This is a genomic window from Evansella tamaricis, from assembly GCF_019042215.1.
GTDB lineage: Bacteria > Bacillota > Bacilli > Bacillales > Salisediminibacteriaceae > Evansella > Evansella tamaricis.
In genome coordinates this window covers 115,344-173,014 of sequence record NZ_JAHQCS010000178.1, presented here as the reverse complement: position 1 = coordinate 173,014, position 57,671 = coordinate 115,344, and the positions used below count along the sequence as shown (strand labels likewise).

68 protein-coding genes (2 of these 68 cut by a window edge) are annotated in these 57,671 nt (G+C 38.5%); all 68 read left to right on the top strand.

Translation table 11 applies throughout. The features are described from left to right. Positions 1-196, top strand: partial view of a signal recognition particle protein gene (gene ffh / locus KS419_RS22830; RefSeq protein WP_217069255.1) — the 3' portion only. 1,151 nt of this gene lie to the left of the window's left edge; only the last 196 of its 1,347 coding nucleotides appear in the window; its start codon lies beyond the left edge, outside the window; it ends in the stop codon at positions 194-196. A gap of 102 nt (positions 197-298) precedes the next feature. Beyond that, positions 299-571, top strand: a complete 273-nt coding sequence (gene rpsP, locus KS419_RS22825) for a 30S ribosomal protein S16 (RefSeq protein WP_217069253.1) — start codon at positions 299-301, stop codon at positions 569-571. Between the two features lie 37 nt (positions 572-608). Further along, positions 609-836 (top strand): KH domain-containing protein, encoded by a 228-nt coding sequence (locus KS419_RS22820; protein ID WP_013489117.1) that lies wholly within the window; start codon positions 609-611, stop codon positions 834-836. Between the two features lie 220 nt (positions 837-1,056). Beyond that, a complete protein-coding gene (locus tag KS419_RS22815; RefSeq protein WP_217069251.1) occupies positions 1,057-1,476 on the top strand; it encodes a YlqD family protein in 420 nt (139 codons plus the stop codon). Beyond that, positions 1,469-1,990, top strand: coding sequence for a ribosome maturation factor RimM (gene rimM, locus KS419_RS22810; protein WP_217069249.1), 522 nt, complete (start codon positions 1,469-1,471; stop codon positions 1,988-1,990). The genes KS419_RS22815 and rimM overlap by 8 nt, the downstream gene beginning before the upstream one ends. Then, complete coding sequence (gene trmD / locus KS419_RS22805) at positions 1,990-2,739, top strand: tRNA (guanosine(37)-N1)-methyltransferase TrmD (protein WP_217069247.1); 750 nt, start codon at positions 1,990-1,992, stop codon at positions 2,737-2,739. Before rimM ends, trmD begins: the two co-directional genes overlap by 1 nt. 112 nt (positions 2,740-2,851) lie before the next feature. Then, positions 2,852-3,193, top strand: coding sequence for a 50S ribosomal protein L19 (gene rplS, locus KS419_RS22800; RefSeq protein ID WP_217069245.1), 342 nt, complete (start codon positions 2,852-2,854; stop codon positions 3,191-3,193). 247 nt (positions 3,194-3,440) lie between these two features. Then, positions 3,441-3,986 carry a signal peptidase I gene (lepB, locus tag KS419_RS22795; protein WP_281419876.1) on the top strand — a complete coding sequence of 182 codons (546 nt, stop codon included), beginning with the start codon at positions 3,441-3,443 and terminating at the stop codon, positions 3,984-3,986. A gap of 13 nt (positions 3,987-3,999) precedes the next feature. After that, the gene (gene ylqF / locus KS419_RS22790; RefSeq protein WP_217069243.1) at positions 4,000-4,851 is read left to right on the top strand and encodes a ribosome biogenesis GTPase YlqF; all 852 of its coding nucleotides are present in this window, start codon (positions 4,000-4,002) and stop codon (positions 4,849-4,851) included. Between the two features lie 119 nt (positions 4,852-4,970). Continuing rightward, a complete protein-coding gene (locus KS419_RS22785) occupies positions 4,971-5,753 on the top strand; it encodes a ribonuclease HII (RefSeq protein ID WP_217069240.1) in 783 nt (260 codons plus the stop codon). Positions 5,754-5,781: 28 nt separating this feature from the next. Beyond that, positions 5,782-7,068 carry a hypothetical protein gene (locus KS419_RS22780; protein ID WP_217069238.1) on the top strand — a complete coding sequence of 429 codons (1,287 nt, stop codon included), beginning with the start codon at positions 5,782-5,784 and terminating at the stop codon, positions 7,066-7,068. Then, positions 7,065-7,370 carry an EscU/YscU/HrcU family type III secretion system export apparatus switch protein gene (locus KS419_RS22775; RefSeq protein ID WP_217069237.1) on the top strand — a complete coding sequence of 102 codons (306 nt, stop codon included), beginning with the start codon at positions 7,065-7,067 and terminating at the stop codon, positions 7,368-7,370. Before KS419_RS22780 ends, KS419_RS22775 begins: the two co-directional genes overlap by 4 nt. Before the next feature lie 49 nt (positions 7,371-7,419). After that, positions 7,420-7,599 (top strand): small, acid-soluble spore protein, alpha/beta type, encoded by a 180-nt coding sequence (locus tag KS419_RS22770; RefSeq protein ID WP_217069235.1) that lies wholly within the window; start codon positions 7,420-7,422, stop codon positions 7,597-7,599. A gap of 3 nt (positions 7,600-7,602) precedes the next feature. Beyond that, positions 7,603-7,863, top strand: a complete 261-nt coding sequence (locus KS419_RS22765; RefSeq protein ID WP_217069234.1) for a DUF3905 domain-containing protein — start codon at positions 7,603-7,605, stop codon at positions 7,861-7,863. A gap of 418 nt (positions 7,864-8,281) precedes the next feature. Continuing rightward, a complete protein-coding gene (gene sucC / locus KS419_RS22760) occupies positions 8,282-9,445 on the top strand; it encodes an ADP-forming succinate--CoA ligase subunit beta (protein ID WP_217069232.1) in 1,164 nt (387 codons plus the stop codon). 17 nt (positions 9,446-9,462) lie between these two features. Then, positions 9,463-10,371 (top strand): succinate--CoA ligase subunit alpha, encoded by a 909-nt coding sequence (gene sucD / locus KS419_RS22755; protein ID WP_217069231.1) that lies wholly within the window; start codon positions 9,463-9,465, stop codon positions 10,369-10,371. Positions 10,372-10,508: 137 nt separating this feature from the next. Then, positions 10,509-11,387 carry a DNA-processing protein DprA gene (gene dprA, locus KS419_RS22750; protein WP_343215109.1) on the top strand — a complete coding sequence of 293 codons (879 nt, stop codon included), beginning with the start codon at positions 10,509-10,511 and terminating at the stop codon, positions 11,385-11,387. 196 nt (positions 11,388-11,583) lie between these two features. After that, positions 11,584-13,656 (top strand): type I DNA topoisomerase, encoded by a 2,073-nt coding sequence (topA, locus tag KS419_RS22745; RefSeq protein ID WP_217069229.1) that lies wholly within the window; start codon positions 11,584-11,586, stop codon positions 13,654-13,656. A gap of 141 nt (positions 13,657-13,797) precedes the next feature. Then, complete coding sequence (gene trmFO, locus KS419_RS22740) at positions 13,798-15,102, top strand: FADH(2)-oxidizing methylenetetrahydrofolate--tRNA-(uracil(54)-C(5))-methyltransferase TrmFO (protein ID WP_217069228.1); 1,305 nt, start codon at positions 13,798-13,800, stop codon at positions 15,100-15,102. A gap of 70 nt (positions 15,103-15,172) precedes the next feature. Continuing rightward, on the top strand, positions 15,173-16,063 hold the full coding sequence (locus KS419_RS22735) for a tyrosine recombinase XerC (RefSeq protein WP_217069226.1): 891 nt from the start codon (positions 15,173-15,175) through the stop codon (positions 16,061-16,063). 21 nt (positions 16,064-16,084) lie between these two features. Then, positions 16,085-16,630, top strand: coding sequence for an ATP-dependent protease subunit HslV (hslV, locus tag KS419_RS22730; protein WP_217069224.1), 546 nt, complete (start codon positions 16,085-16,087; stop codon positions 16,628-16,630). Between the two features lie 36 nt (positions 16,631-16,666). After that, positions 16,667-18,064: an ATP-dependent protease ATPase subunit HslU gene (gene hslU, locus KS419_RS22725; RefSeq protein ID WP_217069223.1), complete on the top strand. Its 1,398-nt coding sequence runs from the start codon at positions 16,667-16,669 to the stop codon at positions 18,062-18,064. 16 nt (positions 18,065-18,080) lie between these two features. After that, positions 18,081-18,857, top strand: coding sequence for a GTP-sensing pleiotropic transcriptional regulator CodY (codY, locus tag KS419_RS22720; protein WP_217069222.1), 777 nt, complete (start codon positions 18,081-18,083; stop codon positions 18,855-18,857). Positions 18,858-19,155: 298 nt separating this feature from the next. Next, complete coding sequence (gene flgB, locus KS419_RS22715) at positions 19,156-19,560, top strand: flagellar basal body rod protein FlgB (protein WP_217069219.1); 405 nt, start codon at positions 19,156-19,158, stop codon at positions 19,558-19,560. Between the two features lie 6 nt (positions 19,561-19,566). Further along, complete coding sequence (gene flgC, locus KS419_RS22710; protein WP_217069217.1) at positions 19,567-20,019, top strand: flagellar basal body rod protein FlgC; 453 nt, start codon at positions 19,567-19,569, stop codon at positions 20,017-20,019. 27 nt (positions 20,020-20,046) lie between these two features. After that, positions 20,047-20,352, top strand: coding sequence for a flagellar hook-basal body complex protein FliE (gene fliE / locus KS419_RS22705; RefSeq protein WP_217069215.1), 306 nt, complete (start codon positions 20,047-20,049; stop codon positions 20,350-20,352). Between the two features lie 73 nt (positions 20,353-20,425). Then, positions 20,426-20,665 carry a hypothetical protein gene (locus tag KS419_RS22700; RefSeq protein WP_217069213.1) on the top strand — a complete coding sequence of 80 codons (240 nt, stop codon included), beginning with the start codon at positions 20,426-20,428 and terminating at the stop codon, positions 20,663-20,665. Between the two features lie 138 nt (positions 20,666-20,803). Then, complete coding sequence (fliF, locus tag KS419_RS22695; RefSeq protein WP_217069211.1) at positions 20,804-22,387, top strand: flagellar basal-body MS-ring/collar protein FliF; 1,584 nt, start codon at positions 20,804-20,806, stop codon at positions 22,385-22,387. Positions 22,388-22,398: 11 nt separating this feature from the next. Beyond that, entirely contained in the window at positions 22,399-23,409 is a 1,011-nt protein-coding gene (gene fliG, locus KS419_RS22690; RefSeq protein WP_217069209.1) for a flagellar motor switch protein FliG, read from the top strand. 1 nt (position 23,410) lies between these two features. Further along, positions 23,411-24,193: a flagellar assembly protein FliH gene (fliH, locus tag KS419_RS22685; protein WP_343215110.1), complete on the top strand. Its 783-nt coding sequence runs from the start codon at positions 23,411-23,413 to the stop codon at positions 24,191-24,193. After that, the gene (gene fliI / locus KS419_RS22680) at positions 24,183-25,496 is read left to right on the top strand and encodes a flagellar protein export ATPase FliI (protein WP_217069205.1); all 1,314 of its coding nucleotides are present in this window, start codon (positions 24,183-24,185) and stop codon (positions 25,494-25,496) included. The genes fliH and fliI overlap by 11 nt, the downstream gene beginning before the upstream one ends. A 4-nt stretch (positions 25,497-25,500) precedes the next feature. Further along, on the top strand, positions 25,501-25,938 hold the full coding sequence (gene fliJ / locus KS419_RS22675; RefSeq protein WP_217069203.1) for a flagellar export protein FliJ: 438 nt from the start codon (positions 25,501-25,503) through the stop codon (positions 25,936-25,938). A gap of 13 nt (positions 25,939-25,951) precedes the next feature. Beyond that, positions 25,952-26,521: a MotE family protein gene (locus KS419_RS22670; protein WP_217069202.1), complete on the top strand. Its 570-nt coding sequence runs from the start codon at positions 25,952-25,954 to the stop codon at positions 26,519-26,521. A 31-nt stretch (positions 26,522-26,552) separates the two neighbouring features. Further along, positions 26,553-27,776, top strand: a complete 1,224-nt coding sequence (locus KS419_RS22665; protein WP_217069200.1) for a flagellar hook-length control protein FliK — start codon at positions 26,553-26,555, stop codon at positions 27,774-27,776. A gap of 14 nt (positions 27,777-27,790) precedes the next feature. After that, complete coding sequence (flgD, locus tag KS419_RS22660; protein ID WP_217069198.1) at positions 27,791-28,246, top strand: flagellar hook assembly protein FlgD; 456 nt, start codon at positions 27,791-27,793, stop codon at positions 28,244-28,246. Positions 28,247-28,270: 24 nt separating this feature from the next. Continuing rightward, positions 28,271-28,657, top strand: coding sequence for a TIGR02530 family flagellar biosynthesis protein (locus tag KS419_RS22655; RefSeq protein WP_217069196.1), 387 nt, complete (start codon positions 28,271-28,273; stop codon positions 28,655-28,657). 79 nt (positions 28,658-28,736) lie between these two features. Continuing rightward, positions 28,737-29,954 (top strand): flagellar hook protein FlgE, encoded by a 1,218-nt coding sequence (locus tag KS419_RS22650; RefSeq protein ID WP_217069194.1) that lies wholly within the window; start codon positions 28,737-28,739, stop codon positions 29,952-29,954. A 139-nt stretch (positions 29,955-30,093) separates the two neighbouring features. Further along, positions 30,094-30,327 (top strand): flagellar FlbD family protein, encoded by a 234-nt coding sequence (locus KS419_RS22645; protein WP_217069192.1) that lies wholly within the window; start codon positions 30,094-30,096, stop codon positions 30,325-30,327. After that, a complete protein-coding gene (fliL, locus tag KS419_RS22640) occupies positions 30,324-30,758 on the top strand; it encodes a flagellar basal body-associated protein FliL (protein ID WP_217069190.1) in 435 nt (144 codons plus the stop codon). Before KS419_RS22645 ends, fliL begins: the two co-directional genes overlap by 4 nt. A 40-nt stretch (positions 30,759-30,798) precedes the next feature. Further along, positions 30,799-31,794 carry a flagellar motor switch protein FliM gene (gene fliM / locus KS419_RS22635; RefSeq protein ID WP_217069189.1) on the top strand — a complete coding sequence of 332 codons (996 nt, stop codon included), beginning with the start codon at positions 30,799-30,801 and terminating at the stop codon, positions 31,792-31,794. Then, the gene (gene fliY / locus KS419_RS22630; RefSeq protein ID WP_217069188.1) at positions 31,787-32,995 is read left to right on the top strand and encodes a flagellar motor switch phosphatase FliY; all 1,209 of its coding nucleotides are present in this window, start codon (positions 31,787-31,789) and stop codon (positions 32,993-32,995) included. Before fliM ends, fliY begins: the two co-directional genes overlap by 8 nt. A 34-nt stretch (positions 32,996-33,029) precedes the next feature. Then, positions 33,030-33,392, top strand: a complete 363-nt coding sequence (locus tag KS419_RS22625) for a response regulator (protein ID WP_217069186.1) — start codon at positions 33,030-33,032, stop codon at positions 33,390-33,392. Between the two features lie 22 nt (positions 33,393-33,414). Further along, positions 33,415-34,110 carry a flagellar biosynthetic protein FliO gene (locus KS419_RS22620; protein WP_217069183.1) on the top strand — a complete coding sequence of 232 codons (696 nt, stop codon included), beginning with the start codon at positions 33,415-33,417 and terminating at the stop codon, positions 34,108-34,110. Further along, positions 34,107-34,793 carry a flagellar type III secretion system pore protein FliP gene (gene fliP / locus KS419_RS22615; protein WP_281419874.1) on the top strand — a complete coding sequence of 229 codons (687 nt, stop codon included), beginning with the start codon at positions 34,107-34,109 and terminating at the stop codon, positions 34,791-34,793. The genes KS419_RS22620 and fliP overlap by 4 nt, the downstream gene beginning before the upstream one ends. 14 nt (positions 34,794-34,807) lie before the next feature. Then, positions 34,808-35,077, top strand: a complete 270-nt coding sequence (gene fliQ, locus KS419_RS22610) for a flagellar biosynthesis protein FliQ (protein ID WP_217069181.1) — start codon at positions 34,808-34,810, stop codon at positions 35,075-35,077. A 4-nt stretch (positions 35,078-35,081) separates the two neighbouring features. Further along, entirely contained in the window at positions 35,082-35,858 is a 777-nt protein-coding gene (gene fliR, locus KS419_RS22605; protein ID WP_217069179.1) for a flagellar biosynthetic protein FliR, read from the top strand. A 3-nt stretch (positions 35,859-35,861) separates the two neighbouring features. Continuing rightward, on the top strand, positions 35,862-36,941 hold the full coding sequence (gene flhB, locus KS419_RS22600) for a flagellar biosynthesis protein FlhB (protein ID WP_217069177.1): 1,080 nt from the start codon (positions 35,862-35,864) through the stop codon (positions 36,939-36,941). A 33-nt stretch (positions 36,942-36,974) separates the two neighbouring features. Next, positions 36,975-39,017 carry a flagellar biosynthesis protein FlhA gene (gene flhA, locus KS419_RS22595; RefSeq protein ID WP_217069176.1) on the top strand — a complete coding sequence of 681 codons (2,043 nt, stop codon included), beginning with the start codon at positions 36,975-36,977 and terminating at the stop codon, positions 39,015-39,017. Then, on the top strand, positions 39,014-40,126 hold the full coding sequence (flhF, locus tag KS419_RS22590) for a flagellar biosynthesis GTPase FlhF (protein ID WP_217069174.1): 1,113 nt from the start codon (positions 39,014-39,016) through the stop codon (positions 40,124-40,126). The genes flhA and flhF overlap by 4 nt, the downstream gene beginning before the upstream one ends. A 7-nt stretch (positions 40,127-40,133) precedes the next feature. Beyond that, positions 40,134-41,024 carry a MinD/ParA family protein gene (locus KS419_RS22585; RefSeq protein WP_217069172.1) on the top strand — a complete coding sequence of 297 codons (891 nt, stop codon included), beginning with the start codon at positions 40,134-40,136 and terminating at the stop codon, positions 41,022-41,024. Then, a complete protein-coding gene (locus KS419_RS22580; RefSeq protein WP_217069170.1) occupies positions 41,021-42,070 on the top strand; it encodes a protein-glutamate methylesterase/protein-glutamine glutaminase in 1,050 nt (349 codons plus the stop codon). The genes KS419_RS22585 and KS419_RS22580 overlap by 4 nt, the downstream gene beginning before the upstream one ends. Positions 42,071-42,083: 13 nt before the next feature. Further along, entirely contained in the window at positions 42,084-44,093 is a 2,010-nt protein-coding gene (locus tag KS419_RS22575) for a chemotaxis protein CheA (RefSeq protein WP_217069168.1), read from the top strand. A 124-nt stretch (positions 44,094-44,217) separates the two neighbouring features. After that, the gene (locus tag KS419_RS22570) at positions 44,218-44,697 is read left to right on the top strand and encodes a chemotaxis protein CheW (protein WP_217069167.1); all 480 of its coding nucleotides are present in this window, start codon (positions 44,218-44,220) and stop codon (positions 44,695-44,697) included. Beyond that, the gene (locus KS419_RS22565) at positions 44,694-45,335 is read left to right on the top strand and encodes a chemotaxis protein CheC (RefSeq protein ID WP_217069165.1); all 642 of its coding nucleotides are present in this window, start codon (positions 44,694-44,696) and stop codon (positions 45,333-45,335) included. Before KS419_RS22570 ends, KS419_RS22565 begins: the two co-directional genes overlap by 4 nt. Continuing rightward, positions 45,328-45,816 (top strand): chemotaxis protein CheD, encoded by a 489-nt coding sequence (locus KS419_RS22560; RefSeq protein ID WP_217069163.1) that lies wholly within the window; start codon positions 45,328-45,330, stop codon positions 45,814-45,816. Before KS419_RS22565 ends, KS419_RS22560 begins: the two co-directional genes overlap by 8 nt. Before the next feature lie 45 nt (positions 45,817-45,861). Further along, positions 45,862-46,626 (top strand): FliA/WhiG family RNA polymerase sigma factor, encoded by a 765-nt coding sequence (locus KS419_RS22555; RefSeq protein ID WP_217069161.1) that lies wholly within the window; start codon positions 45,862-45,864, stop codon positions 46,624-46,626. Between the two features lie 40 nt (positions 46,627-46,666). Next, positions 46,667-48,040, top strand: coding sequence for a flagellar assembly protein A (locus tag KS419_RS22550; RefSeq protein ID WP_217069159.1), 1,374 nt, complete (start codon positions 46,667-46,669; stop codon positions 48,038-48,040). 37 nt (positions 48,041-48,077) lie between these two features. Continuing rightward, on the top strand, positions 48,078-48,398 hold the full coding sequence (locus KS419_RS22545) for a hypothetical protein (RefSeq protein ID WP_217069157.1): 321 nt from the start codon (positions 48,078-48,080) through the stop codon (positions 48,396-48,398). A gap of 11 nt (positions 48,399-48,409) precedes the next feature. After that, on the top strand, positions 48,410-48,907 hold the full coding sequence (locus tag KS419_RS22540; RefSeq protein WP_217069155.1) for a DUF6115 domain-containing protein: 498 nt from the start codon (positions 48,410-48,412) through the stop codon (positions 48,905-48,907). Positions 48,908-49,062: 155 nt separating this feature from the next. Next, positions 49,063-49,761, top strand: coding sequence for a 30S ribosomal protein S2 (gene rpsB / locus KS419_RS22535; protein WP_217069154.1), 699 nt, complete (start codon positions 49,063-49,065; stop codon positions 49,759-49,761). A 220-nt stretch (positions 49,762-49,981) separates the two neighbouring features. Then, positions 49,982-50,869: a translation elongation factor Ts gene (tsf, locus tag KS419_RS22530; protein ID WP_217069152.1), complete on the top strand. Its 888-nt coding sequence runs from the start codon at positions 49,982-49,984 to the stop codon at positions 50,867-50,869. Positions 50,870-50,997: 128 nt separating this feature from the next. Further along, a complete protein-coding gene (gene pyrH / locus KS419_RS22525; RefSeq protein WP_217069150.1) occupies positions 50,998-51,720 on the top strand; it encodes a UMP kinase in 723 nt (240 codons plus the stop codon). 2 nt (positions 51,721-51,722) lie between these two features. Further along, on the top strand, positions 51,723-52,280 hold the full coding sequence (gene frr / locus KS419_RS22520) for a ribosome recycling factor (protein ID WP_217069149.1): 558 nt from the start codon (positions 51,723-51,725) through the stop codon (positions 52,278-52,280). A gap of 157 nt (positions 52,281-52,437) precedes the next feature. Further along, positions 52,438-53,214, top strand: a complete 777-nt coding sequence (gene uppS / locus KS419_RS22515; protein ID WP_217069148.1) for an undecaprenyl pyrophosphate synthase — start codon at positions 52,438-52,440, stop codon at positions 53,212-53,214. A 15-nt stretch (positions 53,215-53,229) separates the two neighbouring features. Continuing rightward, a complete protein-coding gene (locus KS419_RS22510) occupies positions 53,230-54,021 on the top strand; it encodes a phosphatidate cytidylyltransferase (protein WP_217069147.1) in 792 nt (263 codons plus the stop codon). Between the two features lie 44 nt (positions 54,022-54,065). Continuing rightward, a complete protein-coding gene (gene dxr, locus KS419_RS22505; protein WP_217069145.1) occupies positions 54,066-55,214 on the top strand; it encodes a 1-deoxy-D-xylulose-5-phosphate reductoisomerase in 1,149 nt (382 codons plus the stop codon). Between the two features lie 13 nt (positions 55,215-55,227). Further along, positions 55,228-56,487 (top strand): RIP metalloprotease RseP, encoded by a 1,260-nt coding sequence (gene rseP / locus KS419_RS22500; RefSeq protein WP_217069143.1) that lies wholly within the window; start codon positions 55,228-55,230, stop codon positions 56,485-56,487. Between the two features lie 117 nt (positions 56,488-56,604). Beyond that, positions 56,605-57,671, top strand: partial view of a PolC-type DNA polymerase III gene (locus KS419_RS22495; protein ID WP_217069141.1) — the 5' portion only. Its footprint extends 3,232 nt past the window's final position; only the first 1,067 of its 4,299 coding nucleotides appear in the window; it begins with the start codon at positions 56,605-56,607; its stop codon lies off the right edge, out of view.

Sequence of the window (57,671 nt, the reverse complement as noted above, 5' to 3'; positions counted from 1 at the left end):
GAAGGCAGAAAAGGAAGATCCGTCCCTTTTAAATGCCAGTCGTCGGCGTAGGATTGCAAAGGGTAGTGGTACTTCTATCCAAGAAGTGAACCGTCTTATTAAGCAATTCGCCGAGATGAAAAAAATGATGAAACAAATGGCGGGAATGCAAGGAAAAGGAAAGAAAAAAGGCGGATTTAAAATGCCGTTTATGTAATTTTTCCTAGTGTAAAGTTTTTTTACTTTACTGGGGGTTGTCCCCCGTGAAAGTTTATGATAATATACTTAATTGTGTGAATGAAATTTGGAGGTGAAACACATGGCAGTAAAAATTCGTTTAAAGCGAATGGGAGCAAAAAAATCTCCGTTCTATCGCGTAGTTGTAGCTAACTCTAGATCACCACGTGATGGTCGTTTTATTGAAGAGCTTGGAACTTACAATCCACTTAAAAATCCAGTGGAATTTAAAGTAGATGAAGAGAAAGCGTTGAAATGGATGTTGGATGGCGCAAAACCTTCTGATACAGTTCGCAACTTGTTCTCAAAAGTAGGCTTAATGGAAAAACTTCACAATGCGAAGAACGTAAAATAAGTCCTTCGTGTGAAAATATTCGTTAAAGGTGAGTGACATGAAAGAACTTGTTGAATCAATTGCAAAGGCCCTTGTCGATCACCCGGATGACGTCCGTGTTACTGAAGTTGAAAACGGTCGATCACTCACACTGAAGCTGGAAGTTCACGCGGACGACATGGGGAAAGTGATAGGCAAACAAGGCCGTATCGCAAAGGCGATTCGCTCTGTTGTGAATGCAGCAGGTACGAATCAAAACAAACGCATCAATCTAGAAATCGGGTAAAGGGTGAGGTATGTCCTCTCCCTTTTTCCGTATGTAAATATAAAAAAGACTGTAGTGAAAATGGAAATCGTTTCTTTGATAGAACATTTATTTTACAAACTAAGAAAATGCAAAAATAAAACACTAAATGCTACTTAGCATGGATAGGAATACGCTTATAAATCTCAACTAATAAAAGCTGTTTTCAGGAATCCTAAATCACTGGAGGTGACAAGCCCGAATGGAAATTATTAAAAAAGTAGTTGTAAAACAGATCTTAACTGAAAAAAGCAAGACGAGACTGAAGGAACAGTTTTTGAGCCGGCAATACCAATTAAACAAAGAAATTCAACAACTAGAGTTTGTATTACATAAAAAATTAAAGGCAAATAAAAACAATCTTAATTATCAGAAATCACTTAAAGAAAGTTTTAATAGGGAAGTTCAGCGCCGTAAGGACAGACTTCGTCAATTGGAATTAAAACTTGGCCAATTGGATGAACTTGCATTAGGTTCTGAAATAAGAGAAGGTACAATTCAAATGATTGAACAGGTTGAAGAAGGGGATAATTGGGAAGAAATAATGAAAGGTACCGAAATCGTTATTAAAGACGGTGTCATACATGAAATACGTCAAGGGGGCATGGAGGAAGATGACTGATTGGCTTAATGTTGGGAAAATTGTAAATACACATGGTATACGTGGAGAAGTTCGTGTTATCTCCAGAACCGATTTTCCTGAAGAACGATATGCCACAGGAAATACCCTTTATGTACTGGACGAAAAGGGAACGAGACAACCTCTTCAAGTAAGTTCCTGGCGAAAGCATAAACAATTTGATTTATTAACTTTTGAAGGCTTTAATAATGTGAATGACGTGGAGCAATTTAAAGGGACACTGTTACAGGTGGACCCTGAAACGCTTGATGATGAACTCCAAGAAGGGGAATTTTACTACCATGAGATTATCGGATTAAATGTAATCACAGATGATGGGGTGGAACTGGGGAAGGTAAAAGAGATACTTTCACCTGGTGCTAACGATGTTTGGGTCGTGCAACGGAAAGAAAATGGGAAAGATATTCTATTGCCCTATATCGAAGAAGTGGTCAAGGAAATAAATATTGATAAAAAAGAAGTTATCGTTCACCTCATGGAAGGGTTGTTAGACTAATGAAAATATCCATTTTAACATTGTTTCCAGATATGTTTACTGGTGTTTTTCAACAATCTATCTTGAACTCAGCCCAGCAAAAGGGGATTGTGGAATATGATGTCATTAATTTTCGTGAGTTTTCCAAAGACAAACACAGTAAAGTGGATGACTATCCATATGGTGGGGGCGGGGGCATGGTACTCACCCCACAACCGATTTTTGACGCAGTAGAGGCGACAAGAAAAAGGATGGACAGCCAAAAGCCATCGAGAGTAATCCTCCTCTGTCCACAAGGGGAACGGTATAATCAAAAAAAAGCAGAGGAATTGGCCCAAGAGGATCATCTAGTACTTATTTGTGGTCATTACGAGGGATATGATGAACGAATTAGGGAATATCTCGTCACAGACGAAGTTTCCATCGGTGATTACGTCCTGACAGGGGGAGAAATAGGGGCAATGGTCATCGCTGACAGCGTCACAAGACTTCTCCCAGGAACACTAGGCAATGAAACATCAGCAGTGACAGATTCCTATAGTACAGGTCTCTTAGAGTACCCCCATTACACGAGACCTGCAAAATTTAAAGATTTCGAGGTTCCTGAAATACTTTTGTCGGGACATCATGCCAATATTGAAGAGTGGAGAAGGCAGCAAGCTCTAAAACGTACGGTTGAGAGGCGACCAGATTTATTGGACATGATAGACTTAACAAAAGAGGATGAAAAATATTTGCAGCAATTGAGGGAATTACGGAATAAGGGTTGAGATCCCCTTCAAGCTGTGGTATTATAACACTTGTGGCTTTTAGCCATGTCATCAAGATGTTCCGCTGTCATTAGTAGGACAAGAATGTCTGGAGGGAAGGAGGCGAACAGAAATGGAAAATATCATTCGTGAAATTACGCAAGAACAATTAAAAACTGATCTTCCAGCTTTCCGTCCTGGGGATACGTTAAAAGTACACGTTAAAGTTGTTGAGGGTACTCGTGAACGTATTCAGGTATACGAAGGGGTAGTTATCAAACTTAAAGGTTCTGGAATCAGTGAAACATTCACTGTTCGTAAGATATCTTACGGTGTTGGTGTTGAACGTACATTCCCTGTACATTCCCCACGTATCGATAAGATTGAAGTGTCTCGCCGTGGTAAGGTACGCCGTGCGAAACTTTATTACTTACGTGCACTTCGTGGTAAAGCAGCTCGTATTAAAGAAAGATAAATGTTTTAAAAAGGGGGCTTGTATGGCTCTCTTTTTTTCTTTATACCCTCATCTAAGTCAGGGGTGTTGACTGGATTATAAATTTTCTATTGATAAGTATTCCATTACATAAAAAATTAGATTCACTCTCTTAAGGTAATCCTTATTGTTCTATGATAAAATAAACTGAATTACAGGATTCTATGAATTAGGCCATTAGCCTAGTTTTTAAACACTAAAATGAATCATGCTGGAGGATGAAAGCGAGATGGCGAAATCAGAATCATGGGAATGGGTAAAGGCAGTTGCTGTCGCCCTAATATTAGCGATTGTTATCCGTTACTTCTTTTTTGCACCAATTGTCGTAGATGGACAATCCATGATGCCGACGCTTGAGCACAATGATCGGATGATCGTAAATAAAATAGGGTACACAATCGGCGAACCTGAAAGATTTGATATAATTGTCTTTCACGCTCCACAAAATAAAGACTATATAAAACGAGTAATTGGGTTACCCGGGGATACATTATATTATAAGAACGATGTTCTTTATATTAATGATACACCGATGGAGGAGCCTTATCTTGATAATTTTAAAAGGGAAGCAACACGATATCCATATACTGGGGATTTTCACCTTAACGAAGTGACAGATTTTGATCGTGTTCCAGAAGGTCATGTTTTTGTGTTAGGTGATAACCGTCAACACAGTAAAGACAGCAGGCATATTGGTGTCATCCCTTATGAAGAAGTGGTTGGTAAAGCAAACCTTGTTTTCTGGCCATTTTCAGAGGTCCGTATTGTAGAGTAGGAGTGTGTATAAAATGACCATTCAATGGTTTCCTGGCCATATGGCAAAGGCCAGGCGGGAAGCAAAAGAAAAATTAAAATTAATTGATGTTGTGATCGAACTGGTAGATGCACGAATTCCCCTTTCTTCACGGAACCCGGTTATTGATGAATTAGCGAAGGGAAAGCCACGACTTGTTCTATTAAATAAAGCTGACTTAGCAGATCCGAATCATACGAAAGCTTGGATGTCTTATTTTGAAAACCTAGGGAATGCGGTATTACAAATCGATGCCCAAAAGGGAACGGGTGTAAAATCTATCTCTCAGGAAGTTCAAAAGTTAGCCAAGCCACTAACAGATAAGATGCGTGCAAAGGGGATGAATCCCCGGGCTATTCGTGCTCTTATTTTAGGGATACCCAACGTTGGGAAATCCACAATCATCAATCGTTTAGCAGGAAAAAAAATTGCCAAAATAGGTGATAAACCGGGAATTACAAAGGCACAGCAATGGATTAAAGTTGGAAAACAAATGGAATTGTTGGATACACCTGGAATTCTCTGGCCGAAATTTGAGGATCAGGCGGTGGGATATCGTCTTGCTCTCACAGGGGCCATTAAAGAAGAAATTCTTGATTTTCAAGAGATGTCGGTTTTTCTTCTTCGTTTCTTAAAGGATCATTATCCGGAACGATTAAAGGAAAGATATCAGCTTACCCTTATTCCTGAAGATGTGATTGAGCTCTTTGAGGAAATCGGAAAAAAACGCGGTTGTTTAATGTCCGGTGGAATCGTGGATTATGATCGGGTAGCAGAGATTTTATTTCGGGAATTCCGTTCTGGAACGATGGGACGGATCTCACTGGAAACTCCCTCAACAAAGTAGGAGGCATGCATCCATGTGTGCCTTTTTTCTCTTTTTCAAAACACATAAATCGAATTGTTTAAAATGGAAACTAAAATAGTTCGCAAAAAAATCCGATAGAATGATTAGGGGGAATAAACATGACTGAGATGTCTATCCAGTTGATTAAGGAGAAATTAGAAGAGGTTACTAGCAACGAAGATGATTTCTTATCCACTTTAAGAAGGGATAAAAGAAAAGGTGTCCAAAAATTAGTACATACGTGGGAAAAAAACTATGAAAAAAAAGCGCAATTAAAAGACCAGTTTTTTAATATGCGAGAATATGAAGAGAAATATTGGAAAGAAGGCTATCAGTTCATCGGCGGAATTGATGAAGTTGGCCGAGGCCCCCTTGCTGGACCTGTGGTGACTTCCTGTGTGGTGCTCTCAAAAGATTTTTATCTTCCTGGATTAACAGATTCAAAGAAACTTTCAAAGTTAAAGAGAGACGAATTTTATGATTTTATACTAGCCAATGCAGTGGATGTTGGAATTGGAATGGCAACAGCGGAAGAAATTGATTTCCATAATATCTATCAAGCTACGAAACTAGCGATGAAACGTGCTGTGGAACAAATCCATGTCCCTGTAGATTATTTATTATTGGATGCAATGGAATTACCATTAAACGTTCCCCAGACCTCGTTGATTAAAGGGGATGCAAAGAGTATAAGTATTGCTGCAAGTTCAGTTATTGCAAAAGTAACGAGGGACCGGTATATGGAAAAAATGGGGGAAACCTATCCCCAGTATGGATTCCATAACCACATGGGCTATGGAACAAAAGAACATATAGATGCCATGGCTGTCCATGGGATAACAAAGGAACATCGGCAGTCATTTGCCCCTGTAAAGGAGTATTGTGGCCTTTTAAATACATAAAGTTCATCAGCGAAGGGAAGTTGGTGTAATGTCTTTGATCATACAGCATTTATTCAGCGGGATGAATTCAAGTTCATCCTCCAGGATCCAGTTGAAGCCGGGGCAAGTGTTCCTTGGGAATGTGACAAAATGGTATCCCGATCAACTTGCTCAATTGAAATTAGGCCCTCTTCATGTAACTGCCAAATTAGAAGCATCTCTTGAGAAGGGAAAGGTTTATTTGTTTCGGGTAATGGGAAGTGAAGGTGTACCACGATTAAAAGTAATAGACAGTGCCCCTGTCATATCCCCATCCAATATTCCGTCAGAGCAATCTGCCAATATGGTTTTGAGACAAATGGGCTTAGGGCAATCCTATAATAACGTCTTGTTAGTTCAAAGATTCATACAAGAGAATATCCCTTTTACACAACAAAATATTAGTGAAGGGGCAGCACTTCTCCAATCATCCTCAATGGATCGGGAGCAAAATCTAAACCTTGTAGTAAAGATGCTACAGTATTCCCTCCCTTTAACGAAAGATACTTTCTTGAGTTTTGCGTCTCTTTCTTCTGACAGAACAATTTCGGAAGCCATTCGTTCATTAGAAAAGGCATTGAGCGTCAAGTCATCATTCCAATCCAGTCATTCTCCACTTGCACAACTGTTACAAAGTGTCGTAATAAAAGGAGAAGAAATTCAAGCTACAGGAAAAACTGGTGGATTGAATGGTCAAAATTTATTAGATATATTTGTAAAAGTTGGTTTGCAGGATGAATGGAATGTACGGCAGTATTCAAAACAAGCTTCAACATTAAAATCCATGTTACTTCAGCTAATACAAGATCCATCTCAAAATGAATCAGCCGTAAGAAGACATGCAGAATTTATTGTCCAGCGCTTAACAGCCCTTCAGCTTCTTTCGAGGGACGATTCTTATATTTCACATACCGTAATGCAATTTCCTGTGGAATGGGGAGGAGTACAGAGAGATTGGACTGTTCAATGGGAAGGACGTAAAGATAACAGTGGAATAATTGACGAAGATCATTGCCGAATTGTATTTTACTTACAATTAGAATACTTAAAAGAAACATTGATTGATGTTCAAATACAAAACAGAGTGATCACGTTAACTATTTTCAACGATAACGAAAAACCCACCTCTTTCCAAAGGGATTGGTATCCATTTCTCAAGGAACAATTGCATTCACTTAACTACCACTTATCGGCAATAAAATGGACAACTCCCCCTTCTTCACCTGACGATCAGAAAACGGTAAGTGAACTTGACAGAGACAAGTCTATGTACCGAGGAGTGGATATTCGGATATGAAAAGAGTAAATAGAGTGGACAATCGATCAATAAACAAGAAAAGAGCCGTTGCACTTCGGTATGATAAGAAAGTGGACGATGCCCCTAGGGTAAAAGCTAAGGGAAGAGGGAACGTTGCTGAAGAAATCATACGGAGGGCTAAAGAAGAGAATATCCCCATCCAAGAGGATGCTTCATTAGTGGAAATTCTTTCTCAATTAGAAATGAATGAACGGATTCCTCCAGCCCTATATGAGGTTGTTGCTGAAGTCTTTTCCTTTATATACAAATTGGACCAGTCACAAAAAGGAAAAAACTGCTAGATTCTTTTTTGTTTGTTGCGGTCACCATAAGAAAAAAGGAGGGGTGACCGTGGCTAATAAACGATCTAAATTAGAAGTAGAGGGAATGGATGACTTCATGAATAGCTACAGAGAGGAAATTGCTCAAGAGTTTGGAGTTTTTCAATCAACGCTTCAAACGGAGCAGCAATCATCAATGAATAATGTCACAAAAAAAATCGTTAAACAAAAAAGGGAAGAGAAGCGATAAACCATGAAGAAAAAAAGGGAATTTGAACCTAACCCAGAAACACCATTAGATCATTGGGATGAAAATGTGGATCCTGCCATGATGTCTGGAGATCATTGGGTGGAGGAAGAAGAGGCTCCTTTAGTGGAAAATAACAGGAAGAATGATGGGACGAAACTAAAGCTAGAAACACATAATAAGTATCGTGGCTTACCAAATGAGCGTTTTATGCATCCCACTCATCAAGTGGGTGAGAAGCAATGGAATGACGACGAAACTAGATGAATGAATAGTTTTTGGCTGAAAAAAACTGCTGAAAGTAACAGGACAGCAGTTTTTTCTGTGGCGTTATAGTCTTGTAAATGTTGCAGACACAACTGTTTTAGTATATTTCAGAAAAATCTAACTATTATAACTATTCTGCATTAAGTTATTTTAAGCTTATTATTCACAAAATTGTCGAAAAGTATAGTAAAATAAGCATTGTGCAATACATGGGTAGTTTTTTAATCAATCTGCCCGGCTAAAAGCAATATTATGTATTACCCAGATTCAAATTTTTTAAAGGATTTGCTTAAATTTCAGCGAATCCTATGTATGGTAATATCATATACTCTTTTGTTATGGTTTATATCATGCATGTATCAGTGGAAGTGGAAGGGAAACCTTCCTAAGATCAAATTACTCAGTAAGGAGGCTGGCTATGAATATCCATGAGTATCAAGGTAAAGAAATTCTAAGAAGCTACGGTGTTGCCGTTCCTAATGGGAAAGTTGCCTATTCGGTTGATGAAGCAGTGGAAGCAGCAACGTCTTTAGGTACGCCTGTAACCGTTGTCAAAGCTCAAATCCATGCAGGTGGCCGTGGTAAAGCTGGCGGTGTTAAAGTAGCGAAGAGCTTAGAGGAGGTACGTACATACGCTGACGATATCCTTGGGAAAACGTTAGTGACGCACCAAACAGGTCCACAAGGTAAGGAAGTTAAACGCCTCTTGATTGAAGAAGGCTGCGATATTCAAAGTGAATATTACATCGGCCTTGTTGTTGACCGCGCAACGGACCGTATCGTCATGATGGGTTCTGAAGAAGGGGGAACAGAGATTGAAGAAGTCGCTGAAAAAACCCCAGAAAAGATCTTCAAGGAAATAGTTGATCCAGTTGTAGGATTAATGCCATATCAGGCAAGAAGGCTTGCTTTTAACATTAATATTCCGAAAGATCTAGTTAGGGAAGCTGTGAAGTTCATGATGGGACTGTATCAAGTTTTTGTAGATAAAGATTGTTCCATTGCAGAAATTAATCCCCTCGTTACGACTGGTGACGGAAAAGTAATGGCACTGGATGCAAAATTAAATTTTGATTCAAATGCCCTCTACCGTCAGAAGGCAGTATTGGAGTATCGCGACTTAGATGAAGAGGATCCTAAGGAAATCGAAGCATCTAAATTTGACCTAAGTTATATATCATTAGACGGGAATATTGGTTGTATGGTAAATGGCGCAGGCCTTGCTATGGCAACAATGGATATTATTAAACATTACAATGGTGATCCTGCTAACTTCCTTGATGTTGGTGGTGGTGCAACGAAGGAAAAAGTAACAGAAGCATTTAAAATCATCCTTTCCGATGAAAACGTTAAAGGAATTTACGTTAATATTTTTGGTGGGATTATGAAGTGTGATGTTATTGCAGAAGGTGTTGTTGCAGCAACAAAAGAGGTGGGCTTAAACATTCCACTAGTTGTTCGCTTAGAAGGAACAAACGTTGAACTAGGAAAGAAAATCTTGGAAGAGTCTGGATTAGACATAACCGCAGCTGGATCAATGGCTGATGGTGCAGAAAAAATTGTTTCTCTAGTTAAAGCGTAGGAAAGGCGGGAAATTTGATGAGCATTATGATCAATAAAGATACGAAGGTCATCGTCCAAGGGATCACTGGAGCTACTGGCTTATTCCATACAAAACAAGCAGTGGAATATGGTACAAATGTTGTAGGCGGTGTGACACCTGGTAAAGGTGGCACAGAAGTGGAAGGAATTCCTGTATTTGATACTGTTTCAGATGCAGTGGCAAAAACAGGTGCGAATGCCTCTGTTATTTATGTTCCACCTCCGTTTGCTGCAGATGCCATTATTGAAGCTGCAGATGCAGGTGTTGAACTTGTTATTACGATAACAGAAGGTATTCCGGTAACAGACATGATCAAAGTGAAGCGTTACTTAGAAGGGAAAAACACAAGATTAATCGGACCGAATTGCCCGGGAGTAATCACACCGGAAGAATGTAAAATCGGAATTATGCCTGGATATATTCATAAAAAAGGTCATGTTGGTGTTGTTTCCCGTTCGGGTACATTAACGTATGAGGCAGTACATCAGTTATCCACGGAAGGTATCGGTCAGTCAACAGCTGTAGGTATTGGTGGAGATCCTGTTAATGGAACTAACTTCATTGATGTTTTAAACTTATTTAATGAAGATCCAGATACGTATGCTGTAATTATGATCGGAGAAATTGGTGGAACAGCAGAAGAAGAAGCGGCAGAGTGGATTAAGGCAAACATGAAAAAACCTGTCGTGGGATTCATCGGCGGTCAAACAGCACCTCCAGGAAAACGAATGGGGCATGCTGGAGCAATCATCTCTGGTGGAAAAGGAACAGCCGCAGAAAAGATAAAAACATTGCAGGAATGCGGTGTGCAAGTAGCTGAAACTCCTGCTGTAATGGGTGAAACGCTCATTTCTGTATTAAAAGAAACAGGATTATACGATCAGTGTGTAACACATAAAAAATAATTAAAAAACAGACGACACCATGTCCCCAACCGCCTTTTGGTGTGGGACATGGTTTAGCTTGTCTTCTGGATTTTATTCTCAAAAGTCACTTCACATCCCCTTCCAAAAAACACCCTCAAATGAAAGGATGAATCTCCGTGAATAACTTCAAAAGTCGACTTCTTCACATTCATTATTGCTGTTATGGTAATTATCGAACTGTATTTAACTTATATCGTTTTGACCCCACTTTAAAAGCCCCGTATTCCATGACTATATGGGATTTAATAAATCACTGCAGGTTCTCAAAAAAGCAGGCGGAGACATTTAAAAAATTATTAGATCAAGTGAATTGTGAAAAACTGTTGATGGAATATGATAAACGTGGAATAAAATTTCTTACAATTTTCGACAATGACTATCCTCCTTTATTAAAAGCCATCTTCGACCCCCCTTATGTCCTATATTTTCAAGGAAACAAACAACTACTTAATCATCCCAATTATCTAAGTGTGGTAGGGACACGACATCCAAGCGAATATATAAAACCCGAATTAGAGCAGATTTTACTGCCAATAATAAAAAAGAATATTGTCATTGTGAGTGGCTTAGCTTTAGGGATCGACAAAATGGCGCATGAATTGTCAATTGCTCATGGAGGATCAACGATAGCAGTATTAGCGTACGGATTATATTCCATTTATCCAAAGTCAAATGAAGAATTATTTCATATGATAAGACAAAATCACCTTCTCCTCACAGAATACCCTCCATATATCCGACCACAAAAATGGCAGTTTCCAGAAAGAAACAGACTTATCAGCGGATTGTCGAAAGCCACATTTGTGGTGGAAGCGACAGAAAAAAGTGGTTCTTTAATTACGGGTGATTTGGCTCTACAACAAAATAGAGAAGTTTTTGCATTGCCAGGAAGAATTTCTAACAAGGAATCCAAAGGAACAAACCTGCTGATTCAAGAAGGGGCAAAAATGATATTACATCCAAATGATATTATGGAAGAATATTTCCTGTCATAACCGTGAAAAACATTAAGAGAGATCAGTTCTATCATTCAAAAAATTCAAATTATTTTTTTCCCTAAAAACCTTGATGTGAGTGAGTATATTCATGGTACTATTTCTATAATTTCTCATTTCATGTTTGACAAATCCTAATTTAGTGGTTAATAATAGGGAAGATTTAATTAACCTCTGAAGGGGGAGGAGCTTGGATATGTCCGATTACTTAGTGATCGTGGAATCTCCCGCTAAAGCGAAGACTATTGGAAAATATTTAGGAAAAAAATATACTGTAAAAGCATCAATGGGACATGTAATTGATTTGCCAAAAAGTCAAATGGGTGTTGATGTGGAAGAAGGATATAACCCTAAGTATATTACAATTCGTGGTAAGGGACCGATTCTGAAAGAATTAAAGGCAGCAGCTAAAAAAGCAAAACGTATCTACCTTGCAGCTGACCCCGATCGTGAAGGGGAAGCAATTGCATGGCATTTGGCACACAGTTTAAATATTGATGAAGGTTCAGAATGTCGAGTTGTTTTTAATGAAATAACAAAACAGGCGATAAAAGATTCCTTTAAAACACCTCGGACCATTGACATGAACTTAGTGGATGCTCAGCAGGCAAGACGCGTACTGGACCGTTTAGTAGGGTATAATATAAGCCCATTACTATGGAAGAAAGTGAAAAAAGGGTTAAGTGCAGGGCGTGTTCAATCTGTTGCAGTAAAAATGATTATCGATCGGGAAAAAGAAATCAAAGCGTTCGTACCAGAAGAATACTGGACAATTGAGGCAAACGTATTAAAAGATGGCGAGAAATTTGAGGCAAAATTCACCTCAATTGATGGCGATAAAGTAGAGTTGAAATCTAAAGAAGATGTGGATGAAGTACTAAAAAAACTTACCGGGGATTCATTTACAATAGAGCAAGTGAAGAAGCGGGAAAGAAAGAGAAATCCTGTAGTTCCCTTTACCACATCTTCCTTGCAGCAGGAAGCAGCACGTAAACTTAATTTTCGCGCTAAGAAAACAATGATGCTTGCACAACAACTGTATGAAGGGATTGATATAGGGAAAGAGGGAACAGTTGGTCTTATCACATACATGAGAACGGACTCCACCCGAATTTCAGATACTGCTAAAGGGGAAGTAGCAGAATATATTGAATCCAATTACGGAAAAGAATACTTAAGTAAAGAAGAAACAAAAACAAAGCAAGGGGCAAAAACACAAGATGCCCATGAAGCTATTCGCCCAACATCCGTTACTTTGGATCCAAAGACTGTAAAATCATATCTTAGCAGAGATCAGCTCCGATTGTACAAACTTATCTGGGAAAGATTAGTGGCAAGTCAGATGGCTCCTGCTATTTTAGATACTATGTCTGTGGATCTTGTAAATAACGGTGTGACATTCCGTGCCACTGGGTCAAAGCTAAAGTTCCCTGGTTTTATGAAAGTTTACATTGAAGGCAATGACGATGGGAAAAAAGAGGAAGACCGTCTCCTTCCGGAAATGAGTGAAGGGGAATCGGTGAAAGCAGAAGAGATTAATCCAAATCAACATTTCACGCAGCCTCCTCCGCGATATACTGAGGCACGCCTCGTGAAGACGATGGAGGAACTTGGAATAGGCCGACCGTCCACTTATGCTCCCACACTGGATACAATTCAACGACGGGGCTACGTCGCCTTAGAAGAGAAGCGGTTTGTACCCACTGAATTAGGGGAAATTGTATTAGAATTAATAGAAGAGTTTTTCCCTGAAATTTTAAACGTGGACTTCACTGCAAAAATGGAAACGGACTTGGATTCTGTGGAAGAAGGGGAAGAAAACTGGGTAAAAGTTATTGACCAGTTTTACACAGGATTTGAAAAACGTTTAAAAATAGCTGAGGAAGAAATGGAAGAAGTGGAAATAAAAGATGAACCTGCAGGGGAAGATTGCGAAAAATGTGGACATGAAATGGTCTATAAAATGGGTAGGTTCGGTAAATTTATGGCATGCTCTAATTTCCCGGAATGCCGAAATACAAAAGCTATTATTAAAGAGATTGGTGTAAAATGTCCAGAGTGTAAAGAAGGGAATATCGTTGAGAGACGAAGTAAAAAACGACGAATCTTTTACGGCTGTGACCGGTACCCTGATTGTGAATTCTTGTCATGGGATAAACCGATTGCGAGAACTTGCCCGAAATGTGATAGTATGCTTGTGGAGAAAAAATCGAAAAAGGGCACAAACGTTCAATGTGTGAAATGTGATTATCGGGAGGATCAAAACTAACGATACATTACATTCCTATTCGTCTTACTTGCGCTTTTCTGTAGATTCATGTATATTCCTTAATGATCATATTTAAATTTCAGTGCAACGCTCTGAACTTTGATTAGGGCGCTTGCACTTTTCTAATTGGAGGATTTACCATTGAAACAACATGTTAATGTGATAGGTGCGGGACTAGCAGGCAGTGAAGCGGCGTGGCAGCTTGCCAAAAGAGGTATACCCGTCCATCTATATGAAATGAGACCAGTTAAACAGACTCCTGCACATCACACAGATAAATTTGCTGAATTAGTATGCAGTAACTCCCTAAGGGCAAATACACTTTCGAACGCAGTGGGAGTATTGAAGGAAGAGATGCGAATACTTGATTCAGTCATTATCAGATCTGCAGACGATTGTTCGGTTCCTGCTGGAGGGGCATTAGCAGTTGATCGTCATGAATTTGCAGCACTCGTTACAGAGCGTGTTAAAAATCATGAACTCGTAACTGTTTTTGGAGAAGAAGTTACATCCATTCCAGAGGGTCCCACAATCATTTCAACTGGCCCATTGACATCCGATACTCTTTCTATGGAACTAAAGGCGTTGACTGGAGAAGAGTATTTATATTTCTACGATGCTGCAGCGCCTATTATTGAAGCAGATTCCATCGACCGTGACAAAGTATATTTAAAGTCCCGTTATGACAAGGGAGAAGCGGCATATTTAAACTGCCCTATGAACGAAGAGGAGTTTGACCGTTTTTACAATGCACTGATTGAAGCAGAGACGGTTCCTGTGAAAGAGTTTGAAAAGGAAATGTTTTTTGAAGGGTGTATGCCAATTGAAGTAATGGCAAAGCGAGGAAGGAAAACAATGCTTTTTGGCCCTTTAAAACCTGTTGGCTTAGAGGATCCGAAAACAGGTAAACGCCCATTTGCAGTAGTTCAATTGCGTCAGGACAATAGTTCTGGTACATTATATAATATTGTAGGATTTCAAACACACTTGAAGTGGGGGCCACAGAAGGATGTACTTCAGTTAATTCCAGGTCTGGAAAATGCAGAAATCGTCCGTTATGGGGTAATGCACCGAAATACCTTTATTAATTCCCCCAACCTCCTCGAGCCTACCTATCAATATAAAGGCCGAGATGACTTATTTTTCGCAGGGCAAATGACTGGAGTGGAAGGTTATGTGGAATCTGCTGCTGCCGGTTTAGTGGCAGGAATAAATGCAGCAAGATTTGTGGATGGCCAAGTTCCTGTAGCGTTTCCTGAAGAAACAGTGATAGGCTCAATGGCACAATACATTACAACTGCCAATCCGGATAACTTTCAGCCAATGAACGCAAACTTCGGGTTACTTCCGCCGTTTGAAACAAGAATCAGAAATAAAAAGGAACGGAATGAACAGCATGCTGAACGGGCCTTGGGAACAATTCAGAATTTTGTGAAAAAATTGTAAACTTTATTGAAAGAGCTACTAAATTGTGATACGATTTAGTAGCTTTTAAAAATGAAAAGGTGTAGGAATAATGGTTAATACTTGCCTAAAACAGTTCATTGAATATTTACAGGTGCAAAAACGTGCCTCTGAATATACTTTAACGAATTATCGGTCTGATATTGAAGAACTTTTTCAATGGTATCAAGGGATTTCCCCTCTCGAGATCACCCAGTTCGATGCGCGAAATTATGTGACAGAGCTTACATATCTTGGATTATCAGATTCCACCATTACCAGAAAGGTATCTTCTCTAAGGACCTTTTATCAATTCCTAGTAGGAAAGGGAGAAGTAAGTTATAACCCCTTTCAACTGTTAAAAGTTCCTAAAGTGGAAGTGAGTACTCCAACGACTTTATTAGAGCATGAATTAACAAACCTTTTTCATGCAGCAGGGGGACCTTCCCCCCTTGATAAACGAAATCGGTCTATTCTTGAATTACTTTATGCCACGGGCATTCGTGTTAGTGAATGTGTAGGGTTGAACATAAGTGATTATGATGATGAGATTGGAACGATTAGAATAACTGGAAGAGGAATAAGGGAACGGTATTTACCGATTGGAAAAGCTGCCAATGACGCATTACAATTTTATTTAGAACATGGAAGACCTGAAATCATTTCAAGATATCATCGCTCCCAAGAAAAAGCTATGTTTCTTAACTACCGAGGTGGAAGGCTCACCGATAGGGGAGTACGAGTAATCTTGAATAAATTGATGGAAAGTGCCTCCATACATACAAATATCAGTCCACATGTCATAAGACATACATTTGCTACCCATATGTTAGAGAAGGGGGCAGATTTAAGAACTGTACAAGAACTGCTGGGCCTTCGTAACCTTGCTTCCACACAAATCTATTCCAACGTTACGAAAGACCGGATAAGAGAGGTTTATCGATCATTTCACCCTAGGGCTTAAAGTTGATAGGAGGAATTACCCATGGAACAAATTCGTGGAACCACTATTTTTGCAGTGAAACATCAAGGGAAATGTGCAATGGCAGGAGATGGTCAAGTTACATTTGGGAATGCAGTTGTGATGAAACACACTGCTAAGAAAGTAAGAAAACTATATCGTGGAAAAGTGGTGGCAGGTTTTGCAGGATCTGTAGCAGACGCCTTTACTTTATACGATAAGTTCGAAGAAAAACTGGAGGAATTTGGCGGGAATTTACAACGGGCTGCAGTGGAACTAGCCAAGGAATGGCGAAGTGACCGGATGTTAAGGAAACTGGAAGCGATGTTAATCGTTATGGACCAGTCAAATCTCTATTTAATTGCTGGAACCGGGGAAGTTATCGAACCGGATGATGGGATACTAGCCATCGGTTCTGGAGGTAACTACGCTTTAGCTGCAGGTAGAGCGTTAAAAAAGCATGCGAACCAGTTAACAGCAAAAGAAATTGCCTATGAAGCTTTAAAAACAGCAGCGGATATTTGTGTCTATACGAATGAAGAGATTATTGTGGAAGAGTTACATGAGTAAAGAACCTTACCTAGATAGAACAAGGGAGGAAAAAAAATGAGTGAGAAATTAACACCACGACAAATAGTAGAAAAGTTAGACCAATACATTGTTGGGCAAGACAAAGCTAAGAAGTCTGTGGCTGTTGCCCTTAGAAACCGCTATCGAAGAAGTCAGCTAGAGGAAAGTATTCGTGAGGAAATTACTCCGAAGAATATTTTGATGATAGGTCCTACTGGTGTGGGAAAAACAGAAATTGCAAGGCGTTTGGCAAAATTGGTTGGTGCGCCATTTGTTAAAGTGGAAGCAACTAAGTTTACAGAAGTTGGATATGTAGGCAGAGATGTGGAATCCATGGTTCGAGACCTGGTGGAGACCTCCATCAGACTTGTGAAAGAAGAAAAAATGGTTAAAGTAAAGTCTCAAGCAGAGGAAAATGCCAATCAACGTTTAGTTGCCCTCTTAGTCCCTACGAAGAAAAAGGAAACGAATTACCGTAATCCCCTTGAAATGTTGTTTCAAGGCTCACAAGGCGATACAGAAGAGCAGGAAGAGACAAAGGAAGAGGAATCGATACGGGACCACCGAAAGCGTATCGCTCATCAATTAGCGATGGGGGAGCTTGAAGACCATTATGTCACGATTGAGGTTGACGAGCAGCAGTCAAACTTCCTTGATATGTTTCAAGGGGCAGGAATGGACCAAATGGGTATGAATATGCAGGAAATGCTTGGTAACATGATGCCTAAACGGAAAAAACGCCGAAAATTAACGGTGAGGGAAGCCAGAAATGTCTTAACGGTGGATGAAGCTCAAAAATTAATCGATATGGATGAAGTAACACAAGATGCCGTTTCAAAAGCGGAACAATTGGGAATCATTTTTATTGACGAGATTGATAAGGTAGCTGGTAAAAAGCAGCAACAGTCAGCAGATGTTTCTAGAGAAGGGGTCCAAAGGGATATCCTTCCGATTGTGGAAGGTTCGACAGTTATTACAAAATATGGACCGGTTAAAACAGATCATGTTTTATTCGTAGCAGCAGGGGCGTTTCATTTTTCGAAACCTTCTGACTTAATTCCGGAATTACAAGGACGTTTTCCAATTCGTGTTGAATTATCCAGTTTGACGGAAGAAGATTTCATCCGTATCTTAGTGGATCCAAATAATGCTCTAACCAAACAATATCAGGCTTTATTAGAAACAGAAGGAATAAAATTGAAATTTTCTGACGATGCTATTCGTACCATTGCAAAAATTGCGGCTGAAGTGAATGAAGAAACAGAAAACATTGGCGCAAGAAGACTCCATACCATTTTAGAGAAACTACTTGAAGATCTATCATACGAAGCATCTGAAATAACCATGGAAGAAATAGTTATAACAAAGGAGTATGTCGAGGAAAAACTACAAGACGTAGTGAAAAATCGAGATCTCAGTCAGTACATTTTATAATTTAGGAGGAGAAGGAATGGATTTACTATCAAAAACAAGAAAAATTAATGATTTATTACAAAAAAGTGGTGGTCAATCAGTCAACTTTAAAGATATGGCAGTAACTTTAAGGGATGTGATTGAGGCTAATGTTTTTATCGTCAGCCGACGTGGGAAATTGTTGGGTTATTCCATTAAACAGGAAATTGAAAATCAACGTATGAAGCAAATGTTAGAAGAGCGCCAGTTTCCGGAAGAGTATACTCAAGGTTTATTCAAATTAGATGAAACATCCTCTAACTTAGATATTAACAGTGAATTTACAGCTTTCCCTGTGGAAAATAAAGATCTGTTTGCTAATGGCTTAACAACTGTAGTACCGATCTCAGGTGGTGGTCAACGATTAGGAACTTTAATCTTAGCAAGGCTTGAACGCTCTTTTGACAATGACGATTTACTGCTTGGAGAGTATGGTGCAACAGTGGTTGGAATGGAGATTCTTCATGAGAAAACAGAAGAGATTGAACAGGAAGCAAGAAGTAAAGCAGTTGTTCAAATGGCAATCAGTTCGTTATCTTACAGTGAATTAGAAGCTGTGGAACATATTTTTGAAGAGCTTGAGGGAAATGAAGGTCTCCTTGTGGCAAGTAAAATTGCAGATAGGGTGGGAATTACACGATCAGTAATTGTAAATGCCCTTAGAAAGTTAGAGAGTGCTGGAGTCATTGAATCCCGATCCTTAGGAATGAAAGGGACGTATATTAAAGTATTAAATAACAAATTCCTTATGGAATTGGATAAGTTAAAAAATTAATGTCCGATGAAAATAGGAATTAGTAAAAATAGTGATGGAGAAGGTATTTTAAGCTAGTGCTTACATGCCTTCTTTTTTTTCGTTATTATGACTATATTCATAATTATAGATAGGTCTTTTGTATTGACATAGTTAAATTTTCAAGACTGTTAGACATTAACTATTAGATTAATATAAAATACACCTAGTAGCAGTTTTACTCACATTTTGTAGAAATAACTAGATTCCGCTGTTATTTTTAATATTATGGGAATAAATCAGAGTACGTAATCATGATTTTGCTAAGGAGGTAGTCCTTTTGAACTTAGTAAACAATTCCACAAATTCGTTATTACAAACTGCCATGTCGTCTGCAATGACAAGACAAAAGACCATTGCAAATAACATAGCCAATGCTGACACACCCAATTACAAAGCGAAGAAAACAGTGTTTACTCATGAATTAAATCAAGCCATGGATAGACAAAGAATGGACGCCCATCTTACAGACAAGCGTCATTTTCCATTTGGAGGGAATTCCCGAGCAGATGGAGCCCGTGTAGTTGAACGGAAAGATACTCAGATGAATAACAATGGAAACAATGTTGATATTGATATGGAAATGGCTGATCTTGCCAAAAATCAAATCTATTATAATACACTGATTGATCGTTTGAATGGCAGATTTAATAGTATCCGAACCGTATTAGGGCAAGGGAGGTAAAGGGAAGTGACAATATTTCATGGAATGAACATTACTGCATCAGCCCTTACAGCACAAAGATTAAGGATGGATGTTATCTCGGCGAATATGGCAAACGCAGATACTACGAGAGGAAGAATGGTAGACGGACAATGGGAACCGTACCGACGAAAGATGGTTGTTATGGAGCCTAATAGTTCATCCTTTGCCACACAGTTAGATAAGGCAATGGGAAGAAGTTCAGAGTCAAGTCAAGGTGTAAAAATCAGAAACATTGTGGAAGATCAAACACCGTATAAATTAGCCTACCAACCTGAACATCCAGATGCAAATGATGATGGTTATGTATTATTGCCGAACGTTGATCCTTTAAAGGAAATGATTGATTTGATGGGTACAACTCGTTCCTATGAAGCGAACGTAACCACCTTTGATGCACATAAAAATATGCTTTTAAAAGCATTGGAAATTGGCCGATAATTAATGTTCATTTAAGGAGTGAATAAAATGGAAATCAATAATCTACAAAATTTGCAATCGATTATGAAACCTGTAAACACCGAAGGAAATAAAATTAGTTCCCATGAGGCTCAAACATCTTTTAAACAGATGTTAAATGAAGCGATTACAAATGTGAACCAGAAACAATTAGATTCACAGAAAATGACAGAGAAATTGGTCCGTGGAGAAGATATTGATTTACATGATGTAATGATAACTGCTCAAAAGGCCAGTATTACACTCCAAACAACTGTAGAAGTTCGAAATAAAGTTGTAGAAGCCTATCAGGAAGTCATGAGAATGCAAGTTTAATATTATTGTTTTGTAAAGATAAGGATGAGTTATCTTTTTTATATCAAGCTCAGCGACGAGCGTTTACTTCTAGTTGCCTCAACGGACAGGACGTCCTAATATCGGGCATGCCACAGGACGTGGCGTTTTGCCCGATGAACGGACAGGACGTCCTAATATCGGGCATGCCACAGGACGTGGCGTTTTGCCCGATGGACGGATAAACAACAGAGCGATGCTTGTAGAGGAAGAGGCACTGCCCTACGCTCGTAACCTTAGGCGCTTGCGCTTTTCTTCATTCTATGAATATCTTTACAATCACTATTATCGGTAAATTAATTAAAAGTTTTAGAAAAAAATTTATTTTTTTTATCAAATGATTTGTCTGGGTAATGACATTTGCCTTCTTCAGAAATGAATACATCAATCAATGAGCACCTAATAAACTATCGTTGCACTATTTGGAGGAACCATGAACGAAAAAATGAATGACTTAAAAAACACTACAATCGAATTTTGGCAGGGTAAGACCAAAAAACAACAACGTCTACTCATTTTTTCTTTCGTCTTCATATTATTACTACTCTTAACGGTGTTGTGGTTTGGTTCTAGGACAAACTATGTCCCCCTATATTCCAATCTAACGTTACAGGAAACTGGTGAGATAAAAGGGATATTAGATGCCAGGGGAGTTCCATCTGAAATTGTTGATAATGGTACAACGATTTTAGTACCAGAAAACAGTGTAAATGAACTGAAAGTCAACCTTGCTGCTGAAGGGGTTCCTAACAGTGGCAGAATCGACTATGGAACATTCAGAGATAATATGGGATTCGGTACTACTGATAATGAGTTTAATCTATTAGAGAGGGCAGCACTGCAATCAAACATAGAGGATCTTATTCGTAATATTACAGGTGTAAGAGCCGCACAAGTGATGATAACGATTCCGGAAGGAAGTTTTTGGGTCACTGATGATCAGGATCAGGCAACGGCATCTGTATTAGTGAATATGGAAACTGGATACAGATTGGACCAAAGTCAAGTAAGGGCGCTTTATCATCTAGTTTCTAAAAGTGTCCCTAATTTACCGGTTGAAAATATCGTGATAATGGATCAATTGGGGCAGTTTTTAGAATTAAATGATGATCCATCAGGAATAAACTCATCTCTCACAGTCTATGAACAGCAGCGTAATATTCAACGGGAGATTGAAAGGGACATTCAAAGACAACTACAACAGATGCTTGGAACGATGATGGGGCCTGATAAAGTACTCGTCTCTGTAACAACAGATCTAGATTTTACACAAGAGAATCGTCAAGAGCAACTTGTAACACCTGTTGATGAAGAAAATATGTCTGGAATAGCAGTGAGTGTTGAAAGGATTACAGAGACCTACACCGGTGATGATGTTCCAGAAGGTGGAATTCCTGGAACTGGTGAAGATGACGTGCCAGGTTATCCGGGAGGGGCTACTGGGAATGCAGGGGATTACGAACGAATAGAAGAAAGAATAAATAATGATTTTAATCGGATTCAGAGAGAGATTGTGGAAAGTCCATATAAGATTAGAGATATTGGTATTCAGGTGATGGTGGAACCACCTGATCCTGATGATCCTCAATCACTCCCTTTTGAAAGAATTAATGATATACAGCAAATACTTAGTCAAATAGTTAGAACATCCATTGACATGGAATATACAGACGGTTGGGAGCAACAAGATTTTCAGGACCGTATTTTTGTATCATCTCAACCATTTTTCGGTAAAGTGAATCTAGAAGAGCCTCCAACAGGCATTCCTTCATGGTACTTTATCGTAGGTGCCCTTGTCCTCTTTATTATAGTATTACTGTTCCTCTTATTCCGAAGAAGTAAAAAAGTGGAGGAGACGGAAGAGGAAGAGACGGAAGAACCATCGGAATTTGAAATGCCTCCCATTGAAGAAAGGAATTCAGAGGAGAGGGCACGTCGAATGCAACTTGAAAAACTGGCGCGGGAGAAACCAGACGAGTTTTCTAAACTAATACGAACTTGGCTATCAGAGGACTAGGGGGAAGAGTAGTGGCGAAAAAAAAGCAATTAACAGGAAAAGAGAAAGCTGCAATATTACTCATATCTTTAGGTCCGGATATATCTGCAAGAATTTATAAACATTTAACGGAAGAGGAAATTGAAAAGTTAACACTAGAGATTTCTGGGGTCCGAAAGGTCGATAACGAAACGAAAGATGAAGTTTTACAACAATTTCACCAGTTAGCGATTGCACAAGACTACATTACTCAAGGTGGAATTGGATACGCAAAAAATGTATTGGAAAAGGCGTTAGGTCAAGAGGAAGCGATGGAAATAATCAATCGCCTTACATCCACTCTACAAGTGAGACCTTTTGATTTTGCACGAAAGGCAGATCCCACACAGATCTTAAATTTCATTCAGAATGAGCATCCACAAACGATTGCTCTCATTTTATCGTATTTAGACAGTGAACAGGCGGGACAAATTCTGTCATCACTTCCTCAAGGGGTTCAAGCGGATGTGGCAAGACGAATTGCATTAATGGATAGTACTTCACCGGAAATCGTAAATGAAGTGGAAAACATTCTGGAACGGAAATTATCCGCCACAGTTACTCAGGACTATACTCAGGCCGGTGGAATAGAATCGGTGGTAGAAGTGTTGAATAGTGTAGATCGTAGTACAGAACGAACGATTTTAGATGCTCTGGAAATCCAAGATCCTGAATTGGCGGAGGAAATTAAAAAACGGATGTTTGTATTTGAAGACATCGTCACCCTTGACAACCGTTCGATTCAACGTGTGATCCGTGATGTTGAAAATGAGGACCTTCAATTAGCTCTTAAAGTGGCAAGTGAAGAAGTGAAAGAAACTGTGTTTAGTAATATGTCACAACGGATGGCAGAAACCTTTAAGGAAGAGATGGAGTTTATGGGTCCAGTTCGACTTCGGGATGTGGAAGAAGCACAAACTCGTATCGTAGGGGTAATACGAAGGTTGGAAGATGCCGGTGAAATTGTCATTGCCCGAGGTGGAGGGGATGATATCATTGTCTAAAGTGATTAAATCGCATACAAACAATAAACAAGTGGATTCTAAAACAATTAAAATAAGGACACTCACATTGCCTATGGAACAAGATAATTATAATAACAAATCTTCCATACCAGGCCATGAAGGTCACTATTTAGAACAAGAAAGGGTATTGAAAGAAACGGAGAAACAGGCCAATCAGATGATGGAAGATGCGAAACAACAAATTAAAGTTTGGAAAGAGGAGTTGGAAGCATCTCAATTACAACTAGAAGGGGAAAGGGAAAGAGTTTTCAGGGAGGCAGAGCAACAGGGGCAACAAAATGGGTATAATGACGGTTTATTGCAAGGAAAACTGGAGTATGAGGCTAACATTAAAGAATCACAACAAATCATTACGAAAGCGAAGGAAGACTATTATAAACGTATCGAAGAATCAGAGACAATCATGTTGGATTTAGCAGTTGAACTTGCAGAGAAAATAATCGGGAAAACACTAGAAGAGAATCCACAAGCGTGGCTACACCTCCTGAAGGAAGCGGTTGAGGAAGTGAGGGGACACGAAGAGGTGAAAATTCTTGTTCATCCAAAACAATACGAAATCACAAGTCAGCACCAGCATGAATTGAAGCAGCTGGCTTTACATACAAATGCTCTCTATATATTCCCTGATCATTCTCTGAAGGAAAATGCATGCATCATCGAGACACCATTTGGTCAAGTGGAGGCAAGTGTAGACAGTCAGTTAAAAGAAATAAAACGTATTCTTTATGAAAAACTTAAAGAAGGTCAACACTATGAAGCTTAGTCAATTAATACAGGAAGTCCATTCCATCAAGTCCTTTGTCCATTATGGAAAGGTGACCCAAGTCGTAGGATTAATGATTGAATCCAAAGGCCCAAAAGTATCCATAGGTGAGATTTGTTATATTCATGTAGGCTCGCCCACCTTTCGGAAAGTGATGGTGGAAGTGGTGGGTTTCCGTGATGAAAATGTTTTATTAATGCCATTTGATACTATTCAGGAAATTGCACCTGGCAGCTTAGTAGAAGGAACAAATAAACCTCTTCAAATAAAAATCGGAACAAGTTTAATTGGGAAAGTGGTAGATGGGTTAGGAAGATCATTGGATGAGGCGGAGATGGAAAATGGAAGAATTGCTTTTCCCACAGATAATCCACCACCAAATCCTTTATCACGACCAAGGATAACTGAACCAATGAGTTTAGGGGTTAGGGCAATCGATGGATTATTTACAGTTGGGAAAGGACAGCGTGTGGGGATTTTTGCAGGAAGTGGTGTTGGAAAAAGTACGCTAATGGCAATGATTGCGAAAAACTCGGATGCAGATATTAACGTTATCGCTCTTATTGGTGAACGGGGACGTGAGGTTAGGGATTTTGTTGAAAGGGACCTAGGGGTCGATGGATTACAAAATTCTATTGTTATCGTAGCAACATCCGACCAGCCTGCACTCATGAGAATAAAAGGAGCAATGACTGCTACGGCAATTGCAGAATTTTTTAGGAACCAGGGGTTGAATGTCACGTTAATGATGGATTCTGTTACTAGAGTTGCAATGGCACAACGTGAAATTGGTTTAGCGACAGGGGAACCCCCTACAACGAAAGGTTATACCCCATCAGTATTTGCCCTTTTACCAAGATTACTAGAACGAAGCGGGACAAATGAGTTTGGCAGCATCACTGCTTTTTATACAGTACTTGTTGATGGGGACGATATGAATGAACCCATATCGGACACAGTTCGGGGAATATTAGACGGGCACTTAGTACTAGACAGGAAACTAGCTAATAAAGGACAATTTCCAGCCATAAATGTATTAACGAGTATCAGTCGAATTATGAATGAGATTGTTTCAGACGAACACCGGAATGCTGCAGACCACCTAAGAACGTTACTGGCCAGTTACCACGATACGGAAGATTTGATCAACATTGGAGCTTATAAACGGGGGACTAATAAAGTTGTGGATGAAGCAATCATGCGTTATCCATCAATCATCGAATTTTTAAAGCAGGAAGTTAACGAAAAAGTTACCTATGAAGATGTGATGAATCAATTAATCTCAGAATTTCCAAGGGGGTAATGTGATGACGTTTCAATTTACACTCCAAAAGGTCTTAGAAGTGAAAGAGCACCAAAAAACAGAAGACCAATTGGTATATAGGGAGGCTTTAAAAAAATTCGAAGATGTGGCAACGGAACTATACAATCATTTAAAGAAAAAGGAAGATCTCCTGGAAATCTATGAGAGAAAGATTTCGAATGGTGTGCCCATATCTGAAATACAGCAAACTCAGGAAAACGTACGTTTTTTGGAACTCCAGATTGACAGATTACAACAATCGACACAAATGGCAAGGAGTGCCATGAACGAAAGTCACCTTCACTTAATGGCATCTGCTGTTGACGTAAAGAAGTTTGAAAAAATCAAAGAAAAAAAACACGAGCAATTCGAATGGAATCAAAAGCAACTGGAAAACAAATTTCTCGATGAAGTATCAGTCCAACAATATTTGAACCGGTGAATAGGGTGAAAGAATGAGTAAAGACGAAGTTCAAAGTAAATGGCAAGTATTTTTCATGTTAATCATCATACCCGCTATATTTGCAATTATCCTAGCAGTTGCGTTTTTGAACTTTTTTGATGTGAATGTTGGGGAAACATTGAAAAAGACTGTTACCTTCTTGCCATTTGTGGAAGATACAGAGGAGGTAACTCTTGACCCCATCGAATACGAAGAGACAATAACTCAATTACAAGACGAAAATGCTAACTTTTTATCAACAATAAATCAGTTAGAGCAGCAAATTCAACAAAAAGAAGAGTTAATTACTGATTTAGAAGCACAAGTCCAACAATTATTAAATACCGAAGAAACGGAACAGGACCAGGAAACCACTACTGAAGAAAACCGTGCAGAGTTGAGTGATGTGGTGAGAACTTTAGAAACAATGACCGCATCGAAAGCAGCACTAATTGTAAGTGAGATGGCTGAAGATGAGGCAGTAATGTACTTAAGGATCATGAAGTTGGATTCACGTGCGCAAATATTAAGCAGGGTTGATCCTGGAAAAGCCGCGGAATTAATAAGTAAATTATCAAATTAGTATTAGATTATTGAAAGGGGGTGAGATAAAAATGAGTGGGGCGATTAATGTATTTTTGTCACAAATGGTACAGCCAAACTGGAATCCAAACGGAGAAGGTCATCATTCTGAGGGGGAAAAAGACACTTCCTTCTTAAAGATTTTAGATGGTTTGTATTCCAACAATGCTGATACACAGTCTAAACTTGCACCAATACAAACTGAGAATAGTGGTGGAGAGGAACTACAGGAGAAGCTTCAAGAACTTTTGTTGGAAAACGAACTCTATCACCTATGGAACGAAGACTTAGAAAGCAATGAGATCTATACTACTTTTCTAAAGTATGTGGAGGAATTGACTGGATTATTGGATCGAGGTGAGGATTTAGAAGAGTTCGTTACATCTATCGGTTCAAAGGAAGATCCTCTTCATCTCCTTGCATTAATAAGTGCATTTACGGTTATGGAGGAAAACGATAGTTCCAAATTTGATTTAACAGAGATATCGCAAATGATCACCGTTTTAGAACCCTTAGTCCAACAGACATTTTTCATTAATGTCGTTGAGGGAGACAGGACGATGTTTCGTCCTTTAATGGAACAAGTTATTCACTATTTAAAAGAGCCGATACCTGTGGAAGGAAATCGTCAAACTGTAAGTCAACTGGACCAATTGCAAAATATGTTCAATAGAAAAAGCAGTTTGAACAATTTACTCGGGGGTCTAGAAAAAAGTCGTCAAAAAAGCACTGAAAAACCTATCTTTTTCTCAATGGATCATAGTAATTCCCATATGTCCAAGGTACAGCAACTTTTTCTCCATAGTGGAAATCGTGGAGATAAAGTCTCGGAACAACAAATTTTTCGTCAATTTCAACAGGCATTAGACCGTAGTCAATTTCAGCAGTTAAGTAATGGGATAAAGCAATTAAGTATCAAACTACATCCTCAGTCCCTTGGGCGGTTAGATATAACAATTCAACAAGTGAATGGGGTCATAGTAGCGAAAATGATGACAACCACCACTGTTGCCAGGGAACTGCTTGAAGGTCAAATGAATCAGTTAAGACAAGCTTTTCAAACTCAGCAACTTCAAGTGGATCGAATCGAGGTAACTCAACAACAGACACAGCAAAACACCCTTAGAGATCAACAAGGGGAACAACGGGGTCAACAACAACAATCGCAAAAACCCCCACATGAACAACAAACAGAAAAGGAAGAAGACGATGCCTTTTTCGATTTTTTACAAGAAACTATTAATCTGGAAGTTTAAAGAAGGTGAAATTAGTGACAAACTCAATTACAAACAGCCTGTATCTTTCAGACTACCAGATGCGACAGCAACAAAGGAATACAGGGGATTTAGATAAGGACGCTTTTCTTAGGATTCTCATTACTCAACTACAAAATCAGGACCCCCTTAATCCAATGGAAGATAAGGAATTTATTGCACAAATGGCTCAATTCACAGCATTAGAGCAAATGACAAACATGAATACGAACTTGCAAAAATTTATTGATCAACAACAGCAATCCCATTTCATCTCACATAGTGAACTAATCGGGAAAGAGGTTTCTTGGGAACGGGAAAAGATGGGGGATGATGGTGTACTTCGGAAAGAGAAAATGGAAGGCGTTGTCACAACTGTGAAATTCAAAAATGGATTGGCTGAGCTATTAATTGATAATACGTATACGATTTCAGTTAAAGATGTTCAATCAGTTACGAACCCCAATTTGTAGTGAAGAAAGATGGAGGTGTGGATAATGAGTTATAAAATTATGCCCCATCACCTGCAGCACGGCCCTATAAAACCCGCTGCACCAAAAGTAAAACCAGGTAATGTAACTTCTTCAACATTTGAATCTGTATTACAGAAGACAATGGAGAGTGCAACAGGAATAAAAGTATCCAAGCATGCAGAAAAAAGATTGCAAGAGCGGGGTATTCATATCAGTTCTGAAACCTGGGAACGAATACAGGAAAAAGTGGTGGAAGCTAGCCGAAAAGGAGTTAACGATTCCCTCGTTATTACCCATAATGCTGCCCTGGTAATCAGTGCCAAAAATAAAACTGTTATTACAGCAATGGACCGGGAAGAAGCTCAGGCACAGTTATTTACAAATATAAATGGGGCTATTTTAATGGATTAAAAAACGGCTGGACCGAAAGGAAGCCGTATGCTGTTGAATGAAGGATACAGCAACTAATGATCGGAGAGGAGTTTTTAATATGTTACGTGCCATGTACTCTGGAATAGGCGGAATGCGAAACTTCCAGACAAAACTGGATGTTATCGGAAATAATATTGCGAATGTTAATACCTTTGGTTATAAAAAGGGGCGAGTAACATTCCAAGATCTCGTCAGTCAACAACTTTCTGGTGCAAGTACCCCGACAGAAAATCGAGGGGGAACAAACCCAATTCAAATGGGGCTTGGAAGTACGTTAGCATCGATTGATACGATACAAACACAAGGTTCTCTTCAAACAACAGGAAGAGATTTAGATATTGGTATTACTGGAGATGGATTCTTTATCGTAAATGATGGAAATCAATCCAATTATACTAGAGCTGGAAATTTCTACCTCGATCAGGCCGGTAATTTAGTGACGGCAAATGGAATGTTTGTTCAAGGGTACGGAGTAGGTGCAAATGGGAATATTAATGAGGCTGGTGGTATAGGTAATCTTGCAATATCAGCAGGAATGACAATGCCTCCACAAGCTACTACTGAGGCTCTTATTCGTGGAAATTTGGACTCGGAATTGGCAACAGGTGAATCAAGAAGAGTGGAATTTTATGTGGTTGATGAAATTGGAAGACCTCACCTTATGGAAGTTACGTTTACGAAGGACAATAACAACGAATGGTCCTATACTATCTCTTCTGACAGTGCAGAAGTTACTGGGGGAACGAATGGAACGTTAACATTCACAAGTGGGAATCTTGCGAATGACAATACGACGTTAACATTACAGTTTAATGATCCAAATATTAATAATGTTACTTTTAATCTCAACCTTTCACAAATTACACAATACGACCGTAACTCTAATGTGGATATTTACCAGGTGAACGGAAATATTGATGGAACACTGGAAAGTTTTAATATATCTAGTACGGGAGAGATTAATGGCGTTTTCTCGAATGGAGAGGTCCGTCTCTTAGGACAACTTGCCCTTGCTACCTTCAATAATCCAGGTGGACTAACGAAATCAGGTGACAATACGTACCGAGTTTCGAATAACTCCGGGATGCCACAAGTAGGTTTTCCTGGAGATGGGGGAAGGGGTTCCTTAACTGGGGCGGCGTTAGAGATGTCAAATGTGGATCTGTCAGAGGAATTTACAGAAATGATAGTTTCCCAACGGGGGTTTCAGGCAAATACGCGAATCATTACTACTTCTGACGAGATCCTTCAAGAACTTGTTAACTTAAAACGATAATAGTATAAATTCCGTTTCAACAAATTAATTAGCAGTGTCAAGTTATAAACGGCTTAGTGGAAATCACTAAGCCAACCCATTTATTAAAAAAAGGGGGGGGAGGGCTACGGCATTTAGAAGGGTGTAGCCACACTTAGATATGATTCAATTAACAAGACTAAACAATCAGACGTTTACTTTAAATGCGTTATATATCGAACAAATACAAGCATTTCCTGACACAACCATTACATTAACAAATGGTAAAAAGCTTGTTGTAAAGGAATCAGAAGATGATGTGGCAGTAAAGGTACAATCCTTTTATCAGCAGGTCGGCCTCACCTCCATTCAAATAAAGGGGCAATGGAATACACAGGAGGGTGAGAAAAAGTGAAAAAAAATCGCCTCCTCAGTATTATGTTAATCATTCTTGTTGCCATGTCACTCCTTGGGGTTTTAACCCTTGTTCTATATACCCATTTTTTTCAGGAGACTAGTGCACAGGAACAAGAAAGAACGATTGATGATATATTAAAAGTTTCGTATGAAACAGATCAAATTACGACGAATCTCTTATCTAATAATGTCATTCGTACTCAATTTGTCATTGAAATGGATAGTGAAAGGGCTAGAAATGAGATTCAAAAAAGAGACTTTCAAGTGGAAAATATCATCATTCAGGAACTCTCAGATTTAAAGGAAAGTGATTTCCGCGGATCAGATGGTATTCGGCAAATTGAGGATCAAATTCAAAAAAGAATTAATGAAATCATGCAGTCTGGTTCGGTCATTAATGTCTATATGAACCAACGAGTGATTCAATAAAAAGCCATCAAGAGTGGAACAAAGGAGAGGTGGTTCTAGGGTGGCAGATGTATTATCCCAAGGGGAAATAGATGCTCTATTATCTGCATTATCAACTGGCGAAATGGATGCAGAGGAACTGAAGAAAGAAGAATCAGAGAAAAAAATAAAAGTATACGATTTTAAGAGAGCTTTACGTTTTTCTAAGGATCAAATCCGAAGTTTAACAAGAATACATGAGAATTTTGCCCGATTATTGACAACACAATTATCAGCACAGTTACGGACATTTGTACAAATTTCCGTAGCGTCCGTAGATCAGTTACCATATGATGAGTTCATTCGTTCTGTTCCGAAGATGACTTTATTAAACGTGTTTGAGCCAACACCACTTGATGGTAGATTCGTGATGGAAATTAATCCGAATGTAGCATACGCCATGTTAGACCGCATGTTGGGAGGCCAAGGAAAAGCTGTAAATAAAGTGGAAACATTAACGGAAATTGAAACGAAAATACTCTCTCAGCTTTTCCAAAAGAAATTAGACACTTTTCGAGAAGCGTGGGAATCGGTTGTGGATATGGATCCTTATATGGATGAATTGGAAGTAAACCCACAGTTTCTACAACTCGTTTCTCCTAATGAAACGGTCGTAGTAATTTCCCTTTCAACAGTTATAGGGGAAACGTCGGGAATGATAAATATTTGTTTACCACATGTGGTCATAGAATCGATTTTACCAAAGCTATCAGTTCATCTCTGGATGCAACAAAAGAAAAAGGAGCGTGAACCAATAGAATTGGAATCGATCAAGTCTAATGTAAAGAAAGCATCATTGGATGTGGTGGTGGAACTAGGAAAGTCACAGATTACGATTCAGGAATTTTTAAATCTTGATCGAGACGACATCATTGAATTGGACCAATTAATTGAAGATCCATTACTTATTTGTGTAGGAGAACATCCAAAATTTCTAGGACAGCCTGGTAAAGTAAAAACAAAAATAGCTGTTCAAATAACTGATCACATGATAGAGGGGGGAGAAACGAATGAGTGATGATATGTTATCACAAGAGGAGATCAACGCCTTGTTAAATGGGTTTTCAATGGACGATGAGGAAAGTAATGATAATAAAGCATTACTGACAGAAAATTATTTATCTAGTATCGAGACCGATGCAATTGGAGAAATCGGGAATATCTCCTTTGGAAGTGCTGCTACAGCACTATCCACTTTACTGAATCAAAAAGTGGATATTACAACACCAAAGGTTTCCATTGTTAAAAAAGATGAGTTACACCTCGAGTTTCCAAAACCTCATGTAGCGATCTCTGTGGAGTATACATCTGGTTTTCAAGGAATGAATTTACTTGTCATTAAAACAAAGGATGCAGCTGTCATCGCAGATTTAATGTTAGGAAATGACGGTACTAATGTAAATGAGAACTTAGGGGAAATGGAAATCAGTGCTGTACAGGAAGCAATGAATCAAATGATGGGTTCCGCATCCACTTCCATGTCTACTATCTTTAATAAACGGGTAGATATTTCTCCTCCGGGAATTGATGTTTTAAATTTGCAAAATTCACCGGAACATCATTTTTTTTCTGAGGAAGAGGATGTCATTGTCAATATATCCTTCAATCTAAGAGTTGGAGATATTATAGATTCAAAGATCATGCAGTTAATTCCAGTGAATTTCTGTAAAAAATTAGTAGAGCAACTAATGAATCCAGAAGGAAATTCGGATTCGATCCAACTAAAGGAGGACGAGAACGAAAAGCAGGGTGTGAAAAAAGAAAATGTGCCACCGGAGGAAATGGAGGTTATTGGTGATATGAGTGATAATCATATGTACCTTGATAATCGAAATAATCGAAATGACCGGGCAGAAGTAAATCAACATTTAACATCAAGTCCAAGACAACCGGTACGGTCTGCAAATGTTCAACCAGCTGCTTTTGCAAGCTTTAATCCCACTTCCCTTGGGGAAACAGAAACGAAGAATTTAGAAATGTTATTAGATATTCCATTGGAAGTGACGGTGGAATTAGGAAGAACGAAACGTTCCATCAAGGAAATTCTTGAATTAGCTCAAGGGTCTATCATTGAACTGGATAAACTGGCAGGTGAACCAGTAGATATTTTAGTGAACCATCGTTTGATCGCAAAAGGAGAAGTAGTTGTCATTGATGAAAACTTTGGAGTTAGAGTAACGGATATAGTGAGTAAAACAGAAAGAATCCGTAAGCTTTAAGTGTATCCAGTTATTTACAGAGGAGGATATTCAGATGTCAGTAAAAGTATTAATAGTTGATGATGCAGCATTTATGAGAATGATGATAAAAGATATTTTAACAAAAAATGGATTTGAAGTAATAGCAGAAGCGGGGGACGGAGCGCAAGCAGTTGATATGTATAAGGAACATTCCCCTGAACTAGTAACTATGGATATTACTATGCCTGAAATGGACGGCATTACCTCTTTAAAGGAAATCAGAAAGCACGATCCTAATGCAAAGGTCATCATGTGCTCTGCTATGGGACAACAGGCAATGGTAATAGATGCCATCCAAGCAGGTGCAAAAGATTTTATCGTTAAACCTTTCCAAGCAGAGCGTGTATTAGAGGCAATTAATAAAACATTAGGATAATTGCTCTAAAGGAGTGTGTCATTTGAACAGAAAGATATATATAAAACCAGTCATCATTGTTATCACACTTATCCTTCTTCTGTTTCCAACCACCGTTTTTGGTGAAGTAAATTGGAATACTGGAAATGGAACAGTTGGTAATATGTTCAACGGAGAAAGGGATTTAGACTTAGGCGAAACGGATGCAGATGATGTTCCACCTTACGACAGTCTTGAAGAAGAAGAAACAAATCAAGAGGAACTAATGGGGGGAGGGACGGACCAGAACTTATTCTTCTTGTCTTTACAGATGTTTCTGGCATTGGCTTTTGTCATCGTTCTAATCTATGCCCTTCTGAAATTTATCAATAATCGAAGTCGTTCTTTTCGAAATAATTCTACGATTGAAGGAATCGGAGGGGTAGCTTTAGGATCCAATCGATCCGTTCAAATGGTTCGAATTGGGAGTAAAATTTTTATAGTTGGTGTTGGGGATACAGTGAATCTATTAAAAGAAATTAATGATCCAGATGAGATTCAAAATTTACTGGACGATCAAAGGTCCCATGATGTTTTGGAACAACCGGTTACGAAACTGACCAACTGGGTGAAGGAAACGTTTTATCGATCTACAGTTACGGAGGATAAGTCGTTCCAGTCCCTTTTTAAAAAGGAGTTAAAAGGTGTCAAGGAGTCACAAGAGAAACTTTACTCCGCCTTGAAGGAGAAAGATAAATGATAGAGATAGTTTCTATGATACAGATTCCTGCTCTAGATATATTCAGTGAAGAGCCTGGAAATCTCACAGCTACTGTGCAATTATTACTTCTATTAACAGTACTATCACTAGCACCAAGTATTTTAATATTAATGACTTGTTTTACGAGGATTGTAATTGTACTTTCTTTTGTCCGTACGGGTCTGGCAACCCAGCAAATGCCTCCAAATCAAGTAATAGTTGGTCTCGCACTATTTATTACATTTTTTATTATGGCTCCTGTGTTCTCAGAAGTGAACGAAATGGCATTACAGCCACTTTTTGAAGGGGAGATGTCGCAAGAAGAGGCTTTCGATGCGGCTGCATTACCTATTAAAGAATTTATGGCAAAACACACGAGGGAAAAGGATTTAGCGTTGTTTATGGGGTATGCAGGATTGCCGCGGCCTGAAACGTTAGATGATATTCCATTAACTGCGATGGTTCCCGCATTTGCAATAAGTGAATTGAAAACAGCTTTTCAGATTGGGTTTATGATTTTCGTACCCTTTTTGGTAATTGATATGGTTGTGGCAAGTGTTCTAATGTCTATGGGAATGATGATGCTTCCCCCTGTCATGATTGCTTTACCGTTTAAAATTTTACTTTTTGTCATGGTTGATGGGTGGCATTTAGTTGTCCGTTCTTTACTATTAAGTTTTTAAAAGGTGTGATGTCAATGTCATCTGAGATGGTAATTTCGTTAGCTGAAAGAGGGATATTCACTGTGTTGGTAATCGCTGGACCACTCCTGATTACAGCACTGGGAATTGGCTTGATCGTTAGTATTTTTCAGGCTACAACACAGATTCAAGAGCAAACTTTAGCATTTATTCCAAAAATAGTTGGCGTACTCCTTGCACTAATCATTTTCGGACCTTGGATGCTTTCCCATGCACTAAGTTTTGCCCAGCAAATCTTTAGCAACTTGCATCAGTTTGTAGGGTAAGGGAATGTTAGAGTTATTTCAGTGGTTTCCGGCATTTCTATTAATTCTAGTACGAATTTCAGCATTCATGATCACATTGCCTTTTTTCTCCTATCAGAATATCCCAGCTTCTATGAAAGTGGGACTATCAGTTTTTCTTTCATGGATTATGTTTTTTAGTGGAGATTGGCCACTATTGGAAGTGAACTATTATTTCTATTTATTAATTATAAAAGAAGTACTTATGGGATTATCGGTAGGGTTACTGGCGATGGCCATGTTATATGCAATCCAAGTGGCAGGTGGATTTATCGATATAAAAATGGGTTTTATGATCGCTAATGTTATCGATCCGCAAACAGGTGCCCAGAGTCCTTTGACGGGTGGATATTTATATACGTTTGCTCTCCTATTTTTATTAGCAACCGATGCTCATCATCTTCTCTTGGACGGGGTTTATTATAGCTATCTTTTTGTTCCGATGGATCAATTGTTTTTGCCATTTGGTGATCGAAACGTTCTTAACTTTGTTGTAACAAGTTTTAATACAATGTTCATTATTGCCTTTCAAATGGCGATGCCCCTTGTTGGATCTTTATTTTTGATCGATGTTGCATTAGGAATTATTTCCAGAACGGTTCCACAGGTCAATGTATTTGTGGTGGGACTGCCGTTAAAGATCATTGCAGGTTTCATTATGCTGTTTTTGGTAATGGCACCATTTTTCGTTCTTGTTCAACACCTTATTGAAACAATGACGTTAACAATGCGTACGTTGATGCAACTTTATGGAGGGATTTAGAAAATGTATCTCTCACTAGATTTACAATATTTTTCTCAAGAGAAAACAGAGAAAGCAACTCCTAAAAAACGGAAGGAATCAAGGGATAAAGGTCAGGTAGCAAAGAGTACCGATGTGAATACTGCATTTATATTATTATTTGTTTTTTTATCATTTTTGTTCATCGGTCCATTTGCATCAGAGCAACTCCTTTCAATTATGGGATTTAGCTTTCAAGAATATTTGCTGCTCGAACTGACGGAAGAGAATGTTCAGGCAATGTTTTTAGAATATACTTACCAGGCAGTCATGGTAGTGGCGCCTATCATGTTTATCGCCATGATTGCAGGAATCTTCAGTAATTATCTTCAAGTTGGCTTTCTTATTGCTCCAGAGGCAATAAAAATGAAATTAGAAAAAATAGACCCCATTAAAGGGGCAAAACGTATTTTTTCCATTAGGGCTTTAGTGGAATTCTTAAAATCAATGCTCAAGATAATCTTAGTTGGAATAGTATCCTTCAGTATTTTGTGGGTGTATATAGATGATATTTTAAAGCTCTCCATGTACTCGCTCAAGGATGGAATCCGAATGGTCGGAAATCTAACCGTCTATATGGGATTAGGGGTAGCAATACTGTTAATTTTTTTAGCGGTGCTCGATTATATGTACCAAAAGTACGATCATGAAAAAAATATCCGAATGTCTAAACAAGACGTGAAGGATGAGTACAAGAAAACAGAGGGGGATCCCCTCATTAAGTCAAAAATAAAAGAAAAACAGCGTCAAATGGCTATGAGCAGAATGATGCAGGAAGTTCCAAAAGCAGATGTTGTGATTACAAATCCTACTCATTATGCCGTTGCATTAAAATACGACAATAGCAAAATGGAAGCACCAGTAATCATAGCAAAAGGTGTTGACTATATCGCACTAAAAATTATTAGTATTGCAAAACATAATGATGTTATTACGGTTGAAAATAGACCATTAGCCCGGGCACTTTACAGTCAGGGGGAGATTGGTGACCAAGTACCAGAAGAACTGTTTAAGGCGGTTGCTGAGGTGCTCGCATATGTGTATCGAATACAAAACAAAGTATAACGATACACGATGTTGGGGGAAGGAGAGGGTAACATGGCAGTCAGAGATTTTAGTATTTTATTAGGAGTTATCCTTATTGTCATCATGTTAATTATTCCTCTTCCAACTGGAATGATTGACTTCTTAATTATTATTAATATATCAATTGCCCTATTAATTATTCTAGTCTCCATGAATACAAGGGAGCCGTTGCAGTTTTCTATTTTTCCAACTCTACTGTTGTTGATCACTTTATTCCGGCTTGGACTAAATGTTTCTACCACGAGGGCGATCCTTGGAAATCAGGGAAATGCAGGGAATGTAATCGAAACTTTTGGACAGTTTGTTGTTGGAGGGAATGCTCTAGTAGGATTTGTTGTTTTTATTATCTTAATTGTTATCCAGTTTATCGTTATCACCAAAGGGGCGGAGAGGGTTTCCGAAGTTGGTGCCAGATTTACACTGGATGCAATGCCAGGAAAACAAATGAGTATAGATGCTGATTTGAATGCAGGTATTATCTCAGACATTGAAGCGAGAGAGCGGAGAAAAAAAATAGAACAAGAAGCTGATTTTTACGGTTCCATGGATGGTGCCAGTAAATTTGTTAAAGGGGACGCCATAGCAGGGATTGTCATCGTATTAATAAATATTATCTTCGGACTAGTGATAGGAATGATGCAGGAGGGACTAGCGATAGGAGAGGCTGCTGGGAAATATACACTTTTGACGGTTGGGGATGGTCTTGTCAGTCAGATTCCAGCGTTACTTATATCAACTGCAACAGGTATTGTCGTCACTCGTGCTGCCTCGGAGGGAAATCTCGGGCATGATATTACAAAGCAATTATTGGCTTATCCAAAGATGCTATATGTGGCCGGTGGAACCATAGCCTTATTAGGATTCTTTACTCCAATTGATTCCTTCGTAACAACGATTGTTGGTGGTTTATTGGTAGTGGGAGGATTTTTACTGATCCGAAACGATTCAAAAGTTGAGGATTTTCCCGATGGGGACGGAGAACAAGAGGAAATAGAGAATGAAATAAAATCACCTGAGAGTGTCGTGAGCCTTTTACAAATTGATCCCATTGAATTTGAATTTGGATACGGATTGATTCCATTGGCAGATGCAAATCAAGGGGGAGACTTATTAGATCGTGTAGTGATGATTCGTAGACAATTGGCCATAGAAATGGGAATGATTGTTCCGGTTATTAGAATCCGTGATAATATACAACTTCAGCCAAACGAATATTCTATTAAAATCAAAGGGAATGAAGTGGCAAAGGGAGAACTCTTACTGGATCATTTTATGGCGATGAGCCCAGGGGTAGATGATGAAAATATTGTAGGAATAGAAACACTTGAACCTGCCTTTGGTTTACCAGCTATTTGGATATCAGAAGACTTGAAAGAACAGGCAGAGTTAGCAGGATACACCGTAGTGGACCCTCCCTCGGTCGTATCCACCCATTTAACCGAAGTTGTAAAACGGCACGCACACGAATTAATAGGAAGACAAGAAACAAAACAACTGATTGACCATTTAAATGAAACATATCCTACTCTTGTGGAAGAGGTTACTCCTAATCCCTTGTCAACCGGAGAAATTCAAAAGGTATTGAGTCACCTGTTAAAAGAAAAAGTGTCCATTCGAAATCTGCCGATTATCTTTGAGACATTGGCAGATTATGGACAAATGACAAAAGATACTGATTTATTAACAGAATATGTAAGACAATCTTTGTCCAGGCAAATTACAAAGCAATATGTGCCAGATGGAGAAACATTATATGTGATTACAGTAAGTGGAACGGTTGAAAAAATGGTTGCAGATGCCGTTCAGCAAACAGAACATGGGAGTTTCCTTAACTTAGACCCGTCTACGATGCAGACGATTATCGAACATACCATGGGAGAAATTGATAGAATGCAAGAAACGGGTCAAATGCCAATTATATTATGTTCTCCTGCTGTGAGAATGTATATTAGGCATTTATTGGAACGGTACATTCCACAAATACCAGTACTTTCCTATAATGAATTAGAGTCACATATTGAAGTTCAAAGTGTCGGGGTGGTGAATGTCTCATGAAGGTAAAAAAAATAATAGCCAATACAATGCCGGAAGCTATGACAAAGGTAAAAGAAGAATTGGGAAGCAATGCAGTTATACTCAATTCAAAGAACATTGATACAGGTGGATTTCTAGGATTCTTTACTAAGAAAAAAATAGAAGTTATTGCTGCCATTGATCCAAAGCCTCAGCCGAAGGAAAGGAAGAAATTAAAAGGACAGCAAAATACCCTTTCATCTTCAGCAAAGAGAAGATCAGAACAAAATAATAGTGAGTGGAAGGATGAAATTACTGAGCTAAAAAAAATGATTCAACATCAAAGGTTGTCCATGGAAAACTACCCTGGTTATTTAAAGGAATTAAATGACATTCTTTGCTCCCAAGAAATTGGAGATGTACACCGTATTAACATCATGGATAATCTGGTTAAGCGGTGGTATTCACAATCGGGAGAAAGAAAAAGTGAAACGGAATTATTACATTGGCTAAAAGAGGGGTTAAAGGAATACATTCAATCCATAGATTGTGGTCCATTTTCCTATAATAAACGATTTTTAAACTTAGTTGGTCCAACAGGTGTAGGAAAGACAACGACTCTAGCAAAAATTGCAGCAAAGGCTGCCCTAGTGGATAAAAAGAAGGTAGCATTTATTACGACCGATACTTATCGTATTGCTGCAATTAATCAACTAAAAACTTATGGAGAGATTTTAAATGCGCCGGTGGAAGTGGCATATTCAGTGGAAGACTTTCAGTTGGCGAAGAATAAATTAAAGGATTATGACTTTATTTTAGTTGATTCAGCTGGGAGAAATTTCCGAAATACTATTTATGTAGAGCAACTACGTAAAGTAATCGACTTTTCAAATGAGATGGAGACACATCTAGTTCTATCCCTCACTTCAAAATATCGTGATATGAAAAAAATAATTGAGCAGTTTCAATTGATTGAAATTGATAAAGTCATTTTTACAAAAGCAGATGAAACGGATACTTTCGGTGTTATGGTTAACGTCTTTGCAGATTATAAACTTGGATATTCCTATATAACAAACGGACAAAACGTTCCCGATGATATTTTAGTGCCAACATCGGAAATGGTGGTCAATCATGTAGTAAGGAGATGACCATACGATGAATGATCAAGCAGCGGATCTACGAGTAAAAATGAAAAGAGCATTGGACAACAGTGAAGAGAAAATAGAAACAAAAGTTGTAGCGGTCGCGAGTGGAAAAGGTGGTGTTGGGAAGTCCAGTTTTACAATTAACTTTGCATTGGGGCTTCAGAATCACGGAAAAAAAGTCCTCATTATTGATTTAGATATTGGAATGGCCAACGTTGATATTTTACTTGGAATAACTTCATCATATTCCATTGTAGATATGTTGCAGGATACACTGCCCATTGAAGAGATCATTGTCGAGGGACCTTTAGGATTATCCTTTGTTTCCGGGGGTTCCGGGTTAACAGAAATTTTCTCTATGGATCAACTAAAACTAGACTATTTTATTCAACAGATTTCTTCCTTAGCAAAATATGATTATATCTTCTTTGATATTGGTGCCGGGATATCCATCAACAGTCTTCAATTTTTATTGTCTGCCCATGAAATATTTATCATTACCACGCCAGAACCAACAGCTATAACGGACGCGTACGCGATGATTAAATTTATACATCTTGAAGATGAAAATATACCACTTTCCCTAATTGTAAATAGAGTTCGTCATTATCGGGAAGGGTTATCTACCGCAACAAATGTATCCAACGTATGTAAGGAATTTTTAGAAAAAGAGATTATCCATCTAATTTCCATTCCAGAAGACGAAATGGTATGGAAAGGTGTAAGATCCCAGTCTCCATCCATCATACTTGCTCCAAGTGCTTCATCATCTTTGGCCATTGATGAAGGGGTACTTCGTTATTTACAAGGGAGCGACAGGGAGGAGACTAGAAGTTCCATCACTGGTTTTATTACAAAGTTAAGGATGCGCCTTTTTCGAAAGGGGGCGATCAACCGATGATTCGTGTCTTAGTTGTTGATGATTCTGCCTTTATGAGAAAAATGATATCAGATATTTTACACGGAGATCCCCGTATTGAGGTGGTAGCAAAAGCAAGGGACGGAATGGATGCCATTGAAAAGATTCAGAAATATGATCCAGATGTCGTAACCCTAGATGTGGAAATGCCTGAAATGAATGGGATTGAAACCTTAACAAAGATTATGGAATGTCATCCCAGGCCTGTCATTATGGTATCAAGTGTAACCAAAAAAGGAGCAGATACGACGATTCAGGCTATGGAAATAGGGGCCTTCGACTTTATTTCAAAACCATCTGGTTCCATATCTTTGGATTTTCATAAGGTGAGGGAAGACTTAGTTAATAAAATTGTCCATGCTGCATCCAATGATAGTGTCCAATTGCCATATACAAAAAAGGTAACAGAACCTGTTTTTCCGCAAGTAGAACGTATTAGTAACTATCCGCTTCGGCCAAATAAGATTGTTGCCATTGGAACTTCCACTGGAGGACCAAAAGCTTTACAAAAAATTTTACCAAAAATAAATGGCGATTTCCCTGCACCTATTTTAATTGTCCAGCATATGCCGAAAGGGTTTACTAAATCATTAAGTGAACGTTTAAACAGCATTTCACAAATTACAGTGAAAGAAGCGGAAGATGGAGAGGTTTTGAAGAAAGGTATCGCATACATTGCACCTGGAGGCTCCCATTTAAAAATAAAAAAAATCGGTACTTCCATTGCTGTTCATTTGGATCAGACCCCTTTGATGAGTGGGCACCGGCCTTCTGTTGATACGATGTTTTATTCTATCGCTGAAGTTAAAAATCAAGATGTTATGGCTGTTGTTTTAACAGGGATGGGTTCCGATGGGATGAAAGGATTAATGGAATTGCGGAAAAACAATCGTACCATTGTCATTGCTGAATCAAAGGAAACGGCTGTTGTGTTTGGTATGCCACGTGCAGTAATTGAATCGAATCAGGTAGACAAAATTGTTCCATTGGATCAGGTGTCTATAATGATAGAAAAATTTTGTCAATAAGGGAGGTAAGTTGATGGATAAGAATCAGTATTTAGATATGTTTATTGATGAAAGTAATGAGCATTTACAGGCGATGAATGATTACCTGTTAAAGTTGGAAAGGAATCCTACTGAAGAATCCTTTATTAATGAAGTATTCCGTTCAGCCCATACTTTAAAGGGAATGGCTGCAACAATGGGGTATGAAGATATTGCCCATTTGACACATCAGTTGGAAAATGTACTAGACATGATAAGGAATAAAACAATCGTTGTTTCCAGTGAACTCTTGGACATTGTTCTCAGCTCAGTGGAAGTACTTGAACGTATGGTGCATGATATTGAGAATGGGGGCGATGGAAAGGGAGAAATTTCCTTCATTATGAAGGAGTTGGTGAAAATGGAATCGGGCACTGAAGTAGCTTCAACGGAAGAAGTTTCTACTCCTAAAAAGCCATTTGAGTTGCCAAACTACGATGATTTTGAATTAACAGTTTTATCTCAATCCATTGAACAGGGATATTATGCTTACAATATAAGGATTTCATTAAGGGAAGATTGCATTTTAAAGGCAGCCAGAGTTTTTATGGTGTTTGAAGTGTTGGAAAAACTTGGTGAAGTAATAAAGGCAGTCCCATCTGTTGAGCAACTGGAGGAAGAAAACTTTGACGAAGATTTTCAAGTAACACTGATTACGAGGGAAAAGGAAGAAACAGTAAAAGGCAAAATATTAACCATCTCTGAAATTACTTTCGTTGAAGTGGATTTAGTTGATGTCAATAATTTATTCCAATCTAATCATCCTGAGACTCCTCAAGAAGGGGGAGTAGAACTGGAACAAAGAGAAAATGAAAATGATCAATCAGAGGTAATTGAGAATAAGGTTGGTAAAGGTTCGGGAAAAACGATTCGTGTAAATATAGAAAGACTTGATACACTAATGAATTTATTTGAAGAACTTGTCATTGACCGTGGTAGATTAGAACAAATTTCCTTGGAAGTAAAGTCTCAGGAGTTAACGGAAACCGTTGAACACATGTCAAGGATATCCGGTGATTTGCAAAATATTATTCTGAATATGAGAATGGTTCCTATTGAACAAGTTTTTAATCGTTTCCCAAGAATGGTACGTACCCTCGCAAAAGAATTGAATAAAGAAGTGACACTGGAGATCATTGGAGCTGAGACGGAATTAGACCGTACAGTTATTGATGAGATTGGGGACCCCCTAGTCCATTTATTGCGAAATTCCATTGATCATGGTGTGGAAACGAGAGAGGTAAGACAAAGGAACAACAAACCGCCACAGAGCAAAATCACTTTAAAAGCCTATCATAGTGGAAACCATGTCTTTATTGAAGTGTCAGACGACGGTGCTGGAATAAATAAAGAAAAAGTTTTAAATAAAGCTATAGCAGATGGTGTGATCACAAAGAAAGAAAAAGAAAATCTAACAGATCAACAAATTTATGAGTTGCTGTTTGCTAGTGGCTTAAGTACAGCAGAACAACTATCAGACATATCTGGGCGCGGAGTAGGATTGGACGTGGTAAAAAATAAAATAGAAGCTTTAGGCGGGAATGTTACGGTTGACTCTGAAATAGGTAAAGGAACAACGTTCTCTATACAATTACCATTAACGTTATCTATCATGTCTGTTATGCTCGTGAAAGTTCAACAAGAATGTTTTGCAATTCCACTTACTTCTATCATTGAAACAGCGATTATTTCAAAAAGTGAAATATTAACTGTTCACAATCGGAAGGTAATTAATTTTAGAGGGAAAGTTGTACCATTAGTAGACTTAACAACGTTCTTTGAAGTTCCTCAAACAATGGAACAAGGTGAATTCTATCCCGTTATCATTGTAAAAAAAGGAGAAAAAATGGCGGGATTAATTGTGAATTCGTTTATTGGACAACAGGAAATCGTTTTAAAATCCCTTGGGAATTATTTGATAAATGTGTTTGCGATTTCAGGTGCTACGATATTAGGAAATGGACAAGTTGCCTTAATTATTGACTGTAATTCCTTAATAAAATAAGGATTTATACAAGAAAGAACTATGTACGACTCTTTCGACAAATGGGATAATTATTTTATATTATTGTCGAAATTAATAGTTTTTTAGGATGGAAGAGAGTACCTTATTTTCAGGAGGGGTTAAGATGAGTGATACGTTATTAAACGATTTAAAGGTTATCGTTTTTCAATTACAGAATGAGGAATATGGTGTTAGTGTGGAGCAGGTGAGATCCATTGAGAGAATCCAACATATTACACGTGTTCCTAAAACACCTATCTTTGTGAAGGGTGTAATAAATCTTCGAGGTGTTGTCACACCCATCATTGATCTTAGAAGTCGGTTTGATATGGAAGAAGTGGAGCAAACGGAAAGTACGAGAATTATTATTGTCTCCGTGAATGACATGAATGTTGGATTAATTGTTGACTCTGCAAATGATGTAATTGATATTCCGGCAGAAGACATTGAAGACCCGCCTGAAATTGTCGGTGGAATTGAGATAAACTACATTCGAGGAGTAGCTAAACTTGATAAGAGATTACTAATCTTATTAAATTTGGATGAAGTATTAACCCAACAGGAGATCGAAGAGATTCAAACCATTGAGGCCACAATGCAATGAGTTATATAGATAGGATTCAACCTGCACATCTAGATATATTAAAGGAAATTGGAAATATTGGTGCGGGGCATGCTGCAACATCCCTTTCCAAACTATTAAATAGAACAATCGACATGGAAGTTCCATCTGTTAAAATTGTTCACTTTAATGATATAAGTGATTTTGTTGGGGGTCAGGAGGAAACTGTAGCTGCAATCTTTCTTAGAATAATGGGAGACGCTCCAGGTAATATGTTCTTTTTAGTTCCCATACAAGAGGCTACAAAACTAATTCAGCAATTAACAGGGGATCTGTCAATTACTTATACCACACTGGAAACAAATGAGATGGGTGTGTCCGCCTTGTGTGAAATGGGTAATATTTTGGCGGGGTCTTATTTGACAGCCCTATCTGATTTTACGAAGTTAAATTTACAGCCAACTCCACCTGCTATGGCAATCGATATGGCGATGGCAGTATTAAGTCATGGTTTATTAGAATTATCCCAGGCAGGTGACTATGCCATTGTGATAGATACAAAGATTCAAGAAAAAGATGAATTAAATACAGCACAAACGAAAGGGCACTTTTTCTTACTGCCGGACCCCCCTTCATTCGAAGCTATTTTTCATTCATTAGGAGTAACAGTCAATGAGTGAAGTGATTAAGGTTGGTATGGCTGATTTAAACTACGCCAATTCTCCAGATACCATTCGGACTTCCGGTTTAGGTTCTTGTGTAGGGGTTATTATCTATGATGAAAAAGTTAGTACATGCGGTATGGCTCATATCATGCTTCCCCATTCAAGCCTTGCAAGGAATGGTGACATTCATCGCCCTAAATACGCAGATACTGCAGTGGAGGATTTGATAGAAAACTTAGTAAAGAGGGGTTCACCTGAATACCGGTTACGTGCGAAGATGGCTGGTGGTGCTCAAATGTTCCAATTTGCTTCGACAAATGAAGTGATGAGAATTGGCCCAAGGAATGTGGAATCTGTTAGAGAAATTCTTAAATCCTATCATATTCGAATAATTAGCGAAGATGTTGGTGGAAACAGCGGGAGAACAATAGAATTTAATCCGAAAACAACGGTACTAGAGATAAGAACGATTAATCAGGGAATAAGAAGAATTTAATTCCTATTTATTATTTAAAGGGAACGAGTAGGAGGGAGGGTTTTCATGCCAAATGTCAGTGTTACGACACAGCTAAAACAGGATTGGAACAGTTGGAATGAAACCCGTGATTCAATAGCTTGTGAACGACTTGTGGAAGCGTATTTACCATTAGTAGACTATCATGTGAAACGTATTGGTGCTAACTTACCACGCAATGTTCATTTAGAAGACCTTCGGAGTAATGGTATGATAGGCTTGTATGATGCATTAGAGAAGTTTGACATAAAGAGAGATTTGAAATTTGATACATATGCATCCTTCCGAATACGGGGATCCATCATCGATGGATTAAGACAACAGGATTGGCTTCCAAGATCAGTGAGGGAGAAGTCTAAGAAAATAGAAGGTGCAGTCGAAAAATTAGAGCAAGACTTCGGCAGGTATGTAACAGCATTAGAAATTGCTGAATATATTGGGACTACCGAGAAAGATGTTCTTCAAACCATGTCGGAAAGTTATTTAGCAAATCAACTGTCGATCGATGAACCAACCGTAGATAACCGGGAAGATACATTTAGTTCAACTATTGTCGATCATAAAATGCCTTCACCGGAACAACAAGTAAATAAAAAAGAAGAGTTAGAGGAATTAACCAAGGTCATAAAGACTTTAAAGGAAAAGGAGCAACTCATAGTAAGTCTGTTTTATTTTGAAGAAATGACATTAACAGAAATTGGAGAAATACTCAACTTGTCCACATCTCGTATCTCTCAGATACACTCGAGAATTTTATTTAAATTACAAAATCAATTAATGAAACATAAATAACTCCATATCAAAGCTCAATTTCAAAGAGAGGAGTTTTTTTTTGGAATCGATACAGAGAATATACCAAATCGAAATTTCTGATAATAAAATGGAAGCGACCTTGAAACAATTGAAGGACCCAGAGGAAACGATACAACTAGCAGACTTAGAAAAATATATACAAGGCATTGGAATTTCCTTCGGAGTTAAAAAGGAAATGCTTCAGCAAGCGTTAGGGGGTTTCGTGGAATCCCCCATCGTAATTGCTGAAGGTAAATATCCCCAAAATGGAGTAGATGCCTATATTCAACCAAACTTCCCAACCGATAGTGCGGATGAATTGACGCAAAATGACATCATAAACTTGAGGGAGGTTCTAACGATTCCCTCTGTTACACAGGGCTCAATCGTTGGCAGAAAAGTGAATTTGATAGAACATGAGGATGGAATGAACATTTATGGTGTCGTCGTTAAAGGGAAACCAGGAAGGGATATTACTCTTCGCCCAGGTAAAAATACGATAGTCAGTGAGAGTAAACAGGAATTAATTTCAGTTATTGATGGTCAAATGGTCGTAGAGAAGAAAGTAATCCATGTCTACCCCATATATGAAGTACATGGTGATCTTGATATGAGGACTGGAAATATTGATTTTGTAGGCAACATAAATATCCGTGGGAATGTACCTGCTGGATTTAAACTCAAGGCAAAAGGGGATATAAGAATCCACGGCAGTGTAGAAGGAGTAGAGATTCATGCTGGAGGTTCAGTATACATACATCAAGGGGTAGTTGCTCAAGGAAAAGGGAAAATTACTGCAAATGGGGATTTAATCACTTCCTTTATAAATCAGGGGAATATCTCTGTCCAAGGTAATGTCCACGTAAACCAGTCTATACTTCACAGTTATGTAGAAGCACAAGGGTCCGTATTTTGTAATAAAGGTCATGGTAATATTGTGGGTGGGAAAACATTTGCCTGTAAAGGCATTACCGTAAATGAAGTAGGTAACCCCATGAATACTCCCACCGCTCTCTTTGTGGGAGTAAGTCAATCAACTATTGAAGAAGAAAGTTCCATTAAACAGGAATTGAGTAATTCTCTATCGGATCTGGAAAAACAAAAGCTATTGTTAGAAAAAATTACTTCTAACAATAATGATAAGGAAATCCCTCCAAACATACGAATAATGAAACTGAGGGTAAGGAATACGATGGAAGATACGAAGAGAAAGATAGCAGAACTAAAGGAAAAATATGATGCCCTTCAAGACTTAATAGAATTCCCCAGTGAACCGGAGCTTCGAATTAATCAAGTTATTTATCCTAATTCCACAGTTCATTTCGGAAAATATAGACGTACTGTTATCCGAAAACAACGTTGCGTTCTATTTAAACTGGATAAAAAAGAAATAAAAATGGAAACCTTATCATAGTTTTGGTGCTTATGTTAGCATCTGTGGGGGATGAAGGATGAGTGGACTAAAATCAGTAGAATTACAAGTCGCCTTACCTCGGACACAAACAGCTGGAAAAATTCAGGATCAACTCCAACAGAGGGGACAAGTTTCGCAGAATCAAATGACCCAGACAGAGACGGAAAAGCTTGAGAGACAAAGGAAACAAGTGAATGAATCTGAAAAAATTGGAAAAAAGAGATTAAATAATGATGGAGAGGAACATGAGCACAAAGGGAAAGAGAATCCTCATCAGAAACGGAAATCTTCTAAAAAGGCAGAGGATCTGGAAGGGAAACACCCCTATAAAGGAAATCACGTGGATGTGAAATGGTAAGGAGTTAAAAGATGATCTATTTATTAGTTATCAGTTTTATATTTCATTTTATCAGTATATATCTCATTGTCCTATTATTTCAGCGGCAAAAGAAACAAGACCCTAAAGATCATGAACGAGAACTGAAGGAACTTGAGGACCTACTCCTTTCATTTACTACAGAAATGAAAGAGAATAATGAAAAACTAATTCAATCCCTTTCATCGATGGAAAAAAAACCTCAAGGAGATCTTGGTGGTATTAAGAGTAAGAATGAAAATGTACAAGAAAATTCATTACTGGAACGAGACATGGGAGAAAAAAGGAATGATAAGTCAAGCAGATTGGAAGATTCTAAATATGATGACTATGAACCTCCTGTACCTGAAATAGAAGATTCACAAGTGAATCCATCGACTACAGCACAGGTTTTATCCTTACACCGAAAAGGGTATAATGTACAGGAGATCGCCAAAGCATTAAATGTTGGGGCAGGGGAAGTGGAATTACTGATAAAATTCTACAAATAATCCTGTCCTGTACTTGTCATGGCAGTGACAATATGATATATTAATTCTCGGTGTTAATCACACACGTCTCCTGATTTAAGTAATGGTGCTACTTCTGTAGTTTTGCTTAAAGTGGATGGGGACGGAGGAATAAAAACCAAGAGGAGGTGTGTGAAATGGCAGTGATTTCCATGAAACAATTATTGGAAGCTGGGGTACACTTTGGACATCAAACACGTCGATGGAACCCTAAGATGGATCGCTACATCTTCACAGAAAGAAACGGTATTTACATTATCGACTTACAAAAAACAGTTAAAAAGGTAGACGAAGCGTTTAACTACATTCGTGACCTTGCTGGCCAAGGTGGTACAGTTCTGTTTGTAGGTACAAAAAAGCAGGCGCAAGAAGCGGTTAAAGAAGAAGCTGAGCGTTGTGGCATGTACTTTATTAACCAACGTTGGTTAGGTGGTACTTTAACAAACTTTGATACAATTCGTAAACGTATCGGTCGCCTTAAAGATCTTGAGCGTATGCAAGAAGACGGTACATTTGAAGTTCTTCCTAAGAAAGAAGTAGTTCTTCTTAAAAAGGAAATGGAACGTTTAGAAAAGTTCTTAGGTGGAATTAAAGATATGGAGAAGCTTCCAGATGCTTTATTCATCATCGATCCACGAAAAGAACGAATTGCTGTTGCAGAAGCTCGTAAGTTAAACATTCCTATTGTAGGTATTGTTGATACTAACTGTGATCCGGACGAAATCGACTACGTTATTCCTGGAAACGACGATGCAATCCGTGCTGTCCGTTTATTAACTGCAAAAATGGCAGATGGTATTATTGAAGCAAATCAAGGTGAAGAAACAACTGCTTAAGATGTTCCTAAAGGGTGATAGAGGGGTAGACCCTTTATCATCCTTTTTTAAAAAGATAAGAAAAGAAAGGATAAGTTTTCTTATCACTTACAAATTGGTTAATAATAGTCCTAAATGAATCTATCGATGTTATTATGTTAACGAAGCGATACATAAATGATGTTTGGTTTTTCGATAGAGACATGGAGAAAATGAAGATATTACTCAAGGAGGAATTATCATGGCAATTACAGCAAGTATGGTAAAGGAATTGCGTGAAAAAACAGGCGCAGGAATGATGGATTGTAAAAAGGCTTTAACAGAAACAGACGGTGATATGGAAAAAGCAGTGGATTACCTTCGTGAAAAAGGGATTGCAAAAGCAGCGAAAAAAGCTGACCGCGTCGCTGCAGAAGGTCTTGCTCATGTGAAAGTGGAAGGCAACCGTGCAGTCATCGTTGAAATTAATGCAGAAACTGACTTCGTTTCTAAAAATGAAAACTTCATTACTCTAGTTGATACTGTAGCAACACACCTTTTAAATAATACACCTGCAAATGTGGAGGAAGCTCTAACACAAGAATTTGATGGAGATGCAGATACATTAAATAATTATATAAACAATCAAATTGCAAAAATCGGTGAGAAAATTTCCCTTCGCCGTTTTGAAATCGTAGAAGCTGGTGACAATCAAGTGTTTGGTGAATACATCCACATGGGTGGCCGAATTGCAGTGTTATCGATTTTAGAAGGAACAACTGATTCTGCCATCGCAAAAGATATCGCAATGCATATTGCTGCCATTAATCCTAAGTATATTAGCCGCGACCAGGTTTCACAGGAAGAAGTTGACCGTGAGCGTGAAGTGTTAAAACAGCAAGCATTAAATGAAGGAAAACCTGAAAAGATTGTTGAAAAAATGGTGGAAGGACGTTTAAGTAAGTACTTTGAAGATATCTGTTTAAATGACCAGCCATTTGTAAAAGATGGAGATCAAAAAGTAGGGAAATATGTGGCTTCTAAAGGAGCATCTGTGAAACTATTCTTCCGTTATGAAGTGGGAGAAGGTATGGAAAAGCGTGTCGATAACTTTGCAGAAGAAGTTATGTCACAAGTTAACAAAGATTAATTAGAAATAATAAAGGGACACACCTGTGTCCCTTTTTCCAAAGAACTACGTCTGGACAATGCGTTTCGATCTCATTTAACTCGTAAGATAATACACCTAGAAACGGTAACGAGACATTGGAGGGTATTATGGAAAAACCAAAATACGAACGAATTGTGTTAAAATTAAGTGGAGAGGCCCTTGCTGGTGAACAGGGCTTTGGTATTGACCCCTCAGTAATTCAGTCTATTGCTAACCAGATTAAAGATATTATACAACTAGAAGTGGAAGTTGCCATTATCGTTGGCGGAGGAAATATCTGGAGAGGGATGGCAGGCAGTGCAAAAGGGATGGACCGTGCCACTGCAGATTATATGGGAATGCTCGCAACGGTAATGAATTCACTGGCATTACAGGATAGCTTAGAAAACATTGGTGTACAGACGAGAGTGCAAAGTTCCATTGAAATGCGACAAGTGGCAGAACCATACATACGAAGAAGAGCTATTCGCCATCTTGAGAAGAAAAGAGTTGTAATTTTTGCGGCAGGAACAGGGAATCCGTACTTTTCAACTGACACAACTGCTGCTTTACGGGCGGCTGAAATTGAGGCGGATGTCATTCTTATGGCAAAAAACAAGGTGGACGGTGTATATAGTGCAGATCCATCTATTGATAAAAATGCCATTAAATATGAAACATTAACATACCTAGATTTACTGAAAGAAGGACTAGCAGTAATGGATTCAACAGCCTCTTCCTTATGCATGGATAATAATATCCCGCTAATCGTTTTCTCAATTATGGAAGAGGGTAATATTAAACGGGCAGTCACTGGTGAAGAAATAGGAACAATAATAAGGGGGAAATAGTCATGTCACAAGAGACCTTTAAACAAACGGAAATGAAAATGGACAAATCAGTAGAATCATATCGTAAAGAGCTAGCGACCATTCGTGCTGGACGGGCAAACCCTTCCTTGTTAGACAAAGTGCAAGTGGAATATTACGGAATGCCTACACCTTTAAATCAACTAGCAACAATTTCTGTCCCAGAGGCAAGGATGTTAACGATTCAGCCGTTCGACAAATCATCTATTTCAGATATTGAACGGGCAATACAAAAAGCTGATTTAGGATTATCTCCTTCAAATGATGGAAATATTATTCGGATTTCAATTCCTGCTTTAACAGAAGAACGTCGTAAAGAACTTGTTAAACTGACTGGACGTTATACAGAGGATGCAAAAGTTGCTGTAAGAAATATTCGTCGGGATGCAAATGATGAACTTAAAAAGCAAGAAAAAGATGGGGAATTAACAGAGGATGACCTTCGCCGCAGTCAGGATGAGGTTCAAAAACTAACTGATAATGTCATTAAAAAAATTGATGAAATCGCTAAATCTAAAGAAGAAGAAATCATGGAAGTGTAACAAAAAAACATGTAAAATGGATTGTGTAAAAGACCCTCTCTGCTACGGGGGTTTTTTACACTTTATATATGAGTAGCTTTTGAGACATAATTAATACTGTTATATAATTTAGAGGAATAGTTATACATATTGATAGAAGCAATCTGGGGGAGACGCAATGTTTAAAAAATTTTCAAACCATAATAATAAGTTAAATGAGACTGAGACGTTAAATGACTTGAATGTCGTTTCAAATGAGAATATTCCTCATCATGTGGCGATTATTATGGACGGTAATGGCAGGTGGGCAAAAAATCGTGGTCTCCCTAGAATTGCAGGGCATCGAGAAGGAATGAATGTTATTCGAAAAATTGTTGAAAAGTCGAATGAAGTTGGGATAAAAGTTCTTACACTATATGCTTTTTCAACAGAGAATTGGAAGCGTCCAAAGAATGAAGTCGATTTTTTAATGAGATTACCTGAATTATTTTTAGGGAGAGAACTGCCTAAGCTAATGGAAGAGAATGTTGTTGTAAGATTGACTGGTTCTAAGGAAAACCTACCACAACATACGATCAGAGCAGTGGAAAAGGCAGTGGACGAAACTAAAAATAACGATGGTCTTATATTGAACTTTGCACTAAATTATGGTAGCCGGTCAGAGATTATCCAGGCGGTTAAAAAGATGTATCAAGTATTGGAAGAGCAGTCCTTATCCAAAGATGCCATTACCGAAGAGATGTTGTCGGACTACCTGATGACATCAGATATAAGAGACCCAGACTTATTGATTCGTACGAGTGGCGAAATTCGGTTGAGTAATTTTATGTTATGGCAATTGGCATATGCAGAGTTTTGGTTTACAGATGTCCTATGGCCAGACTTTACAGAGGAACATTTTATGGAAGCCGTTCAGGTGTATCAAAAACGGGCAAGAAGGTATGGTGGCGTCTAGAGAGGAGGAGCGGCAATGAAACAACGAATCATTACAGCAATCATCGCAGGAGCAGGTTTTATTACAGTTACTATCATTGGTGCATGGCCATTCACCCTCTTAATGATTGGTATAGCTACCCTTGCTTTGGCGGAATTATTACGTATGAAACAAGTAAAGATCCTCTCCACATTTGGTATTTTAAGTTTTATATTAATGTGGTTGTTAGTTATACCAGAAAGTATTGTTTCGTTTCAGTGGTTGCATATACCAAGGTTAGAACTATTTCTACTATTGATTGTCGTGTTATTGGCACTTACTGTCATTACAAAAAACTCTTTTACCTTTGATGAAGCGGGTTTTCTCGTTTTAGCATCTGTTTATATCGGTTTTGGTTTCCACTATTTCATCTATACTCGCTTTTTAGATAATGGTCTAGCTTTGCTCATTTTTATCTTAATTTTAGTATGGTCCACTGATTCAGGGGCTTATTTTGCTGGCAGAAGTTTTGGAAAACATAAACTGTGGCCTGAAATCAGCCCAAAGAAAACCATAGAAGGGGCTATTGGTGGGATTGTACTTGCTGTTATTATAGGAGTAATCTATTTGTTGATTGTCCCAATTTTCGACTCTTGGGTGATGACAATATTATTTATTTTTGTGGTATCTGTTTCGGGACAAATGGGAGACCTTGTGGAGTCTGCGTTAAAACGCCATTATTCTGTAAAAGATTCTGGACAAGTTCTCCCTGGTCATGGAGGTATTTTGGACCGATTCGATAGTTTAATTTTTGTATTACCGATTCTTTATCTATTCGGATTCATTTGACCATGCGTTGCTTAAATTAAGAACCAAAGGAAAAGGAGTCTCTCATGAGGAAAATATGTTTATTAGGTTCGACCGGTTCGATTGGAACCCAAACATTAGACGTGATACGATCTCATAAAGAAGAATTTCAATTAATTGGCTTATCCTTTGGGAGAAACGTTGCATTAGGCCTGAAACAAATCCAAGAGTTTCGCCCAAAGGTGGTATGTGTATACTCTAAAGAAGAAGCAAATCTCCTTTATCCGGACCTTCCTCCAGGAGTAAAAGTGGTTTATGGGGAGCAAGGGTTAGTGGAAGTGGCAGCAGTATGTGAAGCAGACATACTAGTAAATGCAGTAATGGGAAGTATTGGTCTAAAACCAACGTTAGGTGCCATTGAGAGTGGCAAAGATATAGCCATTGCAAATAAGGAAACACTTGTTACTGCGGGACATTTGGTAACAGAGATGGCCAAGAAATATGAGGTAGAACTCATTCCAGTAGACAGTGAACATTCTGCAATATATCAATGTCTCCATGGAGATGTGGAGAAAGACGTAGATCGTCTTATTTTAACAGCGTCAGGTGGGAGCTTTCGCGACAGGTCTCTTTCGGAACTAGAAGGGGTTACAGTGGAAGAAGCTTTGAATCATCCAAATTGGGAGATGGGGGCTAAGATTACCATCGATTCTGCCACGATGATGAATAAGGGACTTGAAGTGATTGAAGCCAGATGGCTATTTAATATTCCATATGAAAAAATTGATGTAATTCTTCATAAAGAAAGTATCATTCACTCTATGGTAGAATATATTGATGGTAGTGTACTAGCCCATTTAGGAACTCCTGATATGCGTGTGCCAATACAATATGCCTTGTCCAAACCAAAAAGGCTTGTATTACACGGAGGTCAAAAGTTAAACTTATGGGAAGTGGGCTCCCTTCATTTCGAAAAGCCGAATATGGAGAGGTACCGCTGTTTAAAAATGGCATTTGAGGCTGGCAAAATAGGCGGGTCTGCTCCCACGGTTTTAAATGCGGCCAACGAAATTGCAGTATCTGAGTTTCTAAATGGTAATATACCTTTTCTTGGTATAGACCAACTAGTGGAAAAAGCATTATCAGATCATTCTCCAACATCAGATCCATCATTGGATGAAATCGTGATGATTGATGAAGAAACAAGAAATAAAATCAAATCATATTTGAATTAAAGGGTGTGTTGCCATGAATACATTTATCTCAATTATAATCATTTTTGGTCTCCTCGTGTTTATTCACGAATTAGGACATCTATTATTTGCGAAACGGGCTGGTATTCTTTGCCGTGAATTTGCAATTGGGTTTGGTCCTAAGATATTTTCCTTCAAAAAATCGGAGACGGTGTACACAATACGTTTATTACCACTTGGGGGATTTGTAAGAATGGCAGGGGAAGATCCTGAAATGATCCAAATTAAACCTGGATATGAAATTGGACTCCTCTTCAACTCTTCCGGAAAAGTAAGGAAGCTTATCATTAATAATAAGTCTAAACATCCTGATTGTAAGGTTATTCAAGTAGAGAAAATTGACCTTGAGAGAGAACTTTTCGTTACCGGTTATGTTTCGGAGGACGAAGGTCTTGTCACCTACCCCATCGATGAGAAAGCAGAATATGTTCATGATGAACAGGCTACTCAAATCGCCCCTTATGATCGTCAGTTCGGGTCGAAGACATTACCACAGCGTGCGATGGCATTATTTGCAGGTCCAATGATGAATTTTATATTAGCAATTGTTATTTTAATGCTTTATGCATGGTTTGCTGGGATGCCAGTGAACGAAGCACTGGTTGGGGATGTGACAGAAGACGGTGTCGCCATCCAGGCAGGTCTTGAAAGTGGAGACAGAATTATATCTATAGCAGGCCAACAAGTAACAACTTGGGAAGAAATGACCACCATTATACAATCTAATCCAAATGAACCACTCCTTTTCGAAATAGAGCGCGGAGGAGAGAGGTTTGAGGTCTCTATGACTCCTCAAGAGCGGATTGGACCAGAGGAGCAGGTGGACGGTGTTGTGGGCATATTCCCAATGACAGAAAAATCATTTCTTGGTGCAGTGACGTTCGGTTTTACACAAACGTATGAGTTTACTGTTTTGATTTTTGAAGCCCTTGGGATGTTAATAACTGGTCAATTTACACTGGATCATCTAGCGGGTCCTGTTGGAATATATTCCTACACGGATGAAGTGGCCGCAATGGGCTTTCTAGTTCTGATGCAATGGACAGCCATCTTAAGTGTGAATTTAGGGATCATTAACTTACTTCCTTTACCAGCATTGGATGGGGGACGACTACTTTTCCTTGGAGTAGAGGCAGTAAGGGGAAAACCGATTGATCCTCAAAAGGAAGGTTTAGTTCATTTTATTGGATTTGCATTACTGATGCTCTTAATGCTTGTTGTAACCTGGAATGATATCAATAAATTTTTCCTCTAGGCAAAATAGATAGAAGTCATTAAGATATAATAGAAGGTTACATGTGAGGTTGTCTTGGAATGTCAGTATTTGACCTTTTAGGGCAACCTTCTGGTTTTTAAAAGGGGAGGAACCGACATGAACGAAGATCAAATTCGCCGCGAGAGATTTCAACTACTACTAGAGCAAGTAATCATGCCGGATGATATTAAAAAATACTTAAACGGAGGAAAAATAGAACGACTTGAGGTTTTTCAAACCCAAAAAAAGTGGTGCTTTTCTATATCCTTACCAGAAGTTCTTCCGTATCATGTTTTTGAAGTGTTTCAAAGTAAAATCATAAATGGTCTTGAACATATTGCTTCTGTTGAAGTGGTTTTATCTTATGAGCAGGAAGTGGAATTATCGAAACATATACCAACCTATTGGCCGTATTTCGTGGAACATCTCCGTTCTTCCACTAATGGTCTTATTCGAAGGCTCCAAGAACAAACTCCTTTTTTAGAGGGGAAAAAGATGGTCATCGCTGTGATGAACGAAACAGAAGCGGAGATGATCCAACGACGAGTTCAGGAACCACTCCAAGACATCTTTCAGCAAGTTGGCTTTGGAAGACTCCATCTAGAAACAGTTGTAAAGGAGTCAAAGGAAGCGATCGAGAAATTTGTGGAACAAAAGAGAGAAGAAGATCACTCTAAAGTTATCGAAGCTATGATCGAGAAACAAAAAAAGGCAGAAAGTGCAAAAGAAACGGGAACTGTTACTTCCATTTCGGTTGGAACGGTCATTAATGATAACGATATTAAACAAATTAATAAAATTGTAGAAGAGGAACGGAGATTTGCGATTCAAGGATTTATCTTTTGGGCGGAAACAAGAGAGTTAAAAAGTGGAAGGACGTTACTTACATTCAAAATAACCGACTACACCGATTCCCTATTAATAAAAATGTTCTCAGGTGGAAAAGAGGATGAGCAATTATTCAGTTTAATCAAAAAAGGGATTTGGGTAAAAGTACGAGGTGATATTCAATACGATACGTACGTTCGTGATTTAACGATGATGGCAAGGGATATCCAACAAATAACGCCAAATCAGAAATTGGACCGGGCACCAGAAGGGGAAAAAAGGATTGAGTTTCACCTTCATACTCCAATGAGTCAAATGGATGCGGTCACTTCTGTATCAAAGTATGTGGATCAGGC

Excerpts from the sequence above, each read along its gene's own strand:
- rimM (WP_217069249.1), top strand. The coding sequence starts at position 1,469 with ATGACTGATTGGCTTAATGTTGGGAAAATTGTAAATACACATGGTATA.
- hslV (WP_217069224.1), top strand. The coding sequence starts at position 16,085 with ATGGAACAAATTCGTGGAACCACTATTTTTGCAGTGAAACATCAAGGG.
- lepB (WP_281419876.1), top strand. The coding sequence starts at position 3,441 with ATGGCGAAATCAGAATCATGGGAATGGGTAAAGGCAGTTGCTGTCGCC.
- KS419_RS22780 (WP_217069238.1), top strand. The coding sequence starts at position 5,782 with ATGTCTTTGATCATACAGCATTTATTCAGCGGGATGAATTCAAGTTCA.
- trmD (WP_217069247.1), top strand. The coding sequence starts at position 1,990 with ATGAAAATATCCATTTTAACATTGTTTCCAGATATGTTTACTGGTGTT.
- KS419_RS22665 (WP_217069200.1), top strand. The coding sequence starts at position 26,553 with ATGAGTGGGGCGATTAATGTATTTTTGTCACAAATGGTACAGCCAAAC.
- KS419_RS22645 (WP_217069192.1), top strand. The coding sequence starts at position 30,094 with ATGATTCAATTAACAAGACTAAACAATCAGACGTTTACTTTAAATGCG.
- rplS (WP_217069245.1), top strand. The coding sequence starts at position 2,852 with ATGGAAAATATCATTCGTGAAATTACGCAAGAACAATTAAAAACTGAT.
- fliF (WP_217069211.1), top strand. The coding sequence starts at position 20,804 with ATGAACGAAAAAATGAATGACTTAAAAAACACTACAATCGAATTTTGG.
- flhF (WP_217069174.1), top strand. The coding sequence starts at position 39,014 with ATGAAGGTAAAAAAAATAATAGCCAATACAATGCCGGAAGCTATGACA.
- KS419_RS22555 (WP_217069161.1), top strand. The coding sequence starts at position 45,862 with ATGCCAAATGTCAGTGTTACGACACAGCTAAAACAGGATTGGAACAGT.
- KS419_RS22565 (WP_217069165.1), top strand. The coding sequence starts at position 44,694 with ATGAGTTATATAGATAGGATTCAACCTGCACATCTAGATATATTAAAG.
- KS419_RS22735 (WP_217069226.1), top strand. The coding sequence starts at position 15,173 with ATGGTTAATACTTGCCTAAAACAGTTCATTGAATATTTACAGGTGCAA.
- uppS (WP_217069148.1), top strand. The coding sequence starts at position 52,438 with ATGTTTAAAAAATTTTCAAACCATAATAATAAGTTAAATGAGACTGAG.
- ylqF (WP_217069243.1), top strand. The coding sequence starts at position 4,000 with ATGACCATTCAATGGTTTCCTGGCCATATGGCAAAGGCCAGGCGGGAA.
- rseP (WP_217069143.1), top strand. The coding sequence starts at position 55,228 with ATGAATACATTTATCTCAATTATAATCATTTTTGGTCTCCTCGTGTTT.
- hslU (WP_217069223.1), top strand. The coding sequence starts at position 16,667 with ATGAGTGAGAAATTAACACCACGACAAATAGTAGAAAAGTTAGACCAA.
- frr (WP_217069149.1), top strand. The coding sequence starts at position 51,723 with ATGTCACAAGAGACCTTTAAACAAACGGAAATGAAAATGGACAAATCA.
- KS419_RS22570 (WP_217069167.1), top strand. The coding sequence starts at position 44,218 with ATGAGTGATACGTTATTAAACGATTTAAAGGTTATCGTTTTTCAATTA.
- fliI (WP_217069205.1), top strand. The coding sequence starts at position 24,183 with ATGAAGCTTAGTCAATTAATACAGGAAGTCCATTCCATCAAGTCCTTT.
- flhA (WP_217069176.1), top strand. The coding sequence starts at position 36,975 with ATGGCAGTCAGAGATTTTAGTATTTTATTAGGAGTTATCCTTATTGTC.
- topA (WP_217069229.1), top strand. The coding sequence starts at position 11,584 with ATGTCCGATTACTTAGTGATCGTGGAATCTCCCGCTAAAGCGAAGACT.
- KS419_RS22670 (WP_217069202.1), top strand. The coding sequence starts at position 25,952 with ATGAGTAAAGACGAAGTTCAAAGTAAATGGCAAGTATTTTTCATGTTA.
- KS419_RS22545 (WP_217069157.1), top strand. The coding sequence starts at position 48,078 with ATGAGTGGACTAAAATCAGTAGAATTACAAGTCGCCTTACCTCGGACA.
- KS419_RS22540 (WP_217069155.1), top strand. The coding sequence starts at position 48,410 with ATGATCTATTTATTAGTTATCAGTTTTATATTTCATTTTATCAGTATA.
- KS419_RS22765 (WP_217069234.1), top strand. The coding sequence starts at position 7,603 with ATGAAGAAAAAAAGGGAATTTGAACCTAACCCAGAAACACCATTAGAT.
- fliR (WP_217069179.1), top strand. The coding sequence starts at position 35,082 with ATGTTAGAGTTATTTCAGTGGTTTCCGGCATTTCTATTAATTCTAGTA.
- fliE (WP_217069215.1), top strand. The coding sequence starts at position 20,047 with ATGGAAATCAATAATCTACAAAATTTGCAATCGATTATGAAACCTGTA.
- fliY (WP_217069188.1), top strand. The coding sequence starts at position 31,787 with ATGAGTGATGATATGTTATCACAAGAGGAGATCAACGCCTTGTTAAAT.
- pyrH (WP_217069150.1), top strand. The coding sequence starts at position 50,998 with ATGGAAAAACCAAAATACGAACGAATTGTGTTAAAATTAAGTGGAGAG.
- sucD (WP_217069231.1), top strand. The coding sequence starts at position 9,463 with ATGAGCATTATGATCAATAAAGATACGAAGGTCATCGTCCAAGGGATC.
- KS419_RS22820 (WP_013489117.1), top strand. The coding sequence starts at position 609 with ATGAAAGAACTTGTTGAATCAATTGCAAAGGCCCTTGTCGATCACCCG.
- KS419_RS22775 (WP_217069237.1), top strand. The coding sequence starts at position 7,065 with ATGAAAAGAGTAAATAGAGTGGACAATCGATCAATAAACAAGAAAAGA.
- KS419_RS22580 (WP_217069170.1), top strand. The coding sequence starts at position 41,021 with ATGATTCGTGTCTTAGTTGTTGATGATTCTGCCTTTATGAGAAAAATG.
- KS419_RS22785 (WP_217069240.1), top strand. The coding sequence starts at position 4,971 with ATGACTGAGATGTCTATCCAGTTGATTAAGGAGAAATTAGAAGAGGTT.
- sucC (WP_217069232.1), top strand. The coding sequence starts at position 8,282 with ATGAATATCCATGAGTATCAAGGTAAAGAAATTCTAAGAAGCTACGGT.
- KS419_RS22560 (WP_217069163.1), top strand. The coding sequence starts at position 45,328 with ATGAGTGAAGTGATTAAGGTTGGTATGGCTGATTTAAACTACGCCAAT.
- KS419_RS22655 (WP_217069196.1), top strand. The coding sequence starts at position 28,271 with ATGAGTTATAAAATTATGCCCCATCACCTGCAGCACGGCCCTATAAAA.
- flhB (WP_217069177.1), top strand. The coding sequence starts at position 35,862 with ATGTATCTCTCACTAGATTTACAATATTTTTCTCAAGAGAAAACAGAG.
- codY (WP_217069222.1), top strand. The coding sequence starts at position 18,081 with ATGGATTTACTATCAAAAACAAGAAAAATTAATGATTTATTACAAAAA.
- KS419_RS22650 (WP_217069194.1), top strand. The coding sequence starts at position 28,737 with ATGTTACGTGCCATGTACTCTGGAATAGGCGGAATGCGAAACTTCCAG.
- KS419_RS22575 (WP_217069168.1), top strand. The coding sequence starts at position 42,084 with ATGGATAAGAATCAGTATTTAGATATGTTTATTGATGAAAGTAATGAG.
- KS419_RS22585 (WP_217069172.1), top strand. The coding sequence starts at position 40,134 with ATGAATGATCAAGCAGCGGATCTACGAGTAAAAATGAAAAGAGCATTG.
- fliQ (WP_217069181.1), top strand. The coding sequence starts at position 34,808 with ATGTCATCTGAGATGGTAATTTCGTTAGCTGAAAGAGGGATATTCACT.
- KS419_RS22510 (WP_217069147.1), top strand. The coding sequence starts at position 53,230 with ATGAAACAACGAATCATTACAGCAATCATCGCAGGAGCAGGTTTTATT.
- tsf (WP_217069152.1), top strand. The coding sequence starts at position 49,982 with ATGGCAATTACAGCAAGTATGGTAAAGGAATTGCGTGAAAAAACAGGC.
- rpsB (WP_217069154.1), top strand. The coding sequence starts at position 49,063 with ATGGCAGTGATTTCCATGAAACAATTATTGGAAGCTGGGGTACACTTT.
- rpsP (WP_217069253.1), top strand. The coding sequence starts at position 299 with ATGGCAGTAAAAATTCGTTTAAAGCGAATGGGAGCAAAAAAATCTCCG.
- fliP (WP_281419874.1), top strand. The coding sequence starts at position 34,107 with ATGATAGAGATAGTTTCTATGATACAGATTCCTGCTCTAGATATATTC.
- dxr (WP_217069145.1), top strand. The coding sequence starts at position 54,066 with ATGAGGAAAATATGTTTATTAGGTTCGACCGGTTCGATTGGAACCCAA.
- KS419_RS22625 (WP_217069186.1), top strand. The coding sequence starts at position 33,030 with ATGTCAGTAAAAGTATTAATAGTTGATGATGCAGCATTTATGAGAATG.
- KS419_RS22815 (WP_217069251.1), top strand. The coding sequence starts at position 1,057 with ATGGAAATTATTAAAAAAGTAGTTGTAAAACAGATCTTAACTGAAAAA.
- fliJ (WP_217069203.1), top strand. The coding sequence starts at position 25,501 with ATGACGTTTCAATTTACACTCCAAAAGGTCTTAGAAGTGAAAGAGCAC.